This window comes from Flammeovirga sp. AWQ4_249 (assembly GCF_056161045.1).
The window spans coordinates 403,699-461,369 of the sequence record NZ_JBSWYJ010000001.1 but is presented as its reverse complement, the minus strand read 5'-3'; the positions used below and the strand labels follow the sequence as shown (position 1 = coordinate 461,369).

The window sequence follows — 57,671 nt, the reverse complement described above, 5'->3', positions numbered from 1 at the left end:
ACCCTTCATTATCTATTGGTAACCCATTAGATGAAAGTAGCTTGGTTGGACCATTAATTGACCAAGATGCTGTTGCTTCTTTTAAAGCTGCAATTGAAAAAGCTAAAGCAGAAGGTGGAAACTTATTAATTGGTGGTGATTCTTACAAAGCAGAAGGATTATCAGATAATTATGTTTATCCTGCGATCATCGAAGCTGAAAATCATTACGAAATTGTACAGGATGAGACTTTCGCTCCTATTTTATATCTTTTAAAATATGAAGGAGAGGTTGAAAATGCCATTCAAATTCAAAATGATGTAAAGCAAGGCCTTTCATCTGCAATTTTCACTAATCATTTATTAGAATCTGAAGCCTTTTTGAGTGCTGCAGGATCTGATTGTGGTATTGCTAATGTCAATATTGGCACATCAGGTGCTGAAATTGGCGGTGCTTTTGGTGGTGAAAAAGAAACTGGAGGTGGACGTGAGTCTGGTTCTGATGCTTGGAAAGCTTACATGAGAAGACAAACAAATACTGTAAACTACGGTAGAGTCCTACCTTTAGCACAGGGTATCAAATTTGACATATAACACATGAAAGAGAGCTTCTAATACTTAATTTTAGAAGCTCTTTTTTTTACTTTTAATAGTAGAACTTACACCTAAATAGCTAAAATCATTAATATTAAAGACTACTTTTTTTTGAGTTAAAACTAGCATTAGTTATATTGTTCAAGAGAACGGTAATACATTAAACATAAAAATTGTTACTCAAGACATACAATAGATAAATACCTATCAGCTTACACATATTATATGGCTCAAAACAAATACTTTTCTGTAATGTTGATTGATGATAATGAAATAGATAATCTCATCAACCAAAAAATGATTGAAGCTTCAAAAATTTCCGATAATATTTTTATTCATTCAGGTGCAAAAAGTGCAATTGAATTTTTAAGAAATATTGAAAAACTCGGTGATATTGCTGATCAGGTTTTACCAGAACTTATTTTCCTGGATATTGATATGCCTTTAATGGATGGCTTTCAATTTTTAGATCTATTTGATCAATTGACTGAAAAAACTAAAAGTAAATGTAAAATTGTGATGTTAACTTCTTCTATCAATCCACAAGATATTAGTCGTTCACAAAATTATAGTTACGTTAAAAAATATGTGAATAAACCATTGACGCAAAAGAACCTATCTTTATTAGAAATCTAGAACAATGGAAATAAAAAAGGCTGAATCAGATTTTTGATTCAGCCTTTTTTAATGCTTTATTTTTTCAATCAATCTCTCCGCTTACATAGCGTATAAATTGATCATCCATTCTGATTTGTCGAGTTGGAGCAAAAATATATGGAGATTTTATCTGTGTATATTTTGTTATAATATTAGAAACCTTAGACATTTTATCTCTTTTCGCTTCACTCATTCCTGTTTTAAGCATTTTCAAGAATAATGTAATTGAAGGACAACTTTCTTTACCCATAAGACGAATTTGCCTTTGAATACTATTTGCAAGTTGATTAAACAATTCATAATCTCTAATACAAACATATTGTAAAGCCAAGAGACATTTTACCTCCAAGAAAGCATGAGGATATTTTTTCAAACTTACTTCATTCAGAAGGTTATTTAAAAATCTTGCAGCTTCATCAAATTCCTTGGCATGATAAGCAGACATTGCCCGATAAACCACATATGAAACATAATTTGGTATGTCTTCTTTGTCTGGTTCATAACTTTCAAATACATCTTTATTGGATTCAAATAATTCCGTCTGTGTATCTGTCTGTAAAGCCCTTTGTAATTTTGTTTGTAAAAATTGAGAAGGAAAGGTGTATAGATTACTATGCATCAATAAAGGCACGACATCTTCATTCACTGACTCAAAATATTTACTTGCCTTACGGAAAACACCATAATGGGTATAGTACTCTAATTTTAAGAACTCAAATACATTATGTAAATGGAAATAAATGGAATCCATATGATATTGATCAAAAACCTGATCAATTTTTAAGAATATATCCTCTATTGGTTCTGCATCTTCATTTTCATCAAATGTGACTTGAGAGTCATCTTCAATAAATAAACGATGAAAAATATTCATGCAACTTTGATATACAAATGGCCTATGTGATTCATACAATTTACAGGTATTCTGCATTTCTTTATGTAATAAATCAAGCCCCATTTTATCTATTTCATCACCAGTAAATGCATAAACGCCAAATTTTTTAAAATAATCGGCCAATATATCTTCAATTTTATCTACTGCCAACATGTAAGCGACATGCTTATTGTAAAGTTGAGAATAAACAAAATAATCTGGTGAATTGATATGTAATCGTTTTAAAGCTTTGTAGACAACTGTTAATTCATTGGATAGATCATAATCTAAAAGCTCTTTTTCAAGCTTTTTTAATGTAACAACAGAGATGGCTCTTTTTTTCGTAAAAATCATCTCATGAATATTGGCTACTTTTTTCAAAAGGTCTGCCCTAGGACTTTCCATTTGTTGTAGTAAATATTCTTCTATCTTTTGATTTAATCTTGATCTAAGCGTATAGTAAGCATTCGTATTTACATCTAATTCAGACATTACTTGCTGATCAGACATCTTTTTTTCTCTCATTGATGACAGTAAATAAGCTGATTTTTCAGCATTACTTTCCATCAGAGAATTCTTTATCGCCTCGTAGTCTTTTTCAGATAATTGCTTTATTATATGTTTTAACCTCGCCATAGAGTTAATTGAGAGTGCTTAATTTCTTGCTAAATTGAGAAAATGTTTTTGGGAAAAATTTGAGGTTCTAGTTCGATAAAAATCGTTAATCTTATCGTAAAACTTTAAATCACATACTTCTCATGTATAAATATAAGCATTGATTTTTTAAATATCGATGTATTATTTGATGGCATTATAGGATATAAAAAGTAAAATAGCACTTTTCTATATCCCTCCTACCAAGTTGATATCCAATTCTTTAAAATATCCAATCCAAATTCTGTCAAAATAGCTTCAGGATGGAATTGAACACCATAAACAGGAAGTTCATTATGTTCTATTGCCATTACTTCATTTTCCTTAGATGAAGCTACCACATTCACAGTGTTAGGTACATCAGATAATATCAAAGAGTGATATCTAACTACAGAAAGTACTGAGGGAATATTTTCGAATAACTTAGAAGATTCTGCATTGATCTTAGAAATTTTACCATGCATCGGCTTAAGTGCCTTGATCACTTTACCTCCAAAATACTCACCAATCGCTTGATGCCCCAAACAAATACCTAAGATGGGATGAGTTTTGTGATAGTAATCAATTACTTCCATCATATTACCTGCTTTATCAGGAGTTTCAGGTCCGGGCGATAATACGACGGCATCATATTTATAAACAACAATTTCTTCCAAAGGAGTAGTATTCCTCACTACTTCAACTTTTTGACCTAATTGTGTAAAATAATCTACAAGGTTATATGTAAAGGAATCGAAGTTATCTAATAATAATATCATAGTGGAAATTTGATTTGCTTACAAAAATAAAAAAGGGAAGTAATTAAACTTCCCTTTTCCTATAAATTTTCTTCAAATAATTCGTGAATCTCTTTACTATACCGTTTCATACTTGGCATTATAGTACCTCCTGCATCTAAAACCCAATCATTTAGATCTAATAATTTTGGATATACTACTGAATCTTCTGTAACATCTTTGGGTAAACCTAATCCAGCGGAATTAAACAAACCTAAGATTACAGATAAAGATAAAGCATATTTAAAACCGCCAAGTATTAAAGCGGCTACATTATCTAAATCATCCAATACAGAATAATCAATTTTATTTTGCAGCCATTTCCCTAAAAGGTTGAGCCCCATTGTCCCACCAAAAAAGAATACGACATAAGCAAAGAAAACTGTTGATTTAGGTGTGTCAACATACGTTTTTGATGAAGAAAAGGCTCCTGCTACTCCGAAAAAAATCAAAGACGCTCCAACAACAAAAACAATTGTTGAAATAATTTCCAAAAGGAAACCTCTTTTAAAACCTTTGTATGCACCATATACAATCATTCCTGCAAGAATGATATCAGTAATTCTGATGTATGATGTAAAAAAACCTAAATCTTGTTCCACTATCTTATTTTTTAATGTTTAGCCTACATTAAAGCTTCTTTCACCTTAGCAGAAACTATTTTCATATCCGCAACACCGGCAAACTTCTTACCTGCTGCTCCCATCACTTTACCCATGTCTTTTGGTGAAGATGCTCCTACTTCTGCAATCAATTCTTTCACACCAGCAGCAATTTCTTCCTCAGAAAGTTGCTTTGGTAAATAAGATTCTATTACCGCTAACTCAGCAAGTTCAACTTCTGCTAAATCTTCTCTACCAGATGTTTGATATGTTTCAGCAGATTCTTTACGTTGCTTTGCTTCTTTCATCAACAGTTTCATTTCTTCCTCTGTTGTTAACACTGCATCTTTTCCTTGAGCTGTCTCTGCCAATTGAATTTTTGCTTTCAATTGTTTTAACGTGCCTAATGTAACTTTATCTTTGCTTTTCATGGCCGCTTTCATGGCCTCTTGCACTTTTGCTTTTAAGCTCATTGTCTTATTTGGTATTGATTAAAAATCCATTTCTTGTTACAAAAATAAGAACTTCTTGCACGTTTACTATTAAGATACAAAAAACCTTCTTAAATACATCAAAATTCCTCTTCGAATTTGTGATCTGCTTTTCAATATTTTATTAAGAAAATGAAGAAATATGGTAAAATTTTGGCTATTTATGGTCTATTTTTCCTTTACTGTTTATTAAATTTCCCTTTGGTATTGTAAAGTGATTGGAAACAGTCATTTTTGTGTCGAACAAAAAATTAATTTAAATAAAATATGACTCGATTAAGTGTCAATGTAAATAAGATCGCAACAATCAGAAATGCGAGAGGTGGTAATAATCCTAACCTCGTAAAAGTTGCTCAAGATGCTGAACGTTTCGGTGCTCAAGGGATCACAATTCACCCTAGACCGGACGAAAGACATATTACAAGACAAGATACTTATGATCTAAAACCTGTTGTTAAAACAGAATATAATATAGAAGGGAATCCAGAGCCAAGATTCATGGAACTTGTTTTGGATGTAGTTCCTGAACAAGCAACATTAGTTCCGGATGCAGATGATGCAATCACTTCTAATGCAGGATGGGACACCATTAAAAACCAAGCGTTTTTAAAAGATGTTGTAAGGCAATTGAAAGCAAAAGGTATTCGTGTTTCTATTTTTGTAGATCCAGATCCTGCTATGGTAGAAGGAGCTGCACAATGTGGTGCTGATAGAGTTGAACTATATACAGAACCATATGCTGCAAATTTCCATCAAAGCAAAGAAGAAGCTATTGCTCCTTACATTAAAGCTGCGAAAAAAGCAGATGAATTAGGTCTTGGGTTAAATGCAGGACATGATTTAGACCTCGATAATTTGAAATACTTTCATGATAATATTAAAGGTTTAGATGAAGTTTCAATTGGTCATGCATTAGTTTGTGACGCTCTTTATTATGGCTTAGAAAACACTATCCAACTATACCTTAAGCAGTTGAAATAATGAATCACCAACAAATCATATGTGATTTGGATTCTCCTTATTCATCAGAGGAAGCGGTTGATCAAGTCATTCAACTTGGACAGTCACTTCCTTTGAAAGGAGTTTGTATTTCTGCTTTTTGGTTGAAAAAGGTTTGCCGTGAATTAAAAAATCAACCACTTATCATTCAATCTTATGCTGGATCTCTTTTAGGTGATGAACTCACCTATATGAAGGTGTTTTTGATGAAAGAATTGATCAAAATAGGAGCAAATGAAGTCATTTCAACTATTAACTTAAGCGCCTTTAGAACAAATTCTGAATGGGCAAAGATTGAAAGTTTACAGTTATCTGAAACGGCTCATAAACAGGAAGTACTACATAGTTTAAGAATTCCAAAAGATGAATTAAAGGAAGAAGAGTTAAAAAAAATTATTCATATCTGTAATATAACTGGTGTAGACACTCTTATTTTACAGCATATACATTTAAAATATCTAACAATAGTAAAAGAGAACCTTAATTCATCAATCGAATTAGCAATAACATTATCTGACATTAAACACTTTTCAAAAGAGATAGAAAATAACTTTGACACCGTCAATATTTCTTATAAATCGCTTTAGATCTAGTCATTATGTCATTCTTTTTAAAAAGGCATTTAAATTGCAAATCTTAAAAGGAATCTAATACTAACAAAATGAAACAGACACTACTTACAATATTAATTAGCCTAGCAAGTGGTTTTGGAGGAGCTTATTTATATGAGAAATACAGTTCACCTACTGAGAATAATGATTTTCAATTTGCTTCAAATCAATTTGAAAACCAAACAACAATTCCACACAGGGCTATAACTTCTACTGAATCAAATTATACTGTAGAAAATCCTAGAAACTTAGACATAACAAGTTTTGCAGAAGCTTCAGCAATAAGTACAAAATCTGTCGTTTACATTGTAACCTATGTAAAAGATAGGTATAGTAATCGAAGAACTTGGAGTGATTTATTTTTTGGAAGACCTTCTCAACAAAATCCACAAGGTATAGCTGCAGGATCAGGTTCTGGAGTAATCTTTACGAAAGATGGTTATATCGTAACCAATAATCACGTAGTAAAAGGGGCTGACAAAATTGAAGTCAATTACAATAAAAGATCTTATGTAGCAAAGTTGGTGGGCGTTGATCCTTCCACAGATATTGCTTTATTGAAAATAGAAAAAGATGACTTACCTGCCATACAAATTGCTTCCTCTAAAGAAGTAAGAGTTGGTGATTGGGTTTTAGCTGTTGGTAATCCATTTAATCTAACTAGTACTGTAACAGCAGGTATTGTTAGTGCAAAAGGTAGAAAAATTGGAATTATGAATGATGTATTTCCAATTGAGTCATTTATACAAACTGATGCTGCTATTAATCCAGGTAACTCTGGAGGTGCATTAGTTAATTTACATGGAGATTTAGTGGGAATCAATACCGCTATCTTATCTAAAACAGGAAGTTATGCAGGTTATGGATTTGCAGTTCCATCTGATATCGTCGCTAAGGTTGTCAATGATTTAAAAAAGTACGGGGAAGTTCAAAAAGCTTTTCTTGGTGTAAGTATTAAAGCTGTTAATGAAAAAATTGCAAGTCAACTTCAAATGGAGGAAATCCATGGTGTAGTTATTACCAAAATTGAAGGAGGTGCAGCAGAGGAACATAAACTAGAAGTTGGAGATGTTATTTTATCCATAGACAACTACCCTATTGAAACAGAAGCTGCGTATGATGAACAGCTAAGTTATTATGTCCCTGGAGATAAAATTAATTTAAAAATTTTACGTAGTGGAAAAACTATTGAAAAAAATGTTGTTTTAACGAACATTGATGGAACAACTAACGTAAATGATAAAAAGATATACGATGCTAAAGAAATCGGTGCTAAATTTACGGCGATTTCTAAAATCGAAAGATCTAAATTGAACTTAAAAACCGGAATTCGCATTGAAGAAGTAAATCAAAATGGTTTGATCAACGAAATGGGATTAAAGAAAGGGATGATCTTAGTTTCTATTAATAGATATCCATTGGAAGATCCTAAAGATTTCACGAAAATACTTTCGAAAATCAGAGGTCGTGTGATTATTGAAGTAATCAAACAAGATCGATCTCACAGATATTATAGTTATTATTTTTAATTAAGAATTTGATATAAATACAAAATAAAAATGTCTAGAGAACACGTTAAAACCCTTATCATCGGTTCAGGACCTGCAGGTTATACTGCAGCGATTTATGCATCAAGAGCTAACCTTTCTCCAGTTCTATACCAAGGACCTCAGCCTGGTGGCCAATTAACTATCACAAACGACGTTGAGAATTTTCCAGGTTATCCAAAAGGAATCATGGGTCCTCAAATGATGATGGAAATGCAAGAGCAAGCAGAGCGTTTCGGCACTGACATCCGTACAGGATTTGTTACAAGCGTTCAATTTAATGAAAATGGACCTCACGTTGCTACAGTAAACGAAGAAACTGAAATTGAGGCAGATTCAATTATCATTTCAACTGGTGCTTCAGCAAAGTGGTTAGGTTTAGAGTCTGAAACTCGTTTAAATGGTGCAGGTGTTTCTGCATGTGCTGTTTGTGACGGTTTCTTCTATAGAGGTCAAGATGTTGTTGTCGTTGGAGCAGGAGACTCTGCGGCTGAAGAAGCACATTACCTTTCAAACTTAGCCAACAAGGTACACTTATTAGTTCGTCGTGATGAAATGAGAGCTTCTAAGATCATGCAAGATCGTGTTATCAAAAAAGAAAATATCGAAATTCACTGGAATACTGAAACAAAAGAGGTTTTAGGTAAAGATGCAGTTGAAGGTGTTCGTGTATTCAATAATAAAACAAATGAAGAAAGTACAATTGACGTAACTGGTTTCTTTGTTGCTATTGGTCACAAACCAAATACAGATATCTTCAAAGGTCAACTAGATATGGATGACGCTGGATATCTTATTACAAAACCAGATTCTACGCAGACAAATATCAAAGGTGTATTTGCCGCTGGTGATGTTCAAGATACTATTTATAGACAAGCTGTAACTGCTGCAGGTACTGGATGTATGGCAGCTTTAGAAGCAGAACGTTATTTAGTGGAATTAGAAGACTAATTTTACATTAAAATATATTTAGAGAGGATGTAGTAAATATTTACAACTATATCCTCTTTTTTTGTCTAATTATATAATGATCTTATCTTTTAAACGTTAAGCTTTCAAATGATATTAACTATAGATTGCCTTTTAGGAATTACTTTAGTATTCTTGTGATCTATTAATTAACACGAACAAATAACTTTATTATCAGTTCATTCTGTGACAAAACAAATTATGAGCTTTTCTAAATTAACAAAGCCTACTTTTTTTTATACTTTATTGTTCTTTTCTGCGATTCACCTAAACGCAAACGTATCGTATGGACAAGGTTTTTTCAAAAAAATCTTTAAAGGAAAAAACAAAAAGACTAATACTGAAATAGTAGAAGAAAACATTACAACTTCTGAAGTTGGTATCACAATTCCTGAATTTTGTTTCGAAAATGGAATTGATGATTGTCAACAACAAGAAGACCTTTCAATGATACCTGAAATGTATCAGAGAATTAATTTAAATGAGACAGAACAATGCCAAAATCAAGTAGAAATTTTACCTGGTAAATTTGTTGACGCTGGTTATCTTACCAACTTTGATTACTACAAAACTTGGGATAACTATAATGTCAATCCATATAACATCCCTTCAAAAGTTTTAAAAGACAGTGTGCAATTACACCTTTATAATGAAGGAGACACTTTGGCTTGGGCTTACCCGTTAGACAAAAAATTAAGAGTCACTTCAAAATATGGGTTTAGAAGATGGAGATTCCACCATGGTATTGATGTAAAACTTGCTATTGGAGACACCATTCGTTCTATGTTTGATGGCGTAGTTAGAATTGCTAAATACAATAGAAGAGGCTATGGCTATTATGTTATGGTTCGTCATAAAAATGGTTTAGAAACTCTTTACGGTCACATGAGCCGTTATCTTGTGAGACCTGGTCAAGAAGTAAAAGCAGGAGAAGTAATTGGTCTAGGTGGAAACACAGGTAGAAGTACAGGACCTCACCTTCATTTTGAGATTAGATACCAAGGGTATGGTTTCAACCCTGAAGATATGATCGATTTCGCAAATCATGAAGTGAATCCTACTCCCGACTTTTGGCTTACAGCTAAGAATTATGAATTACTGATAGAATCTAAAAAGAATGTCTATCATAGAATTCGAAGCGGTGATTCTCTTTGGAAAATTAGCCGAAGATATGGCACATCAGTTTCTAAAATTTGCCGATTGAATGGCATGTCAAAAAGAACAACATTACGAGTTGGTAGAACAATTCGAGTAAGATAAATCAAAAAAAAGGCGATCAAATTTACGTTTGATCGCCTTTTTTATTAAAGATCTACATAATCTCTATGTTTGACTAAGTAATGGAGAATCCCATCTTTCAATCCCACTCCTGGAACAATTATACTTTCTGCTCCAGCAATTTCCATCACGGTCATATATATAGTGGAAGCAGGAAGAATAACATCTGCCCTATCCTCATTTAATCTTAATTTCTTAACTCTTTCTTGGTAAGTAAAATCTTCCAACCAAGTTTTTATTTTTTTCAACTCCTTTAAATTAGTTGTTTTATCATCGTTCTTTTTATGCTTAGATAAGTTAAAAAGTTTATTGATATTTCCTCCTGTACCAATTGCCATGACTTCCTCGTCTTCCTTAAAATAAGGCGCTGTATTATCTTTATACCAATCACTTATTTTAGTAAACATCTCCTTTTTAACGTCTCCACTCAATTGACGTACACTACCCATACGAAAAGATTTAGAAGCAACTTTCGTTTTATGCTTATAAATATTCAGTTCTGTACTTCCTCCTCCAACATCAATATGCACAACATTTCCCATTGGGATATAATTATTGAGTGTCAATGAAATCATTTCAGCTTCAATAGTTCCTCGGATAATATCTACCTTCAAGCCTTCTTTGTAGTAAATTCTTTCTACTATCTCACTTCCATTTTCAGCTTCTCTCATAGCAGAAGTGGCACATGCGATATAATCATCTACTTCATAAAGATCTAATAGAGTAGAAAAAACCTTCATTAATTTAACCAACTTTTCTTCCGTCGGTCTTAATATTTTCCCTGCCGAAAACACATCTTTTCCTAATCTTAAAGGAAAACGCATGTAGTCTAATTTTTTAAAAACTACTTCATCTGCTTTATCTCTGTGTGTAGTGACAACTTGAAAACGAATGGCATTCGAGCCAATATCTATAGATGCTAATCTCAATAGTGAAAAAATTTAGTTTATGAATTCGTAATAGACTTGGAGTTTAAAATTATAAAAAAAATTAAGACAAAAAAAAGAGGTATACTACCGAAGTAATACCTCTCCTCTATTAATTATATATCTTATAATGAATCAAAAGATTTCTCACCGTGATATGACTCATCAATACCTTCAGATTCGATTTCAGCATCTACTCTACCACCAGCAGTTAATAACGTACTGATTTTAAAGATAACAAATGATGCAGCCCCCGAATATACAATAGTAACTACAATTGCTTTAAGCTGAACTAGTACTTGACCTGGGTTTCCATATAATAAACCTGCAGCACCATTTACTTCAGGATTAGCAAATACACCAGTTAATAATGCACCTACAATACCTACAAGACCATGAATACCAAATACATCTAGTGTATCATCATAACCTAAAGCTTTCTTTAATTTAACAACACCATAAAAACCAACTACACCTGATACTAAACCAATAGCTAAAGCACCTGAAACATCTACAAAACCTGATGCTGGTGTAATACCTACTAAACCAGAGATCACACCTGAAGCTGAACCTAATAAAGTTGGTTTCTTTTCTTCTGTCATCCATTCGATTAATAACCAAGCCATACCACCTGCTGCCGCTGCAACATTAGTAACTAGCATTGCATTGGCTGCAATAAAATCAGCTGCTAATTGGCTACCACCATTGAATCCAAACCATCCAAACCATAACAATGCACTACCAAGTACCATTAATTTAATAGATGAAGGTTTTTCAGATTGTTTTTCGTTATGAGAAATTCTATTTCCAAGAATTAAAGCTAATACAAGACCAGAAACACCTGCGTTGATATGGATTACAGTACCACCCGCAAAATCTAATTCACCTGAAGTACTTAGGAAGCCACCGCCCCATACCCAGTGAGCAATTGGAGAATATACTAAAGCAACCCATAAAGAAGAGAAAATAATCCATGTAGAGTATTTTACACGCTCAATGATTGATCCACTTACTAAAGCAACTGCAATTGCTGCGAAAGTACCTTGGAACATAATAAATAAGATCTTTGGAATTGAACCTTCAACAGCATCAATTTTAACATCAGCTAAAAGGAACGAAGTAAAATCACCGATATATGCATTTCCTTTACCAAAAGCTAAACTATATCCAATGATTACCCAAACAAGAGTACCTGTACAGAATGCAGTGTAACTCATTCCAATAGTATTCAACACTGTTTTACGTTGTGCTAAGCCACCATAAAAAAGAGTAAGACCTGCTGGAGTCATCAACATTACTAAAGCTGTTGCAACCAACATCCAAGCTGTATCACCAGAGTTAATTGTTGCTTGCTCTTGAGCAAATGTTAAAGTTGGGATTAAAAAAGTAGAAAGTAATAACATCAAGCTTTTAAAGCCTGTTTTTTTAATAGAAATCATAATAATTATAGGTGAGTGTGAGTTTATTTTTATTTCCGATAGCTCAAATTTACATAATTCATAATGAATTATACAAATCTTTACCAATATTTTAATAAACAAAAGGTTAATTTTATACCCTAATAGAATAAAATAATAATAAAATACATGCAATTAGACTTAAATTCAACCCTTAAAATAGATAATAACATACTTTTAAGGTATTTAAGGTGTTATTTAAATACTCTCTATTTAATTTTGAATAAAAAATAAAAAAACAGCTTAAATGTATCACCATTTAAGCTGTTTCTTTAGAATTTTCAAAAAAATCAAGGTGCTAACCTAGCTTTTTTCCAATCTCCATTAATCTGTTTCTTATATTCTATCCTATCGTGTAATCTTGAAGGCCTTCCCTGCCAAAACTCAATACGATGAGGAGTTATAGCAAATCCCCCCCAATGTGGAGGCCTTGGAACCTTAGTAATAAATTTAGCAGCATACTTTGCAAATCGAGTAACAATCACATTTTTAGAATTGATTTCTTGACTTTGTTCAGAAGCCCAAGCACCTACTTTACTTTTGTAAGGTCTACTCTCAAAATATGTATCAGAAGTTTCAGCATCTACTTTTTCAACTGTTCCTTCAATACAAACTTGTCTTTCTAATTCGGGCCAAAAGAAATTTAAAGCTACTTTTTTAGTTTCCTGCAATGACCTCCCCTTAATACTCTCATAATTGGTATAAAATACAAATTCATTTTCCTCTACACCTTTAAGTAATACAATTCGAGAAGAGATTCGTCCTTCTTTATTGACAGTTGCCACATTCATTGCTGTAGGTTCATGTACTTCCGCTTTAATTGCTTCTTCTAACCAAATTTCAAATTGTCTTATCGGGTTATCCAAAGTATCTTTTTCATCAAGATCTTTTTTGGAATAATCTTTACGAATGTCTGCTATTTTCGATTCCATACACTTTTATTTTTCAGAGGCATCTTTCACCCCACAATATAATTCTGCAATTCTGTTAGCACATAACTCTCCATCCATTGCTGCGGAAGCTATTCCTCCTGCATAACCTGCTCCTTCACCACAAGGAAATAATCTTTTAATAGTCAAATGCTCACATGAATCTTTTTCTCTTGGAATTCTCACTGGCGATGAAGTTCTACTTTCAACTCCAACGATTTGAGCTTCATTTGTCATATAACCCTTCATCTTTTTACCAAAATCTTTAAAACCGAACTTCAAACGGTGTGCTATAGCTTCTGGTAAAACTTGCTTCATGTCTACAGATAACAAACCAGGCTGATAAGATGTTTCATTTAATTGAGAAGATATTCTACCATTGACAAAATCAGTCAACCTCTGAGCAGGTGCTACCTGTGTTCCTCCAGCAACTTCACAAGCTCTTTTTTCAACAGCAGCTTGAAATTCCATAGCAGCTAAATCACCATATTTCTCAATATAGGATTTGAAATCTTCATCATCAACACTCACAACAATACCAGAGTTAGAGAACTTTGAATCTCTTCTAGAAGGTGACATACCATTGACTACTACTTCTCCTTCGGCAGTTGCTGAAGGCACAATAAATCCACCTGGGCACATGCAAAACGAGAAAACACCTTTTTTCTCACCTTTATATCCAATTTGAGACACTAAAGAATAGGCAGCTGCTGGTAAAAATTCACCTCTATCCCTATCTCTTAAATGATATTGAATATTATCAATTAAACCTTGAGGATGTTCCACTCTAACGCCTAAAGCAAAAGGTTTACGTTCTATTTTTATTTCTTTTTTATGTAATAATCTAAAGATATCTCTTGCTGAGTGACCTGTAGCCAGCAATACTGCTTCACCTTCTATTTTTTCATTATCCTGAGTAATTACACCTTTCATTTCATCTCCATCAAGAATAAAATCTTCTACTCTTGTTTCAAAATGTACTTCCCCACCAGCATTCAAAATACTCTCACGCATTGCCTGAATTACTTTAGGTAGTTTGTTTGTTCCAATATGAGGATGAGCATCTACTAGAATTTTCTCAGAAGCAGTATGTGCTACAAAGATTTCACATATTCGTCTAAAATTACCCCTCTTTTTTGAGCGAGTATATAATTTACCATCAGAATATGTACCTGCCCCACCTTCTCCAAAACAGTAATTTGAATCTGCATTGACAATATTCTTCTTATTAATATTGGCTAAATCTTTTCTTCTTTTTTGTACATCATTGCCTCTCTCGATCACAATAGGTTTAATCCCCAATTCAATCAAACGTAATGCTGCAAATAATCCTGCAGGCCCTGCACCTACAATAACAACCCTCTTTGCATTTGAAACATTAGGGTAATCTTTTTTATAGGAAATATTTAAAGAAGGCTTTTCATCAACAAAGATTTCAGCTTCAACATTTACTTTAACTTTTTTCTTTCTAGCATCTACAGATCTTCTAGTCATTCTAACGAATACACTTTCAGCATCTTTTAAACCTTCTTTTTTTAATATAAAAGATTTAAAATTATCATCATCGAAAGCAACATTCGGAGCGACCACATATTGAGAAACTTTTTTCATTAATTTTTCTATCTAAGTTTTGATGAAAAAGGAATTACAAAATTAACAAATGCATTAGTAGTAAATAACATACAAAACATCATTAACAAAAAAAGCAGGTAACTTTAGTCACCTGCTATTCTAATTATGCTATAGAAAAATATATTAATCTATTTTTTCAGTAAGCTCTTGTACTTTGTCGTAAGCATCTTTTCTACCTGCTTCGAAAGACTTCTTATATAATTCTAAAGCTTCTTCATAAGTTGCTTTCTTTTTCTTTGGAGCTAACTTTGTTCTATTAGCTGCTTCTTCTAACGCCTCAGCTTGAGCATAAAATGCATCTGCTTCGGTCTTCTTTGCTTGAACCATCAATTCTTGAATTCTATTTTCAAGTAAAGACAACTCTTCTTTCTTTTGTTGAATTTGAATTTCCTTTTCAGATAATTCTTTTGCTTGAAGATCTACTGTTTTAATTAATGCGTTATTTTCAGACTTATGTCTTTCAACTTGTTGTTTTAAATCAGAAATCTCTTTATTTCTCTCATCAAGTTGTTGTCTTAATTTTCTTATTGTATTAAGGTAAGCACTATTTTTTGTATTTGCTTTAGCTAAACTAGCCTCCATTTGCTCCATACGATTTTCTGAATCTTGCATATACGCATCGATTGCACGGATTTTTTCTTCATATGTTTTCCCAGAAATACCTTTTTCCATATCAATGTATAAAAGGTTTCTTGACACATCAATAGAATCAATTAAAGCTCCTACTTCATTTAATGTTTGAGCAGCTGCTTCTGCTCTAGCTAAATCTTCCTGAAGTTTTGCATTAGTTTCTTTGAGCTGTTCATTCTCTTCTTGCATTCCACATGAAGTAAATAAAGATGCTACTCCAAGAGTGAACATTAAAGAAAATGTCTTAAAAGTGTAATTAACCATATTTTTGTTCTATTTGTTTTTCGCTTGTATAGTTATTGTAAAATTAAATGCTTTTTGAAATGAAACAAAAGAAGTTTATAATTTTCATTTTATTAATCGAAAAAGAGTTATCTTAATAGATGTTTTTCACATTTTTTGGAATAATTATACATATATTTGCTTAAATCTTATTTATAAGATGAATTATTGAGAGATTTTTCAAAATTAATTCCCCGTTACAATTTTGAAATGATTCCTCAATTTTAGGCTAATACCTAAATTTTAAATGAAGAAAAAGAAAATATTAAGAATAATAGCACGTCTTAATGTAGGCGGCCCTGCAATTCATACGGTATTATTAACAGATAGCATCCAAACTGATGAATTTGAAACTTTATTAGTAGCAGGCCCAATACCTTCTAATGAGGGAGATATGTCTTATTTAGCTGATCAAAGAGGTGTTGAAGTCCATTATTTAAATGAACTTCAACGTGAATTATCACCTAAAAATGACCTTAAAGCCTTGTATAGCATGATTAAGTTAATGTTTAAATACAAGCCAGATGTTATTCACACTCACACTGCAAAAGCAGGTTTTATTGGAAGAGGTGCTTCTATTTTTTATAAAATCTTCTCTAACAGAAAGGTTAAAACTGTACATACATTCCATGGACATGTATTTCATGGTTATTTCTCCCCTATCAAGACTAAACTTTTTTTGTTAATAGAGCGTCTACTTGCAAGAAGAACAGATGTAATTGTAACGATTACAGACAAACAGCAGAAAGAGATTCTTGATTACGGAATAGGAAAAAAGGATCAACATCATATGATTCCTTTAGGATTAGACCTTAAAAGGTTTTATATTAATGAGAACAAAAACTATTTGCATGAAAAATATAATATCCCCGAAAACAAAAAACTCATTGGTATTGTAGCTAGATTCACTCAAATTAAAAACTTGGAAATGTTTATTCGAGTAGCTTGTTTAATGCATAAGCAAGATCAAAATACTCATTTTTTCATGGTTGGTGATGGAGAAGATAGAAATCACTTAGAAGAATTCTGTAATATGAATAAAGCAACAGAATTCATCACCTTTACGGGTTTCATGAAAAATTTACCTGACATTTATTCAAGTTTGGATTTAGTTTTGCTTACTTCAAATAATGAAGGTTCACCTGTTTCGATAATAGAGGCTATGAGTAGTGGTACTCCAGTAGTTTCAACTAAGGTTGGAGGTGTCCCTGATTTGTTTACAGCATTTGGACAACAGTTCTTAGTCCAAACTAATGATGATGAAGCAATGGCTTCAGCATCTTTAAAAATCCTTCATTCCAAAAATGATAACCATCGTTTTGTCTCTGAACATCAAGATCAAACTTATAACTTATATAGCTTCGATCGTTTAGTACAAGACTTAACAAAAACGTACAAAGAGTTAACTTATGAATCAATTAACATTATTGCTTAGCCTAGTCGCAGGATCTGTTATTTCATTTTTAATAACACGCGTCTTAATTAAACAAGCTATAAAGTTTAATATTGTTGACAAACCGAGAGCTGACCGCTTTCATACAAAAACGACTGCCTTAATGGGCGGTATCGGTATAATGATTTCTTTTATCATTGTATCTACTATAGTTGAAATATTACCGGTTTGGTGGTCTGCTCCTGTTACACTTGGGGTTATCACAAGTATTTATTTACTATTTAATAACCAAATGAAAGCTTCTTACATAGCAAGCACTACAACAGTTGTAGCTGCTATAGGAAGTATATTTTTGATGTATGGCTCAGAAGCTTTTGATCAAAAATCATTATGGTTATTCTCAGGAGCTCTAATTATCTTCTTTACAGGTTCTTATGATGATAAATCTAAAGCAATGGAACCAAAGGTGAAACTATTCTTCCAAGTTATCGCATCTTCAATTGCAATCTTCATTGTAGGTTCAGTTTCATTCTTACCTCCAGTTTTAAGTCAATTATTTACTTTTTTCTGGATTATTGGTGTAATTAATGCCTTAAATTTAGTCGATAATATGAATGGATTATCACCTGGTTCTGCTGCAATTTCAGCATTAGGTTTCGGTGTATTATCTATTGTATATTTTAATAATGAACCTGTAGCACTAATAAGTTTAGCTTTAGCGGCAGTATTATTTGGCTTCTTACCAAACAACTACCCGAATGCTAAAATATTTATGGGTGATTCAGGAAGTATGTTCTTAGGCTATATGTTATCAATGATTGGTGTAATGCAATCTTGGAATACAACTACTGAAATTAACATTACAGTATTAACTCCAATATTATTATTAGCTTACCCTATTTTTGATGTTACTTTCGTAACAATCAATCGTTTAAGATCAGGAAGACCTATCTACGTGGGTGGAAAAGATCACTCTTCTCATTTACTTGTGAAATATGGTTTATCTCCTGCTGTAGCTGTTTTTTCTTTCTACACAATGTCAATCCTAACTGCTTTCATTACGTATTATATCAATACAATGAACTTAGGATACGCAGGAACTGCTTGTGCAATCATCTTAACAACATTTGCTCTATTAGGTTATACACTTACAAAATTACATGACAAAGAGTATATGCCAAGTAAAACAAAAGATGCTGATTTACAAGTGGACAAAAATAATGTAGAAGTTGTTCGAGTAGAACAAACAAAAAACTACAAGAAGGCTAGATAGTCTAAAATGATATTCTTGAATAGAGCAACATATTGTACACAGTATGTTGCTCTTTTTTTATTTACAATCTTCATTGAGAATATATTACCCTCGTTATTTTATTAATAACCCAATATATTCTTGTATTATTTTTAGCAAACAAAGACCATCTACTATGATAGGAATCAATAAAGGATAAAAAAAGGGCAATCCTAGCTTTAGGATTGCCCTTTCATATGTTTAAAGAAGTTCTAATTAATTAGCTGCTTCTTCATTTCTTTTCGTTAAAAACTCTTCGAATTGCTTAAGATCAACTTCTTTTGTATCGAAAGAAACTTTACCTTTTAAAGCATCAAAGATCTTCTCGTTGTAAACTTGCTCATAAGTTTGTTCGAAGTACTTACCATTTTCAGCTTGTAAGTAATTTTGAACGAATCCGCTCATTTGCTCTTCGTCTTCACCCATGAAGTTACCAAATTGAGCTTTGATCGCTTTTAATGCAGCTGCTTCAACGTCCTCTTTTTCAACTTTGATTTCGTTATCAGCAAATACTTTATCAGAAATAGCTCTCCATTTTACAGCTTCTTCGAATTTCGGTAAGCTTGTCGCTAACTCCTCCTCTTTTGCTTGAGGGTTGTTTTGAAGGTAAACCTTCTTCACTAACTCAGCTGGTAAAGAGATAGTAGTTGCTTCAACTACTGCATTTCTAACGTTATCGTTAGTTACGCTATCAATTGCTTGAGCGTTAACTTCACCGATAGTTGTTTTTAATTCAGCTCTGAATTCTTCTTCATTTGATACTTTATCTGGACCGATAACCATATCGAAAAATTCTTGGTTTAATTCTGGCTCTTCAGAACGAGTGATTTTAGTGATCTCAATAGAGAATTCACCTGTATAAGCTTCAGCAGCTTCTTTATCACCACCTAAGAATAAACGTAAACGATTGTTGTCATCATACATTGTTTCAATGTCTAAAGTAACAACATCACCTACTTTCTTACCAGAGAATTTTCTAACGTTTCCTTTCGCTAATTTATCATCTAAATCGAAAGCAGCACCTTCTTTTTCGAAGTCACCTTCTACTGCTTTGAAAGTAGCTGTGATTAAATCACCTTTCTTAGCTTTCTCTACGTCAACTTTAGTTGGGTAAGACTCTTTTAATTTAGTGATAGTGTTTTCAACATCTGCATCAGTTACAGTTAAGTTGAAAGTTTCAGCTTTAATTGCATCTAAATTTAAATCAAATTCAGGTAACAATAATTCGAATTCAACTGTTTGCTCCTTACCAAGTGCTTCTGGAGTAATGAAATCTCCTTTGTACATTGGTTGGAAAAGAGGTTTAATACCATTGTCATTTAAGTAAGCGTCAACAGCTTTTCCAACAGACTCGTTAAAAGTCTCCATCTTTAATTGCTTACCGTACATTTTTTGTACCATTGACATCGGCACTTTACCCTTACGGAAACCTTTCATATTAGCATTTTTAGCATATTGCTTTAATCTGCTTTTATACTCTGGCATGTAATCCGCTTCAGCAACAGATACTGTAAGCAAACCGTATGAGTTCTCTTGTTTATCTAATTTGAATTCCAAAGTTCTATGATTTTTGGTGTAACAAAACTCTTTTAAAAATAATTTCTTAAGAATTTCACAATAAGAAACTATCAATTATTTATGTGTTGAACAAAAAAATCATTGATTCTAAATTCAACAATCTCCTTCCCTCCACAATAGATAATTTCAAGATTTATTTCATCCTAACACTCTGATAAACAAAATGTAAAACTTCACTATTTATCTTGAAATTTGCCTAAAAAAGACACTAAAATATATTATTCTCAATTTAAGCGATGCAAAGGTAATCAACTCATTATTAAAATCATCGAACTTTAGTCAAAAAAATGTAAACAACTGTTATAAGTATTTTACATTTAAATTGAGTTTATTTGTCGTAAGTAAGAATAATTGCATTTTTTTTTGCAACTTAAACTTTAAATATAATTACAGTAAAGTTCCTGTATTTTATATTGTAGATAATATTAATTCTATTAATCGAAGGGAATTAAAAAGATGAAGGTCGACTTAGAAAAGGAAAGAAGAGAACTATTATCAATGTACGCTAATTTATTGCGTAAAGCTCGTCCGTTTCTGAATGAAGCTGATGATGTTAAAAACATAAAGAAAGCATTTTTGTTTGCCAAAGAAGCTCATAAAGATATGAGACGAAAATCTGGCGAACCTTTTATATATCACCCTGTCGCAGTAGCAACGATTGCTACTGAAGAAATTGGTTTGGGGACCACTTCAATTATAGCTGCCCTTTTGCATGATGTGGTTGAAGATACTGACTATACTATAGAGGATATCACTAAGTTGTTTGGTAAAAAAGTAGCTCTGATTGTCAACGGTCTAACTAAAATTTCAGGTGCAGGTAAAAAAGGAGGCTCTTTACAAGCTGAAAACTTCAGAAAAATGTTATTGACAATTTCTGAAGATGTTCGTGTTGTATTAATTAAGATTGCTGACCGTTTGCATAATATGAGAACCTTGATCTCTATGCCCAAGGATAAGCAACTGAAAGTAAAAGCCGAAACTGAATATATATATGCACCACTTGCACACCGTTTAGGTCTTTATAATATAAAGTCTGAACTTGAAGATCTTTGTTTAAAATATTCTGACCAACCTTTGTATGATGAAATCACAAAGAAATTAAAGGAATCAGAAGAAGCTCGTGTACATTTCACTGAAGAATTTAAAACTCCGCTTAAAGATACAATGAATAAGCAGGGATATAAATACACGATTAAATCTAGAACAAAGTCAATTACTTCGATTGCAAATAAAATGAAAAAGCAAAAGGTCCCTTTCGAGGAAGTTTTTGACCTTTTTGCCATTCGTATTATTTTCGAAAGTCCAAGAGCTACTGAAAAATCAACTTGTTGGCACATCTATTCAATCGTCACTGATTATTATACTCCAAATGTAAGTAGACTTCGTGATTGGATTAGTATGCCTAAATCTAATGGTTATGAGTCGTTACACACTACTGTAATGGGGCATAATGGTCACTGGGTAGAAGTTCAAATCCGTTCTAAAAGAATGGATGAAATCGCAGAGAAAGGTTATGCTGCTCACTGGAAATACAAAGAACAAGGGGAAGCAAACTCTGAACAAGGTATTGAACAATGGTTAAATGAGGTGCGCTCATTAATGGAAAATGACAAAGTAAATGCAGTCGAATTCCTTGATGACTTCAGAACTAATCTATTCAATAAAGAAGTCTTTGTATTTACTCCTAATGGCGATCTAAAAGTATTCCCTCAAGGTTCAACAGTTCTTGATTTTGCTTTTGATATCCATACTGAAGTTGGTGCTAAATGTTTAGGAGCAAAGATTAATGGTAAATTAGTTCCATTAAGCTATCAATTACAAAATGGTGATCAAATCGAAATCCTTACTGCAAATCAATCTAAAGCAAATGAAGGATGGTTGAAAATTGTAAGAACTTCAAGAGCAAGAGCTAAAATTAAATCTCACTTAAAAGATGACCGTAAACGAATCGGTATGATTGGTCGTGAGATTATTGATAGAAAATTCAAACAACTGAAAATAAAATATGATGATAGAGTAGCTCAACAATTGAGAGATTTCTTTAATCTCAATAGTGAAAGTGACCTCTACTATCAAGTCGGTGAAGGAATCATTGAACATAAAGAAATTAAGAAGTTCAAAGATCATTTAGAACACACTGATAATGTAAAGAAAAAGAAAATTGTCCCTGATTCTGCGAAAGAGTTTAAGAATAAAATCAAAGACATTCGTAAAGATGATGATGAATTGGTCATTGGAGAAGACATGGAAAACGTCCACTACTCTATCGCCAATTGTTGTAATCCTATACAAGGAGATGACATTTTTGGATTTATTACTATCAATAATGGCATTAAAATTCACCGTACAAGCTGTCCAAATTCAGTCGCAATGATGGCTAATTATGGTTATAGAATTATTAAAGCACGTTGGGCAGTAGAAAAAGAATCTTCTTTCATTTCAAAAATCGCAATTGAAGGAACAGATAGAATTGGCTTAGTAAATGATGTAACAAGAATCATTACAAGTAGAATGAAGGTAAATATTCGTGCCATTTCTATTGAATCGAACGATGGAATCTTCAAAGGTAATATTGAAATATCAGTGAAGAATTTGAATGAGTTTGAAAAGGTCATTAAAGAGATTTCAGATATTGAAGGAATTATCAGAATCACTAGAACAGATAATTAATTCTTAGAAACACAATAAAAATAAAACTATACAGTTCTATAATTGTATAGTTTTATTGTTTACACAGCTAACAAATTGTACCATCATTATTTTAATTAGTACTTTGGGTATAATTTTCTTAACTTTCCTTCGCATTTTATAGTAACATTCAACTGTTCCCATTAGCACTGAAGGACATTATTTGTCTAAACTAAAAACTTTTTACGTTTACCTTATTTTTTCTTGTCTATGAAAACCGGATACTTAGATCAAGCATTAACGATATATCAAGACCTTTCAAAAGAAGACACTTTTAAAGGATTAAGTAGAAAAGTAGTTTCTCTAGCGAAGTCAAAAACGATAGCAGAGAAAGTCTCTATCATTATTCTTTCGGGAGACCACTACATCCTAAAATCTTTCAGCTTAAGAAATTCTGATCAAGTTGCTTTTTTTGACACTGATCATCTTGCTTACGCTGATGAATTACCTATGTCGATTTTAAACCAAATTCGCACAGGAAAGAATCCAATAGCCGTAGACTTAAATAAGGTAGGTACTAAAATTAAAGCAGATCCTTACATAGTTGAAAATAACTCTACTTTTCTAAACTTTATCCCTTTATGGGTAGATGAAAAGCTAATCGGCTTTTTGATGTTAGAGCAATATCAAAATGTGAATCTATCTGTTGAAAGTATTAAGTTCTTACAGTTAATTGCCCCTCAAATTGGCATTTTGATAAATAAGCAATTGAATAAGAGTGAAGTTACTTCTCAAAATGAAAATGTAGATACAACGACTGAAAAGGAGGAAGCTAAGGTAGTTGTTGAAGAAGAAACTATTACTTCACCAGTAAAAGATGATATCCTAACTAGAGAAGATCTTGTTACTCTTGGTGAAATTGGACAAGTTATCGCTGCTACCAATTCAATCGAAGATATGATTGAAACAGTATATGAGAAAATCAATACAATTGTTGATGCTCAAATGCTTGATATTGGTGTATTAAATAAAACTGAAAATAGACTAGAATTTCCGGGTTCATATGAAGATGGTGAGAAGCTACCTTTCAATTATTGTAGTTTAGAAGAAGAAAATAGATTAGCTACTTATTGTTTTAAAACAAAAGACCTTGTACATATTAATGATTTCGATGAAGAAATCACTCATTTCATACCTAATTACTCCAATAGTTCACCTCGAGTAGGTAAGAAAGTTAAATCAATTATCTACGTTCCTATTATGGATAAAGATAAAGTGATTGGTGTAATGACAGTACAAAGTGCTGAAGCAAATGCTTATCTAGAATCTGATGTATACCTCATCAAAAGTTTAAGCTCATATATAGCAATTGCGATTGATAATTTCACTTTATCTAAGCAATCAAAAGTAACTGAAGAAACACATCAGATTACAACAAAGAAACATGAAGAACAACTTTCTAAAGCATATACAACACTTAAAAGTTTAGGTGAAATAGGACAGGATATTACTTCTAACCTTTCAATAGAAGGAATTGCCTCTACTGCCTATGAAAGCTTGAATAACTTAATTGATGCTCCATTATTCTCAATCGGAATTTATAACAAACATAGAGGTGTAATCGATATTATGGCTAATATTGAAAATGGTGAAAAATTACCTCCTAAGTCTATCTCTTTAGATGATGATCATAAACTTTCTATTTTATGTTTTAAGACATTAAAAGAAATTGTTATTACGGACATTATTAGTCAATATTCAGAACATTTTCCAGACGTAAAACTTAATGCTGAAGACGCTGAACATCTTCCTCAATCTGTTATCTATTTACCATTAATCGGTAAAGAAGGTACCTTAGGTTTCATTACTGTTCAGAATTATCAACAAAATGCTTTTGCCGATAGTGATTTGAACGTTTTACGTAACGTTGCAATTTATGTAGGTATTGCCCTTGATAATGCCCTTACTTATGAAGGTCTAGAGGAAATCGTAACAGAAAGAACTGCTGAATTACAACAACAAAAGAAAGAGGTTGAAGCCAATAGAGACAAAATAGAACAGTCTTATAAAAACGTACAATTACTTTCTGATATTGGTCTTACATTAACGTCTAGTTTAAGTACTGAAAGTGTTATTGAAACTGTTTATGAAAATGTAAACAACTTAATGGATGCTGCTACTTTTGGTATTGGTATTTATTCTCATAGACGTCAACAAATTGATTTTAGAGGAGCGATTGAAAAAGGAAAGAAATTACCAGAATTCACGCATATGATGAATGATGATACTAAACTTTCTACAATCTGCTTGAAAGAAAATAAAGAAATCGTAATCTCAGATATTACGACTGAAATTTATGATTACATTGATTCAGAAGATGAAATACAGACAGTAGGTGATATGCCTTATTCTATTATTTATCTTCCTCTTCGAACAAAAGAGAAATTAATTGGTGTAATTACAGTACAAAGTTTCAATAAGCATTCTTACTCTGACATACAGGTAAATTTACTTCGAAACATTGCCGTATTATCAGCTATTGCCATTGATAATGCAGTTCAATACGAAAAGATTGAAAGACAAAAAGAAGAATTACAATCTACTTCTCAAAAAATCACTCAATCTATCAAGTATGCAAAACAAATTCAAAGTGCGATCCTTCCAAATCGTACTTTGATTCGTCAGTTATTACCGAACTCATTTATTTTCCATAAACCAAAAGATATTGTATCTGGTGATTTCTTCTGGTTCCATGAAAGTAATAATAGAGTCTTTGTAGCAACAGTTGACTGTAATTCAAACGGTGTACCTGGTGCAATGATGAGTATCATTGGCACTTCATTATTCAGAGAAATTGTAGAAGTTCGAAATATTACTTCACCTGATGAGATCCTGGAAGCAATGAATGAAAGGATTACTACCCACTTAAATCAGAAAATTAATAATAATACTGATTCATTGGATATCTCTCTATGTGTTATTGACAAGAGAAATAATGTATTAGAGTTTGCTGGTGCTAATACCTCAATGGCGAGAATTAAAGATGGTAAATTCTATATTATCAAAGGAACTCCGTCTTCTATTGGTGGTAATGAAGATGATGAAACATTCTTTAAGAAACATACATTTGATATTAATGATGATGCTGAATATTTCATGTTTACTGATGGATACCAAAAACAAATTGGTGGTAAACAAAAAGAAGCCTATGGCAATGAAAATTTCTTAAAAATGCTTTATGATAACTCTTCATTAGATATGTCTAAAAAGAGAACAGCTGTCCGTCGTTCATTTAATGATTGGATGGAAGATGAGTTAGTTCAAACAGATGACGTATTAGTACTAGGTTTTACAACGAAAGAAGAAGAATAAAATTACAATACAAAAAATCAGGGCTTCAGAATCTTAAGAATCTGAAGCCCTTTTTTTAATTTTGACTTTTTGCCAAAGCTTGTTTTATATCTGCTAAAACATCGTCAACATGTTCTAATCCAACAGAGATACGTATTAGGCCTGGAGTAATTCCAACGGCTAATCTTTCCTCTTCTGTTAACTTAGAGTGAGTTGTAGATGCTGGATGTGTAGCAATTGTTCTAGTATCTCCAAGATTAGAAGATTTAGAAATTAATGAAAGGCTATTCCAGAATTTCTTTCCTGCTTCCACTCCACCCTTTACTTCAAAAGAAACTAAAGCTCCACCCAATTTCATTTGCTTCTTTGCTAACTCATACCCTGGATGAGAAAGTAAGAATGGATATTTTACCAACTCCACTTCAGGCATACTTTCAAGAGCTGTAGCAACAGCCATTGCATTTTCACAATGTTTCTCCATTCTTACTGATAGTGTTTCAAGAGATTTAGATAAAATCCAACCATGGAAAGGTGATAACGCAGGACCTGTGTGTCTTGCCATAAATTTCACTTTTTCCATCGCTTCTTTTGAACCTAAAATTGCACCTGCAAGAACTCTTCCTTGTCCATCAATAAATTTAGTTGCTGAATGAGTTACTATATGAGCTCCTAATTTTAATGGATTCTGTAGATAAGGTGTAGCAAAACAGTTATCAACATTTAACAATACATTATGCTTATCTGCAATTGCTCCTAAAGCTTTTATGTCAATTATATCCAATGCTGGATTAGATGGTGTTTCTATGAAGATCATCTTCGTAGTAGGCTGAATGGCTTTTTCAAAACCTTCTAAATCATCTATATCAACATATGTATGAGAAACTCCCCATTTAGGAAGTAATTGAGTTAAAATTTGGTGAGTTGAACCAAATAATGATCTCGAGGCAACAATATGATCTCCTTGACTTACAAAAGAAGCAATACTTAAAAACATAGCTGCCATTCCAGATGAAGTAGCAATACCTGCTTCTGCACCTTCTAATTGTACAAGTTTATCAATAAACTCATCGTTATTAGGATTAGAATATCTTGAGTAAATATTCCCTTCTACTTCGTCTGAAAATAATGCATTTGCATGATCAGCATCTTCAAAAGTAAAACTTGAAGTAGCATAAATTGGCACTGAATGTTCTCTATTGTGAGAACGTTGTGTTTGTGCCCTTACCGCAATTGTTTCAAAATTCTTCTCTTCTTGGCTCATATTGTTTGTTAGTTAAACTTGGTTGTAAAATCGCACCAATAATACTAATTATTATTTTAAATCAATCTTTTCTCGAAATATATTAAGCTTCAATAATTTCGAAAGAATGAGTAATTTTTGCTGTTGATTTCACCATTTCAGCTACTGAACAGTATTTTTCTACGGCTAGTTCTACTGCTCTTTTTGCTTTAGCTTCATCAATTTTACCATATAAATTAAAATGAACATGTACTTTTTCAAATGGCGCTGGAACTGCATCATAACGGTCTCCATCCACTGAAATTTTTACATCTTTAATTTCTTGGCGTTGTTTTTTTAAAATATGAATTAAATCAAAACATGCACAACCGGCAACACCTGTCAATACTAATTGCATAGGGCTAAAGGCACTACCTTGACCCAAACCGTCCATTTTACCTTTACCTGCATCTAAAAATAATGTATTTCCTTCTTCAGAAGTTGCCTCAAACTTCACTCCCTCGTTAACTCTTTTTAATTCAATTTTCATGATCTAATGAAATTTTTATTCTCAATTATTTGTTCCCTAACCAAAGGTTTGATAAAATTACAAAATACAAACTAAAATAAGGTACTATGAAAAGTATTACTGTAGAAGAATTAAGAGAATTACAGGAAAACAACGCTGATTTCCAACTAATAGATGTTAGAGAAGAGTACGAATTTGATGAAGCTAACCTTGGCGGCGTGTTAATTCCATTAGCAACAGTCATTGATGAGGCGGATCAAATCAGTAAAGATAAGCGTGTGATTATTCACTGTCGTAGTGGTAAAAGATCAGCAAATGCAATTGCTGCTTTAGAAGAAATGAAAGGTTATACTAATCTTGAAAACCTTGAAGGTGGTATTTTAGCATATATTGATGCTTACGGCTTAGAGGACTAATCCCTTTAATTCACAACATTTTAAGCCTTTTTGAAAGAGATTTAAATCTATTTTCAAAAAGGCTTTCTTTTTATTTAAAAGGATTGACCATATTTGTCTTATTATTAAATACATAACATAAATAGAATGTCTGATACATTATCAATTGTTATTTTTCAAGGTACTGAATCTGATTTGTGGCCTTCAGTAATGAAAATTCGTAAAGAAGTGTTTGTTGAAGAACAAGAAATTGATCTTTCTTTAGAATTCGATGAATTAGAAACTGAAGCCTATCATTTATTAGTATTGGATGATGGTCGTCCTGCAGGTGTATGTCGATTTTACAATACTGACAAAGGTTATAAATTAGGTAGATTTGCTGTTTCTAAAGCTTTCAGAGGCCAAGGAATTGGAAATGCATTGTTACAGGCTAGCCTTTCTGAAATCGAAGAAATCGCAAAAGAAGGTACACGTTTATACCTTCATGCTCAAACATATGCTACAAAATTTTACGAAGATGAAGGTTTTGTAGTAAAAGGAGATGAATTTATGGAAGATGGTATTCCTCATGTTTTAATGGAGCAATATCTTTAGTTTTAAATCCAACTTATTAGAGCCTTTTGCTGTTGTAACAGTGAAAGGCTTTTTTATTACACATACTTTATGTCTCCAATCTCTTACACTCCTACTTTTCCTTTAAATCAATTTATCCAGGTTATTTGGTGTGATGAAAAAAATAATCATTCTCTAAGTAATGTACATCATGCGGCATTATTTACTGAACTGATTTTTAATTATGGAGATGAATTTATAGTCAAAGGACAAAATATTTCAAAAGATAGTTTCACACAAGTTGAACACACCATTTCAGGTTTAAAAACTTCTCCTTTTGAAACTATTGTAAATGGGCATTATAAATCTATTGGGCTTTTACTACATCCTTATTGCTATGGCTTAATGTATGAAAAATTAGGAAGTTCACTTTTAAAAGAAGTTTCAGATATCTTATTTGAAAACTTCTTTAAGAAGAAAATACCTGATTACATCTACCTTGAAAAACAATTACTACGACTTTTTGATCCTTCACAATTAGATCCTAAAATTCTTCAGTTTGAACGATATATCTCTACTCGATCATTAGAAAAAGGTATATTAAAAGAGGTAAGTGAAGAAGTCAATCTTTCTCAGAAAAGCTTCATCAATAAATTCAAAAAGTACTACCACCTCACTCCTAATCAATATATTAAACTCAAAAAAGTAGACAAAGCCATTCAATTAATTCAACAATCTAAAGGAAATAAATTAGTAGAAATTGGCTTAGAAGCTGGTTTTTACGATCAGGCACATTTTATCAAAACATTTAAACAATTCAGTGGTCAACTCCCCAAAAACTTCAAGAAAAATCAATAGGGTAAATTTTATACAATTTCCTTAAATTACTAATCTCGATCTTTGTCCTATCATTAAACCAAAAAGAAATGGAAAACAGAAACAAAGTATATATCGCGACTAGTATTGATGGTTATATTGCAGACCGAAATGAAGGATTAGAATGGTTAGAGATGGTACCAAATCCAGATAATGACAGTATGGGGTTTCCTGAATTTATGGACTCTATCGATGCTTTATTAATGGGAAAGAATACTTATCAAAAAGTATTAAGTTTTGGAATTGAATGGCCTTATAATAAGCCTGTGTATGTGTTAAGTACTACTTTAAATGAAATTCCTGAAGAATTAAAAGATAAAGTATTTTTAATAAATGGATCTATTAAAGAAGTCTTAAAAATGATGAATGACAAAGGTTTACATAAACTTTACCTTGATGGAGGTCGTTTAATTCAGAGCTTTTTAAAAGAAGATTTAGTAGATGACTTGATCATTTCACAAATACCAGTTCTATTAGGGGGTGGTTTTTCTTTATTTGGAGAATTACCTAAGCATTTAGAATTTGAATTAAAATCATCTCAAGTTCTACTAAAACAGATTGTTCAAAATCATTATACTCGAAAAAGATAAATGAAAAAAGGCTAGATGAAAGTGATCATCTAGCCTTTTTATATAACCAAGAGATTTGATTAGTAATCTCCTAAAGTCTCTTCTAATTGTGCTAAAGCAGCTTCAGTTTGCTCTGCATTTGGAGCTACACCATGCCACTTGTGAGTACCTACCATAAAGTCGATAGGGAATCCCATTTCAGTTTTCATGATAATCATGATAGGCTTACCATTACCTGAAAGCTCTTTTGCTTGTGTTAAAGCTGCATCTAATTTTTCCATATCGTTACCATCAGCAACAATAGTTTCCCAACCAAATGCTTTGTATTTCGCTTCGATATCGATCAAGCTTAATACATCAGATACATCACCATCGATTTGACGGTTATTGTAATCGATCACACCTACTAAGTTATCAATTTTGTTATGAGCAGCATACATTGCAGCTTCCCAAATTTGACCTTCTTGTTGCTCACCGTCACCCATTAGACAGTAAACCATTTTGTCATCGTTGTTTAATTTCTTTGTCAAAGCAGTACCAGCAGCCACTGATAAACCTTGTCCTAATGAACCTGATGCCATACGTACACCTTCTAAATGCTCGTACGGAGTTGGGTGCCCTTGTAATCTTGAATCGATTTTTCTGTGAGTAGCCAATTCAGAAACAGGGAAGTATCCAGCTCTAGCCAATGTGCTATAAAAAACAGCTGAAATATGACCATTAGAAAGATAGAAAACATCTTCACCTTTAGCATCCATGTTGAACTCTTTATTGTGTTCCATGTGCTTGAAGTAAAGTGCTACAAATAAATCCGCACAACCTAGAGCTCCGCCCGGGTGACCGTTTCCTGCACCGTTAACCATTCTAACGATGTCACGTCTTACTTGAGACGCTATTCTTTTTAATTCTGCTATCTCTGCCATCTTCTTTGATGTAAGCTATTAATATGTTTGATGAGGTTACCCTCACGTTTTATTTCTAATTGCAAACTTAACCAATTATCTGTTTAGTATGCTCTTTCGTCTTCACCTTTTTAATAATATCAGTTAAAATTCTGTTTTCATCAATGATAAACGTCGTTCTAACTGTTCCCATATACTCTTTTCCAAAAGTCTTTTTCAATTGCCAAGTTCCATAAAGGTCATGAACCTTGTGGTCAACATCAGCAATCAAAGGGAAAGGTAATTCGTATTTATCGATAAACCTTTGGTGACGTTCAGCAGCATCAGTACTTACGCCTAGTACTACATAACCATCAGCCAATAATTTTTCGTAATTATCTCTCAAATCACATGCCTGTGCAGTACAGCCGGGTGTCATATCTTTAGGGTAAAAATAGAGCACTACCTTTTTTCCTTTATAATCAGATAATTTGATAGGATTACCATTTTGATCAATACTTTCAAAATCAGGTGCTTTTTGTCCGATTTCTAATGACATATTTTTCGTATTTAAGGTTAATATTTTTTACTGAAGCAAATGTAAAATTTAACCAAGATAGATACAAAGAAAAGTGATTAGGATGTCATTTTAATTTATACTTCGATGAAGAAATGAAAGGAATTCTGACTAAGTTTACATCTATATTCATTCATTTTTTTAAAACAACATTGGAATACGTTTTTTTTACGATAGTTATCTTTTATCTTTTTTATTTAAGAAAGATGCTTGTTGCTTGGAATCAACTTCCTACAGTAACAACTCTTTCTTTTGATCACATTTCCGTTACTGTTGTAGTTGCCTTAAGAAACGAAGAAGACAATGTAAAAGCATTGCTAGATTCTTTTCAATTACAAACGCACTCCAATTTTGAAGTGATTCTCATCAATGATCATTCTGAGGATCAAACTTCCCAAAGAATAAAAGAATCGCTTTCATTCTATTCTTTTGATATTCAACTAGTCGAACTCAACCTAGATGAAAAGGGTAAAAAAATGGCAATAAGAAAGGGTGTTGCTCTTTCGGAAAGTGAATTAATTATGACTACAGATGCAGATTGTTTACATTCTCCTTTATGGATAGAAACTTTTGTAAGGTATTATTCCCAATTCAATAAGCCAAAAATGTTATCAGGTCCTGTCAAATTCTCTCCAACTCATAATTTTTTTGAGGAAAGTCTCACAGTTGAGTTTGGAAGTTTAATTTTAACGGGGGCTGCATCTATTGGTTTAAATACTCCGAATATGTGTAATGCTGCTAATTTAGGTTTTCAAAGAACAGCTTTTCTTGAGCAAAATAATTATGCTGAACACGCACATATCCCAACTGGTGATGATGAATTTTTCTTACATCAAATCGCCAAAGAAGATCCTTCACAGATAAAATTTATCAAAGATAAAAATGGAATTGTAACTACAACTCCACCTCATTCTTTTGGTCATTTTATTCAGCAAAGGATTCGTTGGGCAAGTAAATGGAGGCATTATAAAAATAAAGGACCACAATGGAGTGCAATTTCAGTATTTTTCCTACATTTTAGTTTTATATTTGCCTTATGTCAATTATTAATTGGCTTTGGGAATTGGTATATATTTGGTACTGCTTTATTTTTTAGAATCATCGGAGAATATTTTTTTAATAAAGCTATTTTAAAATGGCAAGGAGATAAAGAACTGTCGAAATATTCATTTTTACTTTCTTTGTTATACCCTTTTTATGCATTTGGTATAGGTTTATTAGCTACTTTTACAAAGTATTCATGGAAGAATAGAAAATTTGATGTTTAATTTCCCAAATTTATTATTTTTGAAGTAAGACAAATTTTTTATGACTGATATTGAATACGACATTCTAGATGAACTTTATTTTGTAGTCGATTTTAAAGTACTACTTAACGAAACTCAACTCTCTGAAGATAATTTGAAAAACGAATTAAAAAAACTGATCGAAAAAGGATGGGTACGTTCGTTTACTTCACCTGATGAAGAAATTGAAATTGATCTTTCAGATTTTGATGCTCAATATTCATCCTTATATTATCTTGCTTCTAAGAAAGGCTTATTAGCACACAATTCTCAATAACAGAACTTACTTTATTCATTTAATTGCATAGATGACAGCGTACGAAGTACATAAATCACCATCACATTTTGTAAAGAAGAGACTTAGAAAAAACACTCCTGCAATGTTTTCCATTGTCTATATTTTCGTATTGACATGTATGGCAATTGCGGGCTACCTCATTATGCCTGATGGTACGCACTTTGCAAACGATGGTTTATTGGAGGCAGCAAAAAAGCCACCAATGTTTTCAGTTAAAGTTTTAAAGAAGAAAAAAGATATCATCATTCATACTCCGTCTGTATTGGAGATCTTGTTGAATGGAGAAGAAAATAAATTTTTTGAAATCCCCATAGTGGGTGATCCTAGAATTGAAGGGGACTCTGTGTTTTTTATTATTTATCCTGGCTTGGAGAAAAAAACACTACATACCACTAAAAGATTAGAAGAAGGACTTCCTTTAGTAGAAATAGTAAAATCAATTTATTCATCTCCTTCAGAAATTCTTGGAAAAAACTTACCACACAATTATATCACAAGAGGTGACTCTACGATTTATCTCAACGAAAGACAAAATGTTCAAAAGGCTTATCGTAGTGATTTAATTAAAGAATTTAATACAAAACACATTGAAGAAAAGACTTTTATTTTAGGTACAGATAAAATTGGTCGTGATGTTTTAAGTCGATTGATCTTTGGCTCTAGAGTTTCTTTGACAATTGGGTTTATATCATTGATTATCTCATTAAGTATTGGTATTTTAATAGGGTCATTAAGTGGGTATTTTGGAGGATATATTGATAAAGTTTCCTTATGGTTGATGACTATTACTTGGTCAATACCTGCTATCATGCTTGTAGTTGCAGTAAGATTAGCACTACAAAGTGAAGGTGTTTGGGTAACTTTTGTTGCTGTAGGTTTAACAATGTGGGTTGAAGTAGCTCGTGTTGTAAGAGGGCAAATTCTATCCATCAAACAACAAGATTATGTAGAAGCTGCTAGAGCATTAGGTTTCTCTAATACACGTATTATTCTACATCATATACTACCTAATGTACTAAGTCCTTTGGCTGTAATTTGTGCTTCAAATTTTGCCTCTGCAATTTTAATAGAAGCCGGTTTGAGCTTCCTAGGTTTAGGTGGACCTCCATCGATGCCATCATGGGGAACAATGATCAAAGAAGGGCTTTCAGAATTAACACCTAGTGGACATTGGCATTTAATCATTTTCCCTTGTCTCGCTATTAGCCTTACCGTTTTGGCTTTTAATTTAATCGGTAATGGATTGAGAGATGCTTTCGATCCACATTCAAATAAGAAATAACATAAATACTGTATATATAACCTATGGCAAATCCTATTGATAAAAGATTAATGCTGAAAGAAATGCAACTAGAGTCTTTATTTGAGACTATTAGTGCTATTAACGCAAATCAATCAGAAGAAGATCTTTATACGATTTACAAACTTACACTGTCATCTAACCCAAGTATTACTCATTTATTACTTTTTGTATTTGATGAGGATTCTCAAGAACATGTACGTTTTGTTAATTACGGAAACCATGACCATGAGTTGACGGAACGCTTTCCGAAATCTTTTGAAGAATATACCAAAACTACAGTATTAAAAAATAGACCTGAAGGATTTCAGCATTTCGATACAATTATTCCAATTAAGCATAAAAATACAGTATTAGCCTATGCTTTAGTTGGAAATGCTCCTGACAAGCATATCGATTTTCATGATGCCAACTTTACAGAAGCACTTAGTAATATTATTCTTGTAGCGATTGAGAATAAAAAGTTAGCACGTAAGGAAGAACGCCAGAAAGAAACAAAGAAACAGCTTGAAATTGCATCCCATGTACAAACTATGCTTTTCCCTAAAGCATTACCATATGGAGATGACGAACCCGTATCTATTCACGCGAGTTATATGCCTCACCATTCGATTGGTGGAGATTATTATGACTTTATTCAAATGACAGATACAAAATTCTTAATTTCAATTGCTGACGTATCTGGCAAAGGTGTTCCTGCTGCTATTTTAATGTCCAACTTCCAAGGGACTATTAGAGCTTTAGCTAGAAGAAATATGGATATCGAGAGTATTGTTCATGAAGCAAATACTCAAATTCTAGAAAGTGCTCAAGGTGAAAATTTCATTACAGCTTTCTTTATGGTGTACGATATCGATACACAATGCATTCACTACATTAACGCTGGTCACAACCCTCCTTTCCTATATCATGAAAGTAAATTCTCTCGTTTAGAAGAAGGTACAACAATTTTAGGGTCATTCACAAAATTACCTTTCATTGAAGTTGGAGAAATTAATAACTTGCGAAAGTTCTTCGTATTTGGGTTCACTGATGGTTTCACTGAAACCTACAATGATGAAGATGAAGAACTTGGAGATGACAAATTAGAGGAATTCTTGAATGCAAATATTCAATTTGATCAGAAAAAAATGCATAGAAATCTTATTGCCCTCCTAAATACTTTCAAGGGACATCAAGCCTACGCTGATGACATTACTTTGTTATCTTGTAGAGTGGACCTTGACAAGCAATAAACACATATTTATTACTTATATTTTAAAAATTACTAACCAAAATTTAAATGCAAAAGCTCGAATTAAATAGCTTCATGCAGGGTTTAGTCAGAAGAAATCCTGGACAACCTGAATTCCACCAAGCGGTAGAAGAAGTTGCCGAAAAATTGATTCCTTTTATCAATGAAAATCCAAAATACTTAGAGGCGTCTATTCTTGAAAGAATGACTGAACCTGATCGTGTGATCAGCTTTCGTGTTACTTGGATGGATGACGCAGGAAATATTCGTGTAAATAGAGGTCACCGTGTTCAATTTAACGGTGCAATTGGACCTTACAAAGGAGGTTTGAGATTCGACAAATCTGTAACGTTAGGTACTTTAAAATTCTTAGGATTCGAACAAGTATTAAAGAACTCATTAACTACACTTCCTATGGGTGGTGCTAAAGGTGGTTCTGACTTTAATCCTAAAGGAAAAACAGATGCAGAAATCATGAGATTCTGTCACGCATTTATGACAGAATTATATAGACATATTGGTAAAGATACTGATGTTCCTGCCGGTGATATTGGTGTAGGTGGTAGAGAGGTATCTTACATGTTTGGTCAATACCGTCGTATCGCTAATGAATTTACAGGTGTTTTAACAGGTAAAAACTTAGCATTTGGTGGATCAAACGCAAGAACTGAAGCTACAGGTTATGGTTCAGTATACTTTGCAAGAGAAATGCTTGCAGTAAGAAATGATGACTTCAAAGGTAAAGTAGCTGTTGTTTCTGGTTCTGGTAACGTAGCTCAATATACTACTGAAAAACTTATTCAATTAGGTGCTACAGTAGTAACACTTTCAGACCGTGGTGGTTATTTACATGATCCAGACGGTATTGGAGAAGAGAAATTAGCACATATCATGCAATTAAAAAATGTGGATAGAGTTTCTCTTGAAGAATATACTAAGAAGTACCCTAATGCTTCTTACCATGCAGGTGAAAGACCTTGGGGCGTTAAAGCTGATCTTGCATTCCCTTCAGCAACTCAAAACGAGTTAGATGAGAAGGATGCTGAGAAACTGATGGCTAATGGTTGTATTTTAGTATGTGAAGGAGCAAACATGCCTTCTACAATTGGTGCAATCAAAATATTTGAGAAAAATCAAATCATGTACGGTCCTGGTAAAGCTGCTAACGCGGGTGGTGTAGCAATTTCAGGTCTTGAAATGACGCAAAACTCAATGCGTTTACAATGGAGCTTCGAAGAAGTTGATGAAAAACTTCAAGATATTATGAAGAAAATCCATAATAAATGTCTTAAATATGGTCAAGAAGATGGATGGGTTGACTATGTTAAAGGTGCAAATATCGGTGGCTTTGTAAAAGTTGCGGATGCATTATTAGCTTATGGTGTGATCTAATCACTTTGAAAATAGATAAAAAAGCCACGTTCTAATTTAAGAATGTGGCTTTTTTTATTTATAAGTCTCAATAAAATTGAATTGTAATCTTAGTTTAATCAAAAAAAACGTCTACTTTTGATAAGAAGCAGACGTTTTCTCAATTATTTAGTATTCTAGAAACCAAAACCTGAAGCATTCATCGAAGAATAACCTGAAGTGGATAATGTATATTTACGATTAGTGAAGCTTTTAGCTTGGTACAACTCCACAACTTTTGTTGTTTTATCTGTAATTTGAGCTCCTAATATTACTTCACCTTCCTGTAATTGAATTCCAGCAGCTTGAGCAAACATTTGAGTAGCACTCTGTAAACCTTTAGCGGGAACAGAGATTTTACCAACGTATAGCTGAATTGATAAATTGTCTCTTTCTCCTTCAAAAACTCTACATTTACTACCCAGGATTTCTTTCTTTACTTTTTTATTTTCTACTGCTTTGATATTTCCAATACCTATTGCGTCAATTTTACCGATATCTAATGTAGATTCTACTGCTACCTTTTGTCCCATCATTCTCACTAAAGCAGTAAATTTTTTAGTTTTGAAATCTGACAACATATATTGAGCTCCATCATCTTCACTCATAACAAGTCTTGTAGCCATATAATCTTGAGCACCAATCATTAATTTTATTTGAGGATACTCTCTAACCTGACCATTTACACTCTTTTCAATAATTATTTGATTATCGAAAGGGTAATTACCATTCTCTTGAGCAAAAACGGAAATTGCACTAATTAAAAGCAGAAAAGTTAACTGTATGAATTTCATAATTCTATTTTTTCAATAATAGGTCTACTATATATTCTTGTTTATCAAAAATACATATATACAATTATAATAAAGTCAATTAAATCAATAAGGTTTTCAAAATAACTTTAAGAAACTTTAATTATTTGGCTTCGGCTTCTTCTTTTTTCTTCTTTTTCTTTTTTAAAGGTTTAAAAACAATATTTCTATTGTATTCATGATCGATTAATACCTCTCCTTTTTTGATCAATTGGATTTCTGATCTTTCAGGGTTTAAATGATCCATACTGATTCCGGCTGAGTTCATTCCTTTCCCTTCCTTAAGTGTAATATCAATTTTATTACTCATTGATCTATAAGTACCTTCATACTCATAAAAGCTTCCGTCAGCAAAGTCTAATGTATAATGTACGTCTCCATTATTTTCAAAAGTAAAAACAATGGTACCTGCAGATCTTTTATTAATAAATATCTTACCTTTTTTCTCATCTAATCTACCATCAGCAAACGATAAATAAGAAAAGCATAAAGAAAGGGTTAATAAGATTAGATTTTTAAGTTTCATAAGTATCTGATTTGATAATTACCTACTACCTACGTGTAAGACATTGATTTAAAATGACTTCAGAAACATTCATTTAAAAATTATAATCCTATTTAACAAAAAAAGCCCCCTGATAATCAGGGGGCTTCCATATCATTAACTAATTAAGATTAAGCTTCAACTGCTACATCTTTCTTAGCAACTTCTTTCTTTGAAGTATCAAATACCACTGGAGCAGCGATAAAGATAGAAGAATAAGTACCGATCATGATACCTATGAATAATGAGAATGAGAATCCTCTCAATGCTTCACCACCGAATAATAATAATACTGCGATTACTAGTAATGTAGTGAATGAAGTAATGATAGTACGATTTAATGTACCGTTGATTGCAGAGTTCATTACATCAATTACTTTTGATCCAGATGTAGCTTTCTCGTTTTCTTCACGAACACGGTCAAATACTACCACTGTATCGTTAATTGAGTAACCAATTACTGTTAAGATCGCTGCAATAAATACTTGGTCTAATTCGAAACCAGCACCTAACATGTTTGCAATACCAAATGCACCAAATACAACTAATGTATCGTGAATTAAGGCAGCAATCGCACCAATACCGAAGTTTGCCTTACGGAAACGTAACCAGATGTAAGCGAAGATACCTAATAATGAGAATAATACCGCTTCAGCAGCACCATCCTTGATATCATTTGCAATTGTAGCTCCTACTTTAGAAGATGAAGAAATTACGAATGTACCTTTATCTGCTTTTTGCTTATCTGAGAACTTAGCACCTGTGAAAGTTTCAATACCTTTCACGATAGCACCTTGTACTTTAGCATCTGCTTCAGATGATTCTTCTTTGTTTAAGTAAGCTGTAGTAATTTTTAAAGTCTTATCGTTACCGTAAGTTTTTACTTCAACAGATTTACCTTCAACTTCTTTTACGATTGAACCTTGTAATTTAGAAGGGACTACTGCTTCATCAAAAGTCACAACATAAGAACGACCACCAGTGAAATCCACACCTAAGTTTAAGCCATTCACTGCAAGTGAACCAATACCTAAAACGATGATGATTGCTGAGAATGCATAAGCAATTTTACGCTTACCCATGAAGTCATAGTTTGATTGTCCAGCTAATTTCGAAGATAAAACAGTTTCGAAGTTTAATTTAGTGTTTTCACCATATTTCTTAGTGAAGTGAGAAACGATTAAACGAGAAATGAATACTGCTGAGAAGAATGAACAAACAATACCGATCATTAATGTAACTGCGAAACCTTTGATTGGGCCCATACCGAATACATAAAGGAAAGCACCAGTTAATAATGTAGTTAAGTTGGCATCAAAGATTGTCCAGAATGCACGGTCATAACCATTGTTGATTGCTTCTAAAATACCTTTACCAGCTCTTTGCTCTTCACGAATACGTTCGAAGATTAGTACGTTGGCATCAATCGACATACCGATTGTTAATACGATACCTGCAATACCTGGTAAAGTTAATGCTGCACCAAGCTCAGCAAGAATACCGAAGATAAAGAAGATGTTTGATAATAATGCAACATTAGCAATAACACCACCTTTAGCATAGTAAACGATCATAAATACGATTACTAAACTTAAACCTACAAGGATAGAAGTCATACCCTCAGATTGAGCAACTTTACCTAGTGAAGGACCAACTACTACTTCTTCGATGATACGAGTTGGAGCTGGTAATTTACCTGCTTTTAAAACGTTAGCTAAATCTTTTGCTTCGTTGATATCAAATGAACCAGTAATTTCTGAACGACCACCGTCAATTTCTGAATTTACAGTTGGAGCAGTATATACTTCGTTATCTAATGCGATAGCGATACGACGACCTAAGTTTTGGCCAGTCATTTTCTTCCATTTCTTAGCACCTTCTACGTTCATTGACATAGAAACTGCTGGCTGTGATCTTTGGTCGAAAGTTTGGATAGCGTCTGTAATTACATCACCACCAAGTTTCGCTTCACGATCTTTCTTTACTACGAATAATTCGTAGAAGCTAATTCCATCTGTAGTTGCTAAAGGCTTGTGAGCCCATAAGAATTTCATATCTGAAGGAACTACTGACATTATGCTTGCATCACGTAACATAGCGTTAACTGCTGCAGTATCATTTTCAGAGTAAACTAAACCACCTTGCATTTTTGATAATAAAGGAGAGATTACGTTTTCGTCTACTTTAGCTGAATCTGCAGCTACGTCTGTAGAATCACCTTCGAAAAGGGCATCTTCAGATTTCACTTCTTTTTCTGCAACTTCTACAGGTGCATCACCTGCTAATTTCTTACGAGCTTCTTCTTGTTTCACCCACTCTTGGTTCATTTGGAAAATGAATGGTTGAGCTTCTTGGTTAGTCCAAACTTCTAAAAACTCTAATTTTGCAACACCTTGTACTAAGTTACGCACACGCTCAGGGTTATCTACACCTGGTAATTCGATTGCGATACGGTTAGTACCTTTAAGACGTTGGATGTTAGGTTGAGTAACACCAAATTTATCAATACGAGTACGGATAATTTCAAATGCTCTATCTACTGCACCGTCAACTTCGCTATTAACTAAATCAACAACTTGTTGGTTTGGTGAGTTGAAAGAAATACGACCACGGTTTGCTGAAGAAGCAAAGTAAGTCGCGAAAGGAACGTTAGGAGCAGTTTCTTCTAAAGCATCAAAAAAGTTTGCTGTGAAAGAAGCTCTATTTTCGTCCTCAGAAGCAATTTTTAATGCTTCTTCGAAAGCATTGTCAATGTTTGCTCCTGCCATAGCTCTGATGATCTCTACTGGAGAAACCTCAAGAGTTACAGCCATACCACCTTGTAAGTCAAGACCAAGTGCTAATTCTTTGTTTTTAACTTCTTCATAAGTGTAAGAAGTAAAACCTAGATCGTACACTGGAGTTTTCCAAACTGAGTCGATATAAGCTTGCTTTTTAAAATAGTCTACATGACCTTTTTCGTCCATTGCGTATTTGTCTGCGTCTCCTTGAATGCTATTCGAAACGACAGAGAATGATAAGTCAAATACACTGATAAGGGTTACGAAAACCGCGATTAACAGGATAAATCCTCTATTTCTCATAGTTGTAATAATAATACTATATGATAGCTGAATGATTAATTTTAAAAATATATGTACACACGGCAGTTTACTGTAGACAAATAGGATATTATACTACAACAAATGCGTAAAAATTGTGTCGATACGTAAGAAGGGAAAAAAGTTATGGGGCATTAGGTGCTGCATAATAAGTATATATGCAGTCTGCTGTCACAGAAAGTGTTTGCTCTACAAGATGCTTTGTAGGCATTAGTTTTAGCGTAGGTTTGAGAACCAAACGGAAGTTTTCAACTTTAGGAAGTGTTTTTACGAAAACATTACACCAATGAATAGTTTCTGTACTTTGTGGTAAAGCATTCGATTGCTCTTTTAGTACATTGTACGTTTCTTGTTGATGATCTTGTTCGCCTTCCTCATGATCAACATTATTATTGACAGAAACTACAGTATCATTTGTATCCACATTAATAGCATACACTGCTTCAGCCCCTAGTGCTGTAAGCATTAGTATCGCCATTAAAAATGGGAATAGTTTAAATGATATTTTAGTATTTCTCTGCATAGTAAAATGTTATCGATAGCAAAAATAGGAATCATTTAGAAATTATCACAGTTTAGAGTTAGTTTTTTTTATTTCAAAAGCACAACAGATTCTAAGAATAGTTAAATTCCAAAGGAACTATATCTTCAAAAACTCTCCCTATGCCATGAAATTCAGCGTATTGAGTACACTTTTTCTTAAAATGTGTCCAACATCAGTTTTAATATTTATTTTCAAAATAACTTTTAATAAAGGAAACTTTAGTAACGAGATGTAAACAAAAAGCCACCTTTTCATGTTCATTCAAAAAAATAATACCATGAAATATAGACTTCTCTCTCTTATAGTTATCCTTTTGTTAGGATGTAATAATGATGAACCACAGATTAATTCTTCAAATAATACAACAAACTCTTCTACAGGCTCCATCTCATATTCTGTCCCACTAGAATCATTGTCTATGCTTGCCTTAGGAGATTCTTATACAATAGGGGCTAGTGTAAATAAAGAAGACCGATGGAATGAACAATTAAAACATCAATTAGAAAGAAAAGGTTACCAAATTGGTGATATCAAATATATTGCTCAAACGGGTTGGACTACTACTCGCCTATTATCAGCTATTGAAAGGGAAAATATTCAACAAGAATATGATATTGTAACTCTTTTAATAGGAGTCAATAATCAATTTCAAGGCATCAATATGGATGTTTTTGAAGAAGAGTTTAATGAGTTACTGGATTTGGCCATTGATTTTGCTGATGGGAATGCTGATAAAGTTATCGTTTTAAGTATTCCTGATTATGGATACACTTATTCTACCCCATCTTCTTTCATTACACAACAAATCAATCAATACAATTACTTAAAAGAAAATATTTGTAGAAATAAGAATGTAGTATTTCATAATATTACTTCTATCTCAAGAATGGTTCAAGAAAGACCTGAGTTAATTGCTACAGATGGTTTACATCCTTCTGGCACTATGTACCAATTATGGGTCAATGCTATTATTGACGATGTCTTTGAACAATTTCTAGTGCCTGAAAACTAATGTTTAGTTTAATTCTTCAATAAATTGAATAAGATTATCACCAAATTTTTCCCATGACATTTCTTCCTTGAGTATTTGGATATGATCTCTGTAGATTTTCTCATCCCTGCCAAAGAAAGTATTGAAAGCATTTAATAGATGATCCACCGTAGCTGTTGGAACTATTTCTCCTGTTTTACCATTTTTCACTAATTCTTTTAATCCTCCTACATCAGTAGCGATTATTGGAACTTCAAAATGTAAAGAAACTGCTGTAACACCACTTTGAGTAGCTGATTTATAAGGCAAAACACAAACATCTGCAGCTGAGAAATAATTGGTCACTTCTTGATCTGAGATGTAATTGTTGAAACAATATATTCTGTCCTTGTTTTGATTAGCATCAATGAGTTGCTGATATTTTTCAAAAGAGCCATACACTTCACCAGCTATCACGAGCTGATATTCATCTCCCATTACATTAAAAGTTTCTATCAAAAGATCTAAACCTTTGTAATCACGAATAAATCCGAAAAATAATATCGTCTTTTTTAACGGATCAATTTTTAAAACTTCTCTTGCCTTTTCTTTTGATTTAATTTCACCAAAATGATCATAAAGAGGATGAGGCCTTAACATGGATGGTTTATTGGGTTCGTATATTCTTAAATCTTTTTCAACTGCATCACTCATTGTGATAAAAGCATCGTGCTGATTTAGAAAGTATTCCGTGAAAGGTTTATCAAAAAAGCGTCCCTCATGCGGTATTACATTATGTAATAAACCTACCACCTTACAGTTTTTCTTAACCAATTTAGCAACTGTACCACAAGATGGACCAAAGAAAGACATCCAAAACTGTGTTATTACAACATCTGGATTAAACTTATTAATTTCCTTAGCTGTAGAAAAATAAGATATGGGATTAATAGAATCTAGAATTTCTATACTTTCAATTTTTTCTGAGATATCATTTTCATCTACATATTGCGACTTTCCCGGAAATAAAAAATCTGGATATTGTCTTTTAAATGTAAATGCTTTTACATCGTGTCCTTCCTTTTCCAACGCTTTATATAATGCTCCTCCAAACTGAGCAATTCCTCCTCTAAAAGGATAAAAAGTGGATAAAAATGCTATCCTCATATTTATTGATTGTATTCTACTCTAATTCTGAATTCTTGATTCACAGCTCCAATCTTCTTGGCTACTTGTTCAGAAATTTTAATAATGACTCCTTCCTCAATAGATTGATCAGGTAAGGCTGCAACCACTCTTACGATTGCTTCCATATCATTATTAGGATTGATAACTTTGATATATGACCCTACAGTTTCCTTTCTATGTAAAGCCATTAATTTACTTGTATTATTAGGTAAATCAACGACTTGACCATTTCCTCTTTCTACTTTTTGCATTGGAATATCATATTCCTTTGCTTCTTCTTGAGTTAAATCTGCAAAACTTTTGGATTGTACTTCCTGCTGTTTCTTATCTACCGTATTGAGTTCACCTGTAATACTAACTACAATTTGTTGACCATTTGAAAGTATATGATCTGGAAGATAAGCATTCCATACTGCTAATGAGTCTACTGGAACTTGGTAAATATAAGCGACATCTCTCAATGTTTCTCCTTCTTTTGCTGTGTAATAAACAGCTTCCTTGTAAAGCGATGAACGCGTTTTTAAAGTAGTTGCCGGTTTATCAAAGTTATTTTCTTTTACTTCTGTAACCGCAACAGTTTGTGGAATGGTTAATACTTGTCCAATTTTAATGACATTATTTTCTATACCATTTGCATCGATAATTTCTTGAACACTTATTTTATATAATCTTGAGATCGAAAAAAGTGTTTCTTGGTCTTCTACTGTGTGAGAAAGCGTAGTCTGTGCAAAAACTGAATCTAATGTTAATGTAAAAAAGAAAAGAATTACGATAAGAATTCTCATAAAGTTAATTGTTAATTTTCAAGGACTAATTGTTCGGGGTTTTGAGAGGAATTCCACACCATAGCTCTTTATTTTTAATATATAAGAGTGTGTTTTCAACGATAAAGAAACTATCCATAATCTGATTGCTTATTGTAGCATCAATGATTTCTTCGAATATAGAATTTCCCTCTCTGTCACAAATTAGTAGTTTTCTTTGAAGAACACCATTATTATTTTCATTGAAAACAAAAATTATTTCATTTAGTGTTTCAAAATAATGAATATCCGCCTCACTCACTTTATAATCTTTTTGAGTTAAGAATGTTTTTAAAGTGGTATGATGCGTCGTATTTATTGGATAAACGATAGGTAGATCAAAAAATTCCGCACTTAATAATCCTTGTGGGTCTTCTGTATTATCTTCTATTAGTGTGGCTTCTAAAATTGAAAGTTTCTGAAGCTTTTTTATTTTGGGGATTGCATTATCTTTTTCAAATTCCGAAAAATAAAGCATACCATCTTTGACCCCTGCCATAGAAACCCACCAATTTTCTTCTAATTGTAAGCCTTCCCAAAGCACTTCACCTGAAGTAACATTCAGCGCTGCAAAACTTACTTCTTTTTGGTCACCATCTCTCATCTCTAAAAGTATCACTTTTAAAGTAGCATCATACATTACTCTCCAAATGATGCCATGCGCTTCAAATGTATATTTATTTCTCAACTTTGTTTGTTTCTTCATGAATATGCCTCAAAGATCTATATATTCATTAATTTTTCAATATGAATGAATAAATAAAATCTCAATCTTTTCATGTACAACAAAATAATAAACCATTCTTCTTGAAAAGGTGTTAATAAATAGACAGTTTATATTAAATTGCTATCAAAATAAACTTTCAAGAAATGAAAAAATCGATATATATCCTCTTTTTACTTTTTTATAGTCTTACTAGTTTTGGAGACGAAAAAGAGCCTATTGTATATGTCTTTGATCTTAAAGCAGAAATAGACCCTAGGACATCTAGACATGTAGAAAATGCATTGGCTGAAGCTACAGAAAAAAATGCTGATTATGTCATCATTGATATGGATACCTATGGAGGAGCTGTAGATGATGCTGACCATATTCGCCAATTAGTATTGGACTATCCTAAACCTGTTTATGTGTATATCAATAAAAATGCTGCGAGTGCAGGTGCTTTGATTTCAATAGCTTGTGATTCAATTTATATGGATCAAGGAGCAAATATTGGAGCCGCAACAGTTGTGTTAGGCGGTACAGGTGAAAAAGCTCCAGATAAATATCAATCTTATATGCGTTCTATGATGCGTTCGACAGCTGAAGCGAATCATAGAGATCCTAAAATAGCAGAAGCTATGGTGGATCAAGATTTGGTTATAGAAGGTATTTCTAAAGAAGGTGAAGTTATCACTTTTACTACCGATGAGGCAATAAAAAATGGATACTGTGAAGCAGAAGTAACTTCGATAGCAGATATCATTAAACGTAATAATATTAATAGTTATACATTAAAGAGATACCAACCTACTGTCACAGAGGATATCATTAATTTCTTTTTAAACCCTTTTGTCAGTGGCATTCTGATACTAATTATTTTGGGAGGCATCTTCTTTGAATTACAGTCTCCTGGTATTGGTTTTCCTATAGCAGCAGCAATTATTGCAGGTATATTGTATTTAGTTCCTTATTATTTAAATGGAATGGCGGCCAATTGGGAATTACTTGTGATAGCTGTTGGTTTAGCATTCATCTTACTTGAAGTATTTGTGGTTCCTGGTTTTGGTATTACAGGAATTGCTGGTATTACCCTTACTACAGGTGGTTTGATTTTAGTGATGTTAAGTAATGACTTTTTAGACTTCACTTTTGTACCAAGTGTTAAAATAGCAACCGCATTAATCAGTGTTACTTCTGCTGTATTAGTTGGTGGAGGAACTGTATTCTTATTTGGACACAAATTAATTGGCAGCCCAATAATGAAAGGCGTTGTTTTAGATGATGACATGACTTCAACCAAAGGTTATACTGCTGATTTCTTAGTTACTTCACATATTGGAGCAACTGGGATTACACATACTGTTTTAAGACCTGCCGGTAAAATTAAAATTGAAGATGAAATTTTCGATGCTACTTCAGAAGGTGATTTCATTGGAAAAGATACCCCTATAGAAGTGATTGAACAAAATGGCTCCTCTTTAAAAGTTAGAGCCATAACGGTTTAAAATATTAATTCATCACTTTATGTTTGTGTTTTCTCTGGCTTGATTTCAATACGAGATGCAAGTACACTTTTGACATCCAAATGGATAAAAAGTACAAGATTAAAAGACTAAAACTTAAAGTGATGATCCCTTCTCCTACTCCCAATTTATCTATTAGTACACCAAATATCAATGTGAATGTTGCCGAGAATAGTGCCTTTACAAAAGCATTAAAAGATAATAATGTGGACAATAATTTTGAGGGTGTTTCATCTGCTATACATGTATTGATTAATGGGAAACGTACTGTATCAATCCAATAAATAAAGGCATACAAAAGAATAGCCATCCAGAAATTACTTTCTATATAAAACATTCCTGATAAAACTCCTAAGCATAATCCAGTTACTAAAGAAACCTCTAAAACTAATTTTTCAGACCCTATAGCTTTTCTTATTTTTTCAGCATTTCTTGAAGCAAAAGTGGAGATGATAAAAATTATCGAAAGTATCGTACCCACGACAATTCCAACTTTAGGACTATCCGCATTTGTTGTTTTTAAAAATGCAAAACTGATGGCCAATGTAGCTACTACGGGTTGCATAAAATCTTTAATCGATTCTAAGAATGAAGCATGCAAATTAGCATTACCGATTATTCTTAATAAAGAAGGCTTTTTTAAAATTAATAAAAGTTCTTTCCCTAAATTTTCAAATGGATACTTCGATAAGACCTGACTTTTATCTCTATCTAATTCATCTGGATATGATCTTATTATAAATACATTAATTACATAAGGAATTACCGATAATATAAAAATGATGCGGTAGGAATGTGTGAAATAAACGATAATACCACCAAGAATTGAAGATATAGCCATACCAAATTGTCCCCAACCTCTGACATCTCCATAATATTCCGTCTTATCACTTAACCAGCCTTTTTGTTCTAAATAAGTAATCAATATAGCTTCATTCGTTCCAATTCTGAACGTCTCTCCTATGCCAAAGAGTATGAACCCTATACATAGGTATAAGAAATGTGGTAAGGCAAAAAAGATAATAAATGAAGCAATATAGGCTGAATATGCTAGGATTAATATTTTCTTTCGGCCTATAATATCAGCCAAAAAGCCTGAGGGTATTTCTAATAATGTTGATACCAGTTTTTTGATACAATAAAGTACGCCAATTTTTGTAAAACTGATATCTAAGCTTGTAAGGTAAAGTATAATGAAAGGATCAAAGAATCTTAAACTTCGAAATAGATTATACCATACAAACTTATAGTACATTCTGTCTTTCGAAAAGATGTGCATTGCGAATTTTTGTCTATAGTGTATATATAAGGTATAACTCATTGAACGACAGCTGCACACGAATAAATATATAGAATTTCACTATAACTATATAAAATTTGATTACTAAATTCTAGTAAAAGGATTTTGTAAGATGATAATCAAAAAATATATAATTGAATGAAAACAATCTCGTTCTTTAAAGTATTATCAGCTCGAAATGAGCTACATACAACCGAACTTAAACCTGAATTAAGGACATATATAATCCTTGCTATACAATTATGGTCAACACAATTATCACAAAAACAAATAAGATTTTAATTCTCATATTATTAATAGTATTTAAAATCTCATTGCCAATCATGGCCGAAGTTCAAAAGGAACTATCTAGTTATCCTCAGGATCATACATTTTATGAATTTAATGTTTATCATGGTGTAGAATACTCATTGAGTTCACCATATCACACTATTCATACCCAAATTTCTAATTTAGACGAAGACACCTATCATCCTGAAGTCGCTAGTAAAGTATTTCCTAATCTAGAACTTACAGAAAAAGAAAAAGAAGACTTAGCTATAAAACTAAAACTTGTGCTATTTAAGAATGGAATTTATCTGGATACAGATGATTTTCCTTTGCAAAAGGATTTTATTGATCCTAAAACTAAAACCAATAGATATTTCATAAGTTCAAAATTACCCAGTATTTATTTAGAAAAACAAGAGAATGGTGATTGGCTCTATTCTGTATACTCTACGGAAAAAATCAATGATTTATTTAATAAGAGCTACCCTTCTATTATAAGTAAAATTATATTCAAATCTACCTCAGTAAGACAGTTGTCAAAACCTTACTTTGGATTGAAAAGTTGGCAATGGCTGATGATCATCTCTTTGATTGCCATTAGTTATTTATTTTATAAACTTTCCATTTGGGTAACAAATAGGTTTTTAAAACACTTTTTTAATAAGCTTTCTAAGGATGAATTAAATTCTATGATTTTTCCAAAGTTGAGATTACCTATAGCAATTATTATTATTTCACTTCTTTGGTATAATTTCATACCATTTATTTTACTTTCTGAGCATTTGACTTTCGTTATAATGACAGGAGCAAAACTATTAAGTTGCTTATTTTTCATCTCTTTCCTTTACCATATAGCAGATTTAATTATCCTTAGAATTGGATTGTATAGTAATAAAAAATCAACTTCTTTAGATGCTAACCTTTTACCCATAATTGGGGTTAGTTTTAGAATTATTTTCATCGTAGTTGGTATATTATTTAGCTTGAGTATTTTTGGATTTGACATATCACACTTGGTTACAGGTATATCATTTGGTGGTGTTGCTTTAGCATTTGCAGCTCAAGATACGGTGAAAAACTTCTTTGGTTCTTTAATGATATTCGCTGATAAACCTTTTAAAGTAGGAGATTGGGTATCGATTAATGGTCAAGAAGGTGTTGTGGAAGAAATTGGATTTAGAACTACAAGAATTAGAACGTTTGCCAATTCCCTACTCAATATTCCAAACGGTACAATGGTCAACAGTAATATTGACAACATTGAAAAAAGAAAATATAGAAGATATAAAACGGTCCTTTCTCTTCCTTATAATACACCTCCAGAGAAGATTGAAGAGTTTATCAATAGAATAAAAGTGATGGTTACTAGTAATCCGAAAATACGTCAAGATCTTTATGAAGTAAGATTAAACAACTTTTCTACAGCATCATTAGATGTATTGTTATATATCTTTTTTGTGACTAGAAGTTGGGATGAAGAGCTTCACTTAAGAGAACAAATAATGTTTGATATATTAAATATGGCACAAGAGATTGGAGTTGAATTTGCTTTCCCAACTCAAACGGTGTATTTAAAAAATGATAATCAAAACCTGATAGGATAAGAAAGTATTTTATAGTGACTTAGTAAAAAAAGATAGAACTCTGGTAAAAAAAGATGATTGAAACAGTCATTATCTAAATAAGTGTAAAAATACACGTTTCACAATCAAAAATCGATGATTATAGATCAAATTAAAGAATTCTACACTTGTTTAAATTTCGTTAAAACATTGACAACCAAAACGAAATAATAACTTCAAAATGAAACCACTATCATTATCACAAATATTAAATTTTTGGGCAGACTTATTAAATGGACAACTAAAAAGTAACACTGTGACTTTCAATAACGAAAATGGAAGAGGAGAGATCAGTGGATTTAATTGTAATGATCATTTAATAGTTGCTAGATTAAATTTAAATTTAAAACAACAAAAAATTGTTCAAAGAGAAGCTTTGGATAATAAAGATTATGTCACTTTCTTCTTAGGAGACCCAATTGATGTTAAGTTTTTAAATAAAGATGTAGATCAACAATTCAAATTTGATTCTTTAGGAATCTTTACCATAAGAACTAATCAAGCATTAGAATGGAAATTTAAAGCTTCCGAAAATATGAAATTATTGATGATTAGAATCAGACGTGATTATTTATATCAATATATCACAATGTCACCAGTTCTAATGAATTTATTTTCTATGGACAAGTCATTCTATCATTTTGAAGCTTTCGTTCCTAAGTTAAAACAAGTTTTCAATGAATTTTATGAAGTAGATAAAGAAGATATTTTTGCAGATAAACATATCGCTTTATTAAGTGATTATTTCATGACTTTATTTTTCAAAAGAATGATCGATAAAGAAGGAATGAAAAAAGATAATCATTTTGACCTCAATACTGAACCTATTTATAAAGCAAAACAAATTCTTGAGAATACGACACATAAGCCCATATCTATGGATCATTTGTCAGAAGAATGTGGCTTAAGTGAAAGTAGATTAAGAGTTTTATTTAAGACTGTTTTTGGTTTGACAATTCATCAATACCATCAAGAAATAAGACTTTCTAAAGCACAAGATTTATTATTACAAGGAGATAAAACATTGTCAATGATTGCTATGGACCTAGGCTATTCAAGTGGGTCTCATTTCTCAATGGTTTTCAAAAAACAATTTAATATTACTCCCAAAGAATTTAAAAATCAAAGGCTAATACGTGCTTAAAATTATTCAAATCGTAATGATTCTATAGGGTCTAAACGTGCAGCTTTACTTGCAGGAAAAAAGCCAGATAGAACACCTACTATTACACACACGAACATAGATATAACCATCCATACCCAAGGTACAACGTAAGTATCGGATTCTAGTACCATAGCGACTACATTTCCGATTCCAGCACCAATGACAGCACCTACAGCTCCTCCGATCAAACAGATGAAGATTGCTTCTAATAAAAACTGTTGACGGATAGCTTTAGGTGTTGCACCCATTGCCTTACGTATACCAATTTCTCGAGTTCGTTCAGTCACAGATACCATCATGATATTCATTAATCCAATTGAAGCACCAAGTAGAGTAACCAATGCGATGGCTACACCACCAATTCTAAGCGTTATAGTCATTAAATCAAATTCAGAGTTTAAAGAATCTGATCGTCTTATTTCAAAAGAATCTGGTTTTCCTAATTGATCTTTTCTGATTGTTCTTAATACCCCTCTTGCTTCTCCCATGGCATAATCAATACCTCTTGGGTCAGTCGTATTTACAGTGGCGACATAATTAAGTGTTCGTGTAGTCGCAAATTTATTCGCATTGACTAATGGAATAAATACTTGTCTATCCGCGTCACCTTCACCAATTCCTCCTTTCTTTTCAAGTAAGCCGATTACTCTGTATTTCTTTCCATAAAAACCGATTGTTTTATCAATTGCCTCTTCATTTTTATTGAATAAAGCATCAAAAACATCTTGAGCGATTACAGCAACATTTTGTCCTTGTGCTAATTCAATAGATGAAAAAGATCTACCCTTACTGATATTATAACCATTGTTTTTTAGATAAGCATCATCAACCCCAACTACTGCGTAATTTGGTGTAGTTTTCTTAGAAAGTCTTTTAATTTCCACATTTCCAGAGATTGTCGTATTGACGCTCACCTTTCCTTCTACAGGTAATAATTTCTTGAATTTTTTAATTTCTTCGTAGGTAATGGGATTCTTTTTTGAAACTTTCCTTCCAAAAGCACCTCTTCTTCTTGTTAAATCATTGATTGTAAAATTATTTACGCCCAAATCTGACATTCCATCATTAATGGAACCTTGAACAGCATCTATCGCTGTCATAATGCCTACAAGTGACATAATTCCTATTGCAATCATAGCTGATGTTAGAAAAGTCCTAAGTTTGTTCGCTTTGACTGAAGATATTGCTTCTAAAAGGTATGTTAGTATATACATGCTTGAATTGATGATTCTAAAAATAATACAATCTTATCCCCTTCATTTTTCTTTAAAAAAAAGGAAAACTTTACAATGTAATATTTCTCTTGAAAAGTGAGATTTCTAGACAAATATACATTAAAAAGTATTGTAACTTAAATATAGATTAAAAGTTCCGCATTACTTAAACATTTCTGTTAAACGATTGTTGGAATTTTATTAACCTTTTTACAATTCCAAGGCAACTTTTTTTATAAAGGTTGCGAGCCTAACTATTTAACTTAACAATTACATATGAAATTGTTCTATACTATTAGCCTGATATTATTAACCCATTTTAATGCTTTGGGGAATTACATTCTGATACCTATGGATCATAGTCAGAGTAATCACCTCAAGGCGTATGGGATGACTTTCTGGGTTTTGGGACAAGAACAAGAGACTGAGTGGCTACTAAACTATCGTGGTGGAAGTTTTTTATTTAAAAATTCTACAAATTTTGAACAAGAATTAGTGATACGTGGTGTTAGTTATGATGTCATCTCTAATGCTCAAGCTCTCCAAATCAAAGAAGAAATCTCACATCCAGAATCCAATATGGATGTCATGCGTTTAGATGCTGTTCCTAGAATAGCCGTTTATTCTCCTCCTTCTAAACAACCTTGGGATGATGCTGTAACTTTGGTACTTACGTATGCTGAAATCCCCTATGATGTCATTTTTGATGACGAAGTAATGGCCGATTTATTACCTAAATATGATTGGCTTCATCTACATCATGAAGATTTCACAGGACAATATGGTAAATTTTATGCGACATATGGACGTGAAGATTGGTATATCGAAGCACAAAGACAATTTGAGGAATCTGCCAAAAGACATGGATTTGAAAAAGTATCTCAATTGAAAGCTGGAGTAGTAAAGAAAATCAGAGATTTCTGTGCAGGTGGTGGTTTCTTATTTGCCATGTGTTCTGCTACAGATACTTATGATATTGCTCTTGCAGCTGATGGTGTAGATATATGTGACTATATGTATGATGGTGATGGTATTGATTCAAATGTACATGATCACCTAAATTATGATAATACTTTTGCATTTACTGGATTCAAATTAAAACTTGATCCTTATCAATATGAATATTCTGAAATTGATAATCAATCCTATGAAAGAGGATTAAGAGAAGAAAATGACTTTTTTGAATTATTTGCCTTTTCTGCTAAATGGGACCCAGTTCCTACAATGTTGACACAAAACCATGAACGTCAGATTAAAGGTTTTATGGGACAAACTACTGCTTTTAAAAAGAAATTAATTAAAAGTGATGTTATTATCCTAGGACAAGCAGAATCTGCAAAGGAAGCAAGATATATTCATGGAACTTTTGGTAAAGGTACATGGACATTTTATGGAGGACACGATCCTGAAGATTATAGACACTTTGTAGGTGAGGAACCTACCGACCTAAATCTTCACCCTAATTCACCCGGCTACAGATTGATATTGAATAATATCTTATTCCCTGCCGCTAAGAAAAAGAAACAAAAAACTTGATCAATACACACACATAACTACTTTCGGCCATTCTATCTACGTAGAGTGGCCTTTTTTAGGTTTAAATCTCAGGTGTCACAGCGAACATAATCCCATATTTTCTTGTAGCGTTTTCTTGATAAGTCGCTCTATACAAAAACATCACTTTGACCATTCTAAATATATTTTCTACACCACCTCCTACTTCTACATAAGGCGTAGAAGCATCCAAGCTACCAAAGCCTTCCTGTTCTGTATCCCATGGATTAACATTGGCTTCTTGATTTTCGGCTGAAACAGATCCCCACAAAACATTAGCGATAGCAAACGTTTTCACGTTCATTTTTTTGATCATAGGAATACGGTTGAGTAACAAACCATCGAAATGATGAAAGAGTCGAATACTTGCATATTTATCACTCATGAATTCACCAAAATCCATTAAATTATAACTTGAAGCATTGTAGATGTACCTTATATTATTTCCTTGATGTACGAATAATAATGGAAAAGGAACTGTTGAAGGAGACCAACCTGAAGATAATCTATAATCCATACGTCCCAAAGCTCCCATTTTAAATCGATGATTCATATCAAATTCAAGTTTATGATAACTTGCTGTAGCATTGAATGCATCTGGTAAACCTCTTTTATATGTCAATGAAATAGTAGGTAATTTTCCACTTGCCGCTACATACCTATTCAAATGACGACTTGAAACATACCTTTTTCCAAAATCAAAAATTATTGATCCCGAAATCTCAGAAGTAGTGATTTGATCAAAAACCAGTGTATCCGTTAAAGCCGTTTCAAAATAATTTTCATCCTTATATGTAAAACTTCCTCTTAACTGTACTCCTTCGGCGATATATGAATTGGCAGAAACTCTTACTTCATCCAAATAATAAGGATTGGCATAATCTCCCCAAGATTGAGAGATCCAAAAGAAAGGATCTTGACCTGGATACGTGATCCCTGCCCCTAGTCGTTGTAGTGAATGTTGTGCTCTTGCATAAATATAAGTCCAACTATCATGATTCAAGATATACTTACCCATTAGTCCCCATTTCCATTCTTTGTCACCCGTACCATAAGCTGCATATCCACCTGTAACAAAATTGGGGTTTAATTGTGTATTGGTTATTCCCCCTGCCTGAAAACGATTTTCTTCAACATTGTTTCTTGCATACAAAACGGTAAGTGGTCCAAAATCAAAACCTCCCATTCTATAATAACCCGTCACACCCATATCAATTAATTTCGCAGTAGCTTTTACAGAAGGCATCTGTTTTACCGTATCTAACATGGCAAAAACAACGGTATCTGGTTCAGAAATTTCAAGCAATTTATCCTCAGATGCGAAAGAGTTTTCTGTTGAAATATCCACCAAAAATTTTGTCCAATCTTTATTTAATTTCCCTCCAACCCAAAGTTTTAGATTTTGATGATAAGGAAACCAAATGTTAGAGGTATCTAATGGAGCTAATTTTTGATCTACAGCAATACTATCAATGAAATTAATCGGAGAATCTCTACCTATTTCGGCTTTCACTTTTTTAATCGCAAAGCCTTTCTTTTCATCTGTAATCCATAATGTCCCACCAAAGGTCATGTCTTTATCCCTTCTAGGAATATAATTAATACGATAGCACCAATCTCCATCCACTTTTTCATAAGTGACCAATTCGTAATCGTAATAATTTTTAAAAGTTGGATTTAAAGGAGATGAAAAATCTTTAGCAAGGAAACGTAACCATTGTTGATAAAAATTGATGGTCGTTTTTTCATTATCAAGACCTTGCTTGAATTGATTTTCAAACTCAGGTCCAAGAAATACTTCTTTGTAATAACTTTGTTCTCTTTCTTCAGCCCTTCTTCCTGCATCATAATGTACTGTTTGCTTGGAAGAAGATGAATAAACAGGAATATCAGGAAATCCTTTTGCATTAGTCGGCAAAGAATCGATTTCTTGCATTCTCTTAATTGCCTCCTTTATTAAGCGGCGATTATTAAAATCTTCATGGGTATCTGTAATATAAATATTAGTCCTTATTGCAGAATTATAAGAAAAATCCTCATTCCCTTGATAATTGTGAGCATTAGCATTTTTCATCGCCAAGCGAATGATTTCCCAAGCAGGATTTTCATACCCTCTCCTACCCACAACAACTTCTTCTAATTCAGTTACTTCTTTAGGCAAAAAGATGACATTTTCATTTGTACGCAGCAAAGTATCTGCAACAATAGAGATTGATTTATACCCTAAACAACTTAAATGAATACTATCACCTTTATGAACATTCTGTAAATCAAAATACCCTTTCTCTGTAGTGGATGTTCCTTGTGTAGATGAATTAATCAATAAATGTACATAACCTACAGGTTTCAATGTTGTCGCATCTAAAACTTTCCCTTTTACAGAATTATTCTGAGAAAATACAAGATTTGATACATGAATTAAAATTGTAAATAGTAAGGCTTGATAGCACCTAATTGATATAGTGTTTGGTATTAATTTGCTCACTTATTTTGAGTGGGTGGTATTTCTAATTAATTGTTTATAAAAACGTATTGCATTTTCGAATTCAACAACACCAATTCTCTCATTCTCTCCATGAAAAGTTTTAAGATTATCTTTATTTAAATGAAAGGGGCAAAAACGATAAATATTTGTAGATATCTCTGAAAAATACCTTGAATCTGATGCTGCAATCATTATGTAAGGAGATACAACAATATCACCAAAAATCTCTTTGATTGATTGATCTAATGCAATATAAGAAGGTTCTTTGGGATCAGAGACAATTGCTGCTTCTAATTTATTCAAAATCTTGAAATGTACTTTTTCGTTGTTTACTTTTTCTTTGATAGATTCAAATACATAGTCAATAGTTTCTCCTGGAAGAATTCTAATATTAATCACTGCATGTGCTTTTTTAGGAAGCACATTACTTTTTAGACCTGCTTTTAAAATTGTTGGAGCAACTGTAGTTCTTACCAAAGCATTTGATGATGGTGCTTTTTCATACACATTCATAAGCACTGGCTCTAATAAATCCGAGTTGGCAAATACCGTCTTTAAGGCGAAAGGCATTTCAGGTCCAACATACTCTATGAAATCCTGTAAAGGAGGTGATATAT

50 protein-coding genes (2 of these 50 only partly in view) are annotated in these 57,671 nt (G+C 32.6%); 25 read left to right on the top strand and 25 right to left on the bottom strand.

The window, feature by feature from the left end; translation table 11 throughout:
- Together amaB and ACXAHM_RS01830 are read left to right on the top strand one after the other, a co-directional pair.
- Nucleotides 1-572, top strand: partial view of an L-piperidine-6-carboxylate dehydrogenase gene (gene amaB / locus ACXAHM_RS01835; protein WP_474958688.1) — the end only. The gene continues 979 nt to the left of window position 1, outside the view; 572 of the gene's 1,551 nt are visible here — the last part of the coding sequence; the start codon falls outside the window, past its left edge; its stop codon occupies nucleotides 570-572.
- A gap of 225 nt (nucleotides 573-797) precedes the next feature.
- A complete protein-coding gene (locus ACXAHM_RS01830) occupies nucleotides 798-1,208 on the top strand; it encodes a response regulator (protein WP_474958687.1) in 411 nt (136 codons plus the stop codon).
- A 64-nt stretch (nucleotides 1,209-1,272) separates the two neighbouring features.
- On the opposite strand, the gene ACXAHM_RS01825 is transcribed toward ACXAHM_RS01830, so the two are convergent.
- From ACXAHM_RS01825 to ACXAHM_RS01810, 4 genes are all read right to left on the bottom strand, one after another.
- The gene (locus ACXAHM_RS01825) at nucleotides 1,273-2,739 is read right to left on the bottom strand and encodes a hypothetical protein (protein ID WP_474958686.1); all 1,467 of its coding nucleotides are present in this window, start codon (nucleotides 2,737-2,739) and stop codon (nucleotides 1,273-1,275) included.
- Between the two features lie 218 nt (nucleotides 2,740-2,957).
- On the bottom strand, nucleotides 2,958-3,515 hold the full coding sequence (locus ACXAHM_RS01820) for an anthranilate synthase component II (RefSeq protein WP_474958685.1): 558 nt from the start codon (nucleotides 3,513-3,515) through the stop codon (nucleotides 2,958-2,960).
- Between the two features lie 59 nt (nucleotides 3,516-3,574).
- Nucleotides 3,575-4,135, bottom strand: coding sequence for a CvpA family protein (locus tag ACXAHM_RS01815; RefSeq protein ID WP_474958684.1), 561 nt, complete (start codon nucleotides 4,133-4,135; stop codon nucleotides 3,575-3,577).
- A gap of 23 nt (nucleotides 4,136-4,158) precedes the next feature.
- On the bottom strand, nucleotides 4,159-4,608 hold the full coding sequence (locus tag ACXAHM_RS01810) for a GatB/YqeY domain-containing protein (protein WP_474958683.1): 450 nt from the start codon (nucleotides 4,606-4,608) through the stop codon (nucleotides 4,159-4,161).
- Nucleotides 4,609-4,893: 285 nt separating this feature from the next.
- Between ACXAHM_RS01810 and ACXAHM_RS01805 the strand changes: the two genes are divergently transcribed.
- From ACXAHM_RS01805 to ACXAHM_RS01785, 5 genes are all read left to right on the top strand, one after another.
- The gene (locus ACXAHM_RS01805) at nucleotides 4,894-5,607 is read left to right on the top strand and encodes a pyridoxine 5'-phosphate synthase (protein ID WP_474958682.1); all 714 of its coding nucleotides are present in this window, start codon (nucleotides 4,894-4,896) and stop codon (nucleotides 5,605-5,607) included.
- The gene (locus tag ACXAHM_RS01800; protein ID WP_474958681.1) at nucleotides 5,607-6,212 is read left to right on the top strand and encodes a hypothetical protein; all 606 of its coding nucleotides are present in this window, start codon (nucleotides 5,607-5,609) and stop codon (nucleotides 6,210-6,212) included. The genes ACXAHM_RS01805 and ACXAHM_RS01800 overlap by 1 nt, the downstream gene beginning before the upstream one ends.
- 74 nt (nucleotides 6,213-6,286) lie before the next feature.
- Complete coding sequence (locus tag ACXAHM_RS01795) at nucleotides 6,287-7,765, top strand: trypsin-like peptidase domain-containing protein (RefSeq protein ID WP_474958680.1); 1,479 nt, start codon at nucleotides 6,287-6,289, stop codon at nucleotides 7,763-7,765.
- A 30-nt stretch (nucleotides 7,766-7,795) separates the two neighbouring features.
- Nucleotides 7,796-8,734, top strand: coding sequence for a thioredoxin-disulfide reductase (gene trxB, locus ACXAHM_RS01790; protein WP_474958679.1), 939 nt, complete (start codon nucleotides 7,796-7,798; stop codon nucleotides 8,732-8,734).
- 219 nt (nucleotides 8,735-8,953) lie between these two features.
- Entirely contained in the window at nucleotides 8,954-10,012 is a 1,059-nt protein-coding gene (locus ACXAHM_RS01785; protein ID WP_474958678.1) for a peptidoglycan DD-metalloendopeptidase family protein, read from the top strand.
- 44 nt (nucleotides 10,013-10,056) lie between these two features.
- Here ACXAHM_RS01785 and ACXAHM_RS01780 read toward each other — a convergent pair whose 3' ends face one another.
- The 5 genes from ACXAHM_RS01780 to ACXAHM_RS01760 all read right to left on the bottom strand — a co-directional run bounded on the left by ACXAHM_RS01780 (nucleotide 10,057) and on the right by ACXAHM_RS01760 (nucleotide 15,835).
- Nucleotides 10,057-10,959 carry a Ppx/GppA phosphatase family protein gene (locus tag ACXAHM_RS01780; RefSeq protein WP_474958677.1) on the bottom strand — a complete coding sequence of 301 codons (903 nt, stop codon included), beginning with the start codon at nucleotides 10,957-10,959 and terminating at the stop codon, nucleotides 10,057-10,059.
- Between the two features lie 122 nt (nucleotides 10,960-11,081).
- On the bottom strand, nucleotides 11,082-12,395 hold the full coding sequence (locus ACXAHM_RS01775; RefSeq protein WP_474958676.1) for an ammonium transporter: 1,314 nt from the start codon (nucleotides 12,393-12,395) through the stop codon (nucleotides 11,082-11,084).
- 308 nt (nucleotides 12,396-12,703) lie between these two features.
- Nucleotides 12,704-13,345 (bottom strand): pyridoxamine 5'-phosphate oxidase, encoded by a 642-nt coding sequence (pdxH, locus tag ACXAHM_RS01770; RefSeq protein ID WP_474958675.1) that lies wholly within the window; start codon nucleotides 13,343-13,345, stop codon nucleotides 12,704-12,706.
- A 6-nt stretch (nucleotides 13,346-13,351) separates the two neighbouring features.
- Nucleotides 13,352-14,953 (bottom strand): NAD(P)/FAD-dependent oxidoreductase, encoded by a 1,602-nt coding sequence (locus ACXAHM_RS01765; protein WP_474958674.1) that lies wholly within the window; start codon nucleotides 14,951-14,953, stop codon nucleotides 13,352-13,354.
- Nucleotides 14,954-15,097: 144 nt separating this feature from the next.
- Complete coding sequence (locus ACXAHM_RS01760; RefSeq protein WP_474958673.1) at nucleotides 15,098-15,835, bottom strand: hypothetical protein; 738 nt, start codon at nucleotides 15,833-15,835, stop codon at nucleotides 15,098-15,100.
- Between the two features lie 298 nt (nucleotides 15,836-16,133).
- On the opposite strand from ACXAHM_RS01760, the gene ACXAHM_RS01755 reads away from it, so the two are divergent.
- Both ACXAHM_RS01755 and ACXAHM_RS01750 read left to right on the top strand, forming a co-directional pair.
- Nucleotides 16,134-17,321 (top strand): glycosyltransferase, encoded by a 1,188-nt coding sequence (locus ACXAHM_RS01755; protein WP_474958672.1) that lies wholly within the window; start codon nucleotides 16,134-16,136, stop codon nucleotides 17,319-17,321.
- Nucleotides 17,296-18,552: a glycosyltransferase family 4 protein gene (locus tag ACXAHM_RS01750; protein ID WP_474958671.1), complete on the top strand. Its 1,257-nt coding sequence runs from the start codon at nucleotides 17,296-17,298 to the stop codon at nucleotides 18,550-18,552. The genes ACXAHM_RS01755 and ACXAHM_RS01750 overlap by 26 nt, the downstream gene beginning before the upstream one ends.
- A gap of 234 nt (nucleotides 18,553-18,786) precedes the next feature.
- Here ACXAHM_RS01750 and tig read toward each other — a convergent pair whose 3' ends face one another.
- On the bottom strand, nucleotides 18,787-20,127 hold the full coding sequence (gene tig, locus ACXAHM_RS01745; RefSeq protein WP_474958670.1) for a trigger factor: 1,341 nt from the start codon (nucleotides 20,125-20,127) through the stop codon (nucleotides 18,787-18,789).
- A gap of 477 nt (nucleotides 20,128-20,604) precedes the next feature.
- Between tig and ACXAHM_RS01740 the strand changes: the two genes are divergently transcribed.
- Nucleotides 20,605-22,818, top strand: coding sequence for a RelA/SpoT family protein (locus tag ACXAHM_RS01740; protein WP_474958669.1), 2,214 nt, complete (start codon nucleotides 20,605-20,607; stop codon nucleotides 22,816-22,818).
- 228 nt (nucleotides 22,819-23,046) lie between these two features.
- Nucleotides 23,047-26,148, top strand: coding sequence for a GAF domain-containing SpoIIE family protein phosphatase (locus ACXAHM_RS01735; protein ID WP_474958668.1), 3,102 nt, complete (start codon nucleotides 23,047-23,049; stop codon nucleotides 26,146-26,148).
- Between the two features lie 55 nt (nucleotides 26,149-26,203).
- Here the strand turns inward: ACXAHM_RS01735 and ACXAHM_RS01730 are convergent, their stop codons facing one another.
- Nucleotides 26,204-27,388, bottom strand: a complete 1,185-nt coding sequence (locus tag ACXAHM_RS01730) for a trans-sulfuration enzyme family protein (protein ID WP_474958667.1) — start codon at nucleotides 27,386-27,388, stop codon at nucleotides 26,204-26,206.
- A gap of 82 nt (nucleotides 27,389-27,470) precedes the next feature.
- Nucleotides 27,471-27,896 carry an OsmC family protein gene (locus ACXAHM_RS01725; protein WP_474958666.1) on the bottom strand — a complete coding sequence of 142 codons (426 nt, stop codon included), beginning with the start codon at nucleotides 27,894-27,896 and terminating at the stop codon, nucleotides 27,471-27,473.
- An 86-nt stretch (nucleotides 27,897-27,982) separates the two neighbouring features.
- On the opposite strand from ACXAHM_RS01725, the gene ACXAHM_RS01720 reads away from it, so the two are divergent.
- The 4 genes from ACXAHM_RS01720 to ACXAHM_RS01705 all read left to right on the top strand — a co-directional run bounded on the left by ACXAHM_RS01720 (nucleotide 27,983) and on the right by ACXAHM_RS01705 (nucleotide 30,288).
- A complete protein-coding gene (locus ACXAHM_RS01720; RefSeq protein ID WP_474958665.1) occupies nucleotides 27,983-28,291 on the top strand; it encodes a rhodanese-like domain-containing protein in 309 nt (102 codons plus the stop codon).
- A 126-nt stretch (nucleotides 28,292-28,417) separates the two neighbouring features.
- Nucleotides 28,418-28,864, top strand: a complete 447-nt coding sequence (locus ACXAHM_RS01715; protein WP_474958664.1) for a GNAT family N-acetyltransferase — start codon at nucleotides 28,418-28,420, stop codon at nucleotides 28,862-28,864.
- A gap of 69 nt (nucleotides 28,865-28,933) precedes the next feature.
- On the top strand, nucleotides 28,934-29,680 hold the full coding sequence (locus tag ACXAHM_RS01710; RefSeq protein ID WP_474958663.1) for a helix-turn-helix domain-containing protein: 747 nt from the start codon (nucleotides 28,934-28,936) through the stop codon (nucleotides 29,678-29,680).
- Between the two features lie 68 nt (nucleotides 29,681-29,748).
- Nucleotides 29,749-30,288: a dihydrofolate reductase family protein gene (locus ACXAHM_RS01705; protein ID WP_474958662.1), complete on the top strand. Its 540-nt coding sequence runs from the start codon at nucleotides 29,749-29,751 to the stop codon at nucleotides 30,286-30,288.
- A gap of 59 nt (nucleotides 30,289-30,347) precedes the next feature.
- Here ACXAHM_RS01705 and ACXAHM_RS01700 read toward each other — a convergent pair whose 3' ends face one another.
- Both ACXAHM_RS01700 and bcp read right to left on the bottom strand, forming a co-directional pair.
- The gene (locus ACXAHM_RS01700; RefSeq protein WP_474958661.1) at nucleotides 30,348-31,190 is read right to left on the bottom strand and encodes a transketolase; all 843 of its coding nucleotides are present in this window, start codon (nucleotides 31,188-31,190) and stop codon (nucleotides 30,348-30,350) included.
- A 67-nt stretch (nucleotides 31,191-31,257) separates the two neighbouring features.
- The gene (bcp, locus tag ACXAHM_RS01695; protein ID WP_474958660.1) at nucleotides 31,258-31,707 is read right to left on the bottom strand and encodes a thioredoxin-dependent thiol peroxidase; all 450 of its coding nucleotides are present in this window, start codon (nucleotides 31,705-31,707) and stop codon (nucleotides 31,258-31,260) included.
- 224 nt (nucleotides 31,708-31,931) lie between these two features.
- On the opposite strand from bcp, the gene ACXAHM_RS01690 reads away from it, so the two are divergent.
- The 5 genes from ACXAHM_RS01690 to gdhA are packed head-to-tail and all read left to right on the top strand — an operon-like array spanning nucleotide 31,932 to nucleotide 37,235.
- Nucleotides 31,932-32,993 carry a glycosyltransferase gene (locus tag ACXAHM_RS01690; protein WP_474958659.1) on the top strand — a complete coding sequence of 354 codons (1,062 nt, stop codon included), beginning with the start codon at nucleotides 31,932-31,934 and terminating at the stop codon, nucleotides 32,991-32,993.
- Nucleotides 32,994-33,033: 40 nt separating this feature from the next.
- The gene (locus tag ACXAHM_RS01685; protein ID WP_474958658.1) at nucleotides 33,034-33,288 is read left to right on the top strand and encodes a hypothetical protein; all 255 of its coding nucleotides are present in this window, start codon (nucleotides 33,034-33,036) and stop codon (nucleotides 33,286-33,288) included.
- 31 nt (nucleotides 33,289-33,319) lie between these two features.
- Complete coding sequence (locus ACXAHM_RS01680; RefSeq protein ID WP_474958657.1) at nucleotides 33,320-34,591, top strand: ABC transporter permease; 1,272 nt, start codon at nucleotides 33,320-33,322, stop codon at nucleotides 34,589-34,591.
- A 23-nt stretch (nucleotides 34,592-34,614) separates the two neighbouring features.
- Nucleotides 34,615-35,844, top strand: a complete 1,230-nt coding sequence (locus ACXAHM_RS01675) for a PP2C family protein-serine/threonine phosphatase (RefSeq protein WP_474958656.1) — start codon at nucleotides 34,615-34,617, stop codon at nucleotides 35,842-35,844.
- Between the two features lie 47 nt (nucleotides 35,845-35,891).
- Entirely contained in the window at nucleotides 35,892-37,235 is a 1,344-nt protein-coding gene (gdhA, locus tag ACXAHM_RS01670) for an NADP-specific glutamate dehydrogenase (RefSeq protein WP_474958655.1), read from the top strand.
- Between the two features lie 155 nt (nucleotides 37,236-37,390).
- Here the strand turns inward: gdhA and ACXAHM_RS01665 are convergent, their stop codons facing one another.
- From ACXAHM_RS01665 to ACXAHM_RS01650, 4 genes are all read right to left on the bottom strand, one after another.
- Complete coding sequence (locus ACXAHM_RS01665) at nucleotides 37,391-38,047, bottom strand: hypothetical protein (protein WP_474958654.1); 657 nt, start codon at nucleotides 38,045-38,047, stop codon at nucleotides 37,391-37,393.
- Between the two features lie 121 nt (nucleotides 38,048-38,168).
- A complete protein-coding gene (locus tag ACXAHM_RS01660) occupies nucleotides 38,169-38,591 on the bottom strand; it encodes a hypothetical protein (RefSeq protein ID WP_474958653.1) in 423 nt (140 codons plus the stop codon).
- Between the two features lie 149 nt (nucleotides 38,592-38,740).
- Nucleotides 38,741-41,692, bottom strand: coding sequence for a protein translocase subunit SecDF (gene secDF / locus ACXAHM_RS01655; RefSeq protein WP_474958652.1), 2,952 nt, complete (start codon nucleotides 41,690-41,692; stop codon nucleotides 38,741-38,743).
- 142 nt (nucleotides 41,693-41,834) lie between these two features.
- On the bottom strand, nucleotides 41,835-42,176 hold the full coding sequence (locus ACXAHM_RS01650) for a hypothetical protein (RefSeq protein WP_474958651.1): 342 nt from the start codon (nucleotides 42,174-42,176) through the stop codon (nucleotides 41,835-41,837).
- Nucleotides 42,177-42,531: 355 nt separating this feature from the next.
- On the opposite strand from ACXAHM_RS01650, the gene ACXAHM_RS01645 reads away from it, so the two are divergent.
- On the top strand, nucleotides 42,532-43,266 hold the full coding sequence (locus ACXAHM_RS01645) for an SGNH/GDSL hydrolase family protein (RefSeq protein WP_474958650.1): 735 nt from the start codon (nucleotides 42,532-42,534) through the stop codon (nucleotides 43,264-43,266).
- Between the two features lie 3 nt (nucleotides 43,267-43,269).
- On the opposite strand, the gene ACXAHM_RS01640 is transcribed toward ACXAHM_RS01645, so the two are convergent.
- Genes ACXAHM_RS01640 through ACXAHM_RS01630 form a run of 3 tightly spaced genes read right to left on the bottom strand, consistent with a single transcriptional unit; the run spans nucleotide 43,270 to nucleotide 45,921 of the window.
- Nucleotides 43,270-44,391: a glycosyltransferase gene (locus tag ACXAHM_RS01640; RefSeq protein WP_474958649.1), complete on the bottom strand. Its 1,122-nt coding sequence runs from the start codon at nucleotides 44,389-44,391 to the stop codon at nucleotides 43,270-43,272.
- Between the two features lie 2 nt (nucleotides 44,392-44,393).
- Nucleotides 44,394-45,197: a DPBB and LysM peptidoglycan-binding domain-containing protein gene (locus tag ACXAHM_RS01635; protein ID WP_474958648.1), complete on the bottom strand. Its 804-nt coding sequence runs from the start codon at nucleotides 45,195-45,197 to the stop codon at nucleotides 44,394-44,396.
- Nucleotides 45,198-45,222: 25 nt separating this feature from the next.
- Entirely contained in the window at nucleotides 45,223-45,921 is a 699-nt protein-coding gene (locus ACXAHM_RS01630; protein ID WP_474958647.1) for a DUF4905 domain-containing protein, read from the bottom strand.
- A gap of 164 nt (nucleotides 45,922-46,085) precedes the next feature.
- Here ACXAHM_RS01630 and ACXAHM_RS01625 point away from each other — a divergent pair, with 164 nt between their 5' ends.
- Nucleotides 46,086-47,426 (top strand): NfeD family protein, encoded by a 1,341-nt coding sequence (locus ACXAHM_RS01625; RefSeq protein WP_474958646.1) that lies wholly within the window; start codon nucleotides 46,086-46,088, stop codon nucleotides 47,424-47,426.
- 4 nt (nucleotides 47,427-47,430) lie between these two features.
- On the opposite strand, the gene ACXAHM_RS01620 is transcribed toward ACXAHM_RS01625, so the two are convergent.
- Nucleotides 47,431-48,723, bottom strand: coding sequence for an MFS transporter (locus tag ACXAHM_RS01620; protein WP_474958645.1), 1,293 nt, complete (start codon nucleotides 48,721-48,723; stop codon nucleotides 47,431-47,433).
- A gap of 344 nt (nucleotides 48,724-49,067) precedes the next feature.
- On the opposite strand from ACXAHM_RS01620, the gene ACXAHM_RS01615 reads away from it, so the two are divergent.
- The gene (locus ACXAHM_RS01615; RefSeq protein ID WP_474958644.1) at nucleotides 49,068-50,618 is read left to right on the top strand and encodes a mechanosensitive ion channel family protein; all 1,551 of its coding nucleotides are present in this window, start codon (nucleotides 49,068-49,070) and stop codon (nucleotides 50,616-50,618) included.
- A gap of 199 nt (nucleotides 50,619-50,817) precedes the next feature.
- A complete protein-coding gene (locus ACXAHM_RS01610) occupies nucleotides 50,818-51,780 on the top strand; it encodes a helix-turn-helix transcriptional regulator (protein WP_474958643.1) in 963 nt (320 codons plus the stop codon).
- 2 nt (nucleotides 51,781-51,782) lie between these two features.
- Here ACXAHM_RS01610 and ACXAHM_RS01605 read toward each other — a convergent pair whose 3' ends face one another.
- Nucleotides 51,783-53,015: an ABC transporter permease gene (locus tag ACXAHM_RS01605; protein WP_474958642.1), complete on the bottom strand. Its 1,233-nt coding sequence runs from the start codon at nucleotides 53,013-53,015 to the stop codon at nucleotides 51,783-51,785.
- Nucleotides 53,016-53,291: 276 nt separating this feature from the next.
- On the opposite strand from ACXAHM_RS01605, the gene ACXAHM_RS01600 reads away from it, so the two are divergent.
- The gene (locus ACXAHM_RS01600; RefSeq protein WP_474958641.1) at nucleotides 53,292-54,551 is read left to right on the top strand and encodes an asparagine synthetase B; all 1,260 of its coding nucleotides are present in this window, start codon (nucleotides 53,292-53,294) and stop codon (nucleotides 54,549-54,551) included.
- 61 nt (nucleotides 54,552-54,612) lie between these two features.
- Here ACXAHM_RS01600 and ACXAHM_RS01595 read toward each other — a convergent pair whose 3' ends face one another.
- Nucleotides 54,613-57,054, bottom strand: coding sequence for a DUF5686 family protein (locus tag ACXAHM_RS01595; protein ID WP_474958640.1), 2,442 nt, complete (start codon nucleotides 57,052-57,054; stop codon nucleotides 54,613-54,615).
- Nucleotides 57,055-57,671, bottom strand: the end of a protein-coding gene (locus ACXAHM_RS01590) for a M20 family peptidase (protein WP_474958639.1). 844 nt of this gene lie beyond the right edge of the window; the window shows 617 of its 1,461 coding nt (coding positions 845-1,461); its start codon lies beyond the right edge, outside the window; the stop codon is at nucleotides 57,055-57,057.

Excerpts from the sequence above, each read along its gene's own strand:
- ACXAHM_RS01800 (WP_474958681.1), top strand. The coding sequence starts at position 5,607 with ATGAATCACCAACAAATCATATGTGATTTGGATTCTCCTTATTCATCA.
- ACXAHM_RS01630 (WP_474958647.1), bottom strand. The coding sequence starts at position 45,921 with ATGAAGAAACAAACAAAGTTGAGAAATAAATATACATTTGAAGCGCAT.
- ACXAHM_RS01785 (WP_474958678.1), top strand. The coding sequence starts at position 8,954 with ATGAGCTTTTCTAAATTAACAAAGCCTACTTTTTTTTATACTTTATTG.
- ACXAHM_RS01600 (WP_474958641.1), top strand. The coding sequence starts at position 53,292 with ATGAAATTGTTCTATACTATTAGCCTGATATTATTAACCCATTTTAAT.
- ACXAHM_RS01675 (WP_474958656.1), top strand. The coding sequence starts at position 34,615 with ATGGCAAATCCTATTGATAAAAGATTAATGCTGAAAGAAATGCAACTA.
- ACXAHM_RS01730 (WP_474958667.1), bottom strand. The coding sequence starts at position 27,388 with ATGAGCCAAGAAGAGAAGAATTTTGAAACAATTGCGGTAAGGGCACAA.
- trxB (WP_474958679.1), top strand. The coding sequence starts at position 7,796 with ATGTCTAGAGAACACGTTAAAACCCTTATCATCGGTTCAGGACCTGCA.
- gdhA (WP_474958655.1), top strand. The coding sequence starts at position 35,892 with ATGCAAAAGCTCGAATTAAATAGCTTCATGCAGGGTTTAGTCAGAAGA.
- ACXAHM_RS01625 (WP_474958646.1), top strand. The coding sequence starts at position 46,086 with ATGAAAAAATCGATATATATCCTCTTTTTACTTTTTTATAGTCTTACT.
- ACXAHM_RS01635 (WP_474958648.1), bottom strand. The coding sequence starts at position 45,197 with ATGAGAATTCTTATCGTAATTCTTTTCTTTTTTACATTAACATTAGAT.
- ACXAHM_RS01760 (WP_474958673.1), bottom strand. The coding sequence starts at position 15,835 with ATGTTCACTCTTGGAGTAGCATCTTTATTTACTTCATGTGGAATGCAA.
- pdxH (WP_474958675.1), bottom strand. The coding sequence starts at position 13,345 with ATGGAATCGAAAATAGCAGACATTCGTAAAGATTATTCCAAAAAAGAT.
- ACXAHM_RS01715 (WP_474958664.1), top strand. The coding sequence starts at position 28,418 with ATGTCTGATACATTATCAATTGTTATTTTTCAAGGTACTGAATCTGAT.
- ACXAHM_RS01725 (WP_474958666.1), bottom strand. The coding sequence starts at position 27,896 with ATGAAAATTGAATTAAAAAGAGTTAACGAGGGAGTGAAGTTTGAGGCA.
- ACXAHM_RS01645 (WP_474958650.1), top strand. The coding sequence starts at position 42,532 with ATGAAATATAGACTTCTCTCTCTTATAGTTATCCTTTTGTTAGGATGT.
- ACXAHM_RS01750 (WP_474958671.1), top strand. The coding sequence starts at position 17,296 with ATGAATCAATTAACATTATTGCTTAGCCTAGTCGCAGGATCTGTTATT.
- ACXAHM_RS01735 (WP_474958668.1), top strand. The coding sequence starts at position 23,047 with ATGAAAACCGGATACTTAGATCAAGCATTAACGATATATCAAGACCTT.
- ACXAHM_RS01810 (WP_474958683.1), bottom strand. The coding sequence starts at position 4,608 with ATGAGCTTAAAAGCAAAAGTGCAAGAGGCCATGAAAGCGGCCATGAAA.
- ACXAHM_RS01805 (WP_474958682.1), top strand. The coding sequence starts at position 4,894 with ATGACTCGATTAAGTGTCAATGTAAATAAGATCGCAACAATCAGAAAT.
- ACXAHM_RS01720 (WP_474958665.1), top strand. The coding sequence starts at position 27,983 with ATGAAAAGTATTACTGTAGAAGAATTAAGAGAATTACAGGAAAACAAC.
- ACXAHM_RS01825 (WP_474958686.1), bottom strand. The coding sequence starts at position 2,739 with ATGGCGAGGTTAAAACATATAATAAAGCAATTATCTGAAAAAGACTAC.
- bcp (WP_474958660.1), bottom strand. The coding sequence starts at position 31,707 with ATGTCATTAGAAATCGGACAAAAAGCACCTGATTTTGAAAGTATTGAT.
- ACXAHM_RS01710 (WP_474958663.1), top strand. The coding sequence starts at position 28,934 with ATGTCTCCAATCTCTTACACTCCTACTTTTCCTTTAAATCAATTTATC.
- ACXAHM_RS01690 (WP_474958659.1), top strand. The coding sequence starts at position 31,932 with ATGCTTGTTGCTTGGAATCAACTTCCTACAGTAACAACTCTTTCTTTT.
- ACXAHM_RS01665 (WP_474958654.1), bottom strand. The coding sequence starts at position 38,047 with ATGAAATTCATACAGTTAACTTTTCTGCTTTTAATTAGTGCAATTTCC.
- ACXAHM_RS01660 (WP_474958653.1), bottom strand. The coding sequence starts at position 38,591 with ATGAAACTTAAAAATCTAATCTTATTAACCCTTTCTTTATGCTTTTCT.
- ACXAHM_RS01795 (WP_474958680.1), top strand. The coding sequence starts at position 6,287 with ATGAAACAGACACTACTTACAATATTAATTAGCCTAGCAAGTGGTTTT.
- ACXAHM_RS01830 (WP_474958687.1), top strand. The coding sequence starts at position 798 with ATGGCTCAAAACAAATACTTTTCTGTAATGTTGATTGATGATAATGAA.
- ACXAHM_RS01650 (WP_474958651.1), bottom strand. The coding sequence starts at position 42,176 with ATGCTTACAGCACTAGGGGCTGAAGCAGTGTATGCTATTAATGTGGAT.
- ACXAHM_RS01740 (WP_474958669.1), top strand. The coding sequence starts at position 20,605 with ATGAAGGTCGACTTAGAAAAGGAAAGAAGAGAACTATTATCAATGTAC.
- ACXAHM_RS01705 (WP_474958662.1), top strand. The coding sequence starts at position 29,749 with ATGGAAAACAGAAACAAAGTATATATCGCGACTAGTATTGATGGTTAT.
- ACXAHM_RS01640 (WP_474958649.1), bottom strand. The coding sequence starts at position 44,391 with ATGAGGATAGCATTTTTATCCACTTTTTATCCTTTTAGAGGAGGAATT.
- ACXAHM_RS01700 (WP_474958661.1), bottom strand. The coding sequence starts at position 31,190 with ATGGCAGAGATAGCAGAATTAAAAAGAATAGCGTCTCAAGTAAGACGT.
- ACXAHM_RS01680 (WP_474958657.1), top strand. The coding sequence starts at position 33,320 with ATGACAGCGTACGAAGTACATAAATCACCATCACATTTTGTAAAGAAG.
- ACXAHM_RS01685 (WP_474958658.1), top strand. The coding sequence starts at position 33,034 with ATGACTGATATTGAATACGACATTCTAGATGAACTTTATTTTGTAGTC.
- ACXAHM_RS01605 (WP_474958642.1), bottom strand. The coding sequence starts at position 53,015 with ATGTATATACTAACATACCTTTTAGAAGCAATATCTTCAGTCAAAGCG.
- ACXAHM_RS01775 (WP_474958676.1), bottom strand. The coding sequence starts at position 12,395 with ATGATTTCTATTAAAAAAACAGGCTTTAAAAGCTTGATGTTATTACTT.
- ACXAHM_RS01620 (WP_474958645.1), bottom strand. The coding sequence starts at position 48,723 with ATGCACATCTTTTCGAAAGACAGAATGTACTATAAGTTTGTATGGTAT.
- ACXAHM_RS01615 (WP_474958644.1), top strand. The coding sequence starts at position 49,068 with ATGGCCGAAGTTCAAAAGGAACTATCTAGTTATCCTCAGGATCATACA.
- ACXAHM_RS01755 (WP_474958672.1), top strand. The coding sequence starts at position 16,134 with ATGAAGAAAAAGAAAATATTAAGAATAATAGCACGTCTTAATGTAGGC.
- ACXAHM_RS01820 (WP_474958685.1), bottom strand. The coding sequence starts at position 3,515 with ATGATATTATTATTAGATAACTTCGATTCCTTTACATATAACCTTGTA.
- ACXAHM_RS01610 (WP_474958643.1), top strand. The coding sequence starts at position 50,818 with ATGAAACCACTATCATTATCACAAATATTAAATTTTTGGGCAGACTTA.
- secDF (WP_474958652.1), bottom strand. The coding sequence starts at position 41,692 with ATGAGAAATAGAGGATTTATCCTGTTAATCGCGGTTTTCGTAACCCTT.
- ACXAHM_RS01765 (WP_474958674.1), bottom strand. The coding sequence starts at position 14,953 with ATGAAAAAAGTTTCTCAATATGTGGTCGCTCCGAATGTTGCTTTCGAT.